The sequence below is a fragment of the Acinetobacter sp. CIP 102637 genome, assembly GCF_000368425.1.
Lineage (GTDB): Bacteria > Pseudomonadota > Gammaproteobacteria > Pseudomonadales > Moraxellaceae > Acinetobacter > Acinetobacter parvus.
Genome location: NZ_KB849433.1, coordinates 4,658 through 62,328, shown reverse-complemented (window position 1 = coordinate 62,328; position 57,671 = coordinate 4,658). Strand labels below are relative to the sequence as shown.

The 57,671-nt window shown below is 42.3% G+C and carries 48 protein-coding genes, 1 rRNA gene and 4 pseudogenes (1 of these 53 cut by a window edge); 36 read left to right on the top strand and 17 right to left on the bottom strand.

Annotated features, from left to right (window positions below; translation table 11 throughout):
* Window positions 1-101 (bottom strand): 16S ribosomal RNA (locus F967_RS00285) (its annotated part extends 273 nt beyond the left edge of the window); the annotation flags it as partial.
* A gap of 559 nt (window positions 102-660) precedes the next feature.
* Here F967_RS00285 and F967_RS00280 point away from each other — a divergent pair.
* The 3 genes and pseudogenes from F967_RS00280 to F967_RS00270 all read left to right on the top strand — a co-directional run bounded on the left by F967_RS00280 (window position 661) and on the right by F967_RS00270 (window position 2,829).
* Window positions 661-1,137: a regulatory sequestration protein YfiR gene (locus tag F967_RS00280; protein WP_004760730.1), complete on the top strand. Its 477-nt coding sequence runs from the start codon at window positions 661-663 to the stop codon at window positions 1,135-1,137.
* A 5-nt stretch (window positions 1,138-1,142) separates the two neighbouring features.
* Window positions 1,143-2,341 (top strand): annotated as a pseudogene (locus F967_RS00275) (diguanylate cyclase domain-containing protein).
* An 8-nt stretch (window positions 2,342-2,349) separates the two neighbouring features.
* Complete coding sequence (locus F967_RS00270) at window positions 2,350-2,829, top strand: outer membrane lipoprotein YfiB (RefSeq protein ID WP_004797377.1); 480 nt, start codon at window positions 2,350-2,352, stop codon at window positions 2,827-2,829.
* Between the two features lie 50 nt (window positions 2,830-2,879).
* On the opposite strand, the gene F967_RS00265 is transcribed toward F967_RS00270, so the two are convergent.
* Window positions 2,880-3,902 (bottom strand): metallophosphoesterase, encoded by a 1,023-nt coding sequence (locus F967_RS00265; RefSeq protein WP_004797376.1) that lies wholly within the window; start codon window positions 3,900-3,902, stop codon window positions 2,880-2,882.
* A gap of 124 nt (window positions 3,903-4,026) precedes the next feature.
* On the opposite strand from F967_RS00265, the gene F967_RS00260 reads away from it, so the two are divergent.
* On the top strand, window positions 4,027-5,622 hold the full coding sequence (locus F967_RS00260) for a phospholipase D family protein (protein ID WP_416201991.1): 1,596 nt from the start codon (window positions 4,027-4,029) through the stop codon (window positions 5,620-5,622).
* On the opposite strand, the gene F967_RS00255 is transcribed toward F967_RS00260, so the two are convergent.
* Window positions 5,615-6,445, bottom strand: a complete 831-nt coding sequence (locus F967_RS00255) for a lysophospholipid acyltransferase family protein (protein WP_004797371.1) — start codon at window positions 6,443-6,445, stop codon at window positions 5,615-5,617. The two genes, F967_RS00260 and F967_RS00255, sit on opposite strands and share 8 nt — an antisense overlap.
* Window positions 6,446-6,627: 182 nt before the next feature.
* On the opposite strand from F967_RS00255, the gene F967_RS14250 reads away from it, so the two are divergent.
* The 6 genes from F967_RS14250 to F967_RS00230 all read left to right on the top strand — a co-directional run bounded on the left by F967_RS14250 (window position 6,628) and on the right by F967_RS00230 (window position 10,487).
* Complete coding sequence (locus F967_RS14250) at window positions 6,628-6,768, top strand: hypothetical protein (protein WP_004797369.1); 141 nt, start codon at window positions 6,628-6,630, stop codon at window positions 6,766-6,768.
* A 73-nt stretch (window positions 6,769-6,841) separates the two neighbouring features.
* Entirely contained in the window at window positions 6,842-8,188 is a 1,347-nt protein-coding gene (gene hflX, locus F967_RS00250) for a ribosome rescue GTPase HflX (protein WP_004760716.1), read from the top strand.
* 43 nt (window positions 8,189-8,231) lie between these two features.
* Window positions 8,232-8,594 (top strand): hypothetical protein, encoded by a 363-nt coding sequence (locus F967_RS00245; protein ID WP_004797367.1) that lies wholly within the window; start codon window positions 8,232-8,234, stop codon window positions 8,592-8,594.
* 12 nt (window positions 8,595-8,606) lie between these two features.
* Window positions 8,607-9,275 (top strand): LrgB family protein, encoded by a 669-nt coding sequence (locus tag F967_RS00240; RefSeq protein WP_004678475.1) that lies wholly within the window; start codon window positions 8,607-8,609, stop codon window positions 9,273-9,275.
* A gap of 88 nt (window positions 9,276-9,363) precedes the next feature.
* Window positions 9,364-9,807, top strand: coding sequence for a DUF2147 domain-containing protein (locus tag F967_RS00235; protein ID WP_034430909.1), 444 nt, complete (start codon window positions 9,364-9,366; stop codon window positions 9,805-9,807).
* Between the two features lie 236 nt (window positions 9,808-10,043).
* Window positions 10,044-10,487, top strand: a complete 444-nt coding sequence (locus F967_RS00230; protein ID WP_004760711.1) for a DUF2147 domain-containing protein — start codon at window positions 10,044-10,046, stop codon at window positions 10,485-10,487.
* Window positions 10,488-10,567: 80 nt separating this feature from the next.
* Here F967_RS00230 and F967_RS00225 read toward each other — a convergent pair whose 3' ends face one another.
* Window positions 10,568-12,751 (bottom strand): carboxy terminal-processing peptidase, encoded by a 2,184-nt coding sequence (locus tag F967_RS00225; RefSeq protein ID WP_004797363.1) that lies wholly within the window; start codon window positions 12,749-12,751, stop codon window positions 10,568-10,570.
* Between the two features lie 216 nt (window positions 12,752-12,967).
* On the opposite strand from F967_RS00225, the gene nagZ reads away from it, so the two are divergent.
* Together nagZ and F967_RS00215 are read left to right on the top strand one after the other, a co-directional pair.
* Window positions 12,968-13,987, top strand: coding sequence for a beta-N-acetylhexosaminidase (gene nagZ, locus F967_RS00220; RefSeq protein WP_004797360.1), 1,020 nt, complete (start codon window positions 12,968-12,970; stop codon window positions 13,985-13,987).
* A gap of 287 nt (window positions 13,988-14,274) precedes the next feature.
* The gene (locus tag F967_RS00215; protein ID WP_004760707.1) at window positions 14,275-15,117 is read left to right on the top strand and encodes a class I SAM-dependent methyltransferase; all 843 of its coding nucleotides are present in this window, start codon (window positions 14,275-14,277) and stop codon (window positions 15,115-15,117) included.
* Between the two features lie 69 nt (window positions 15,118-15,186).
* Here F967_RS00215 and F967_RS00210 read toward each other — a convergent pair whose 3' ends face one another.
* Window positions 15,187-16,500, bottom strand: coding sequence for an alpha/beta fold hydrolase (locus F967_RS00210; protein WP_004683212.1), 1,314 nt, complete (start codon window positions 16,498-16,500; stop codon window positions 15,187-15,189).
* A 354-nt stretch (window positions 16,501-16,854) separates the two neighbouring features.
* On the opposite strand from F967_RS00210, the gene F967_RS00205 reads away from it, so the two are divergent.
* The 6 genes and pseudogenes from F967_RS00205 (at window position 16,855) to F967_RS00185 (ending at window position 24,571) form a co-directional block, all read left to right on the top strand.
* Window positions 16,855-18,120: a glutamate-5-semialdehyde dehydrogenase gene (locus tag F967_RS00205; protein WP_004797357.1), complete on the top strand. Its 1,266-nt coding sequence runs from the start codon at window positions 16,855-16,857 to the stop codon at window positions 18,118-18,120.
* A 304-nt stretch (window positions 18,121-18,424) separates the two neighbouring features.
* The gene (locus tag F967_RS00200; RefSeq protein WP_004678490.1) at window positions 18,425-19,600 is read left to right on the top strand and encodes an acetate/propionate family kinase; all 1,176 of its coding nucleotides are present in this window, start codon (window positions 18,425-18,427) and stop codon (window positions 19,598-19,600) included.
* A 31-nt stretch (window positions 19,601-19,631) separates the two neighbouring features.
* Complete coding sequence (gene pta / locus F967_RS00195) at window positions 19,632-21,767, top strand: phosphate acetyltransferase (RefSeq protein WP_004678491.1); 2,136 nt, start codon at window positions 19,632-19,634, stop codon at window positions 21,765-21,767.
* A gap of 310 nt (window positions 21,768-22,077) precedes the next feature.
* Window positions 22,078-22,278 (top strand): annotated as a pseudogene (locus tag F967_RS13390) (helix-turn-helix domain-containing protein); the annotation flags it as partial.
* A gap of 125 nt (window positions 22,279-22,403) precedes the next feature.
* Complete coding sequence (locus F967_RS00190; protein ID WP_004797356.1) at window positions 22,404-23,927, top strand: fumarate hydratase; 1,524 nt, start codon at window positions 22,404-22,406, stop codon at window positions 23,925-23,927.
* A gap of 101 nt (window positions 23,928-24,028) precedes the next feature.
* Window positions 24,029-24,571 (top strand): DUF2059 domain-containing protein, encoded by a 543-nt coding sequence (locus tag F967_RS00185; protein ID WP_004678494.1) that lies wholly within the window; start codon window positions 24,029-24,031, stop codon window positions 24,569-24,571.
* 18 nt (window positions 24,572-24,589) lie between these two features.
* Here F967_RS00185 and F967_RS00180 read toward each other — a convergent pair whose 3' ends face one another.
* The 4 genes from F967_RS00180 to tig all read right to left on the bottom strand — a co-directional run bounded on the left by F967_RS00180 (window position 24,590) and on the right by tig (window position 28,954).
* Window positions 24,590-25,306 carry a DUF2846 domain-containing protein gene (locus F967_RS00180; RefSeq protein ID WP_004797353.1) on the bottom strand — a complete coding sequence of 239 codons (717 nt, stop codon included), beginning with the start codon at window positions 25,304-25,306 and terminating at the stop codon, window positions 24,590-24,592.
* 161 nt (window positions 25,307-25,467) lie between these two features.
* Window positions 25,468-26,778, bottom strand: a complete 1,311-nt coding sequence (gene clpX / locus F967_RS00175; protein ID WP_004683218.1) for an ATP-dependent Clp protease ATP-binding subunit ClpX — start codon at window positions 26,776-26,778, stop codon at window positions 25,468-25,470.
* A gap of 41 nt (window positions 26,779-26,819) precedes the next feature.
* The gene (gene clpP / locus F967_RS00170) at window positions 26,820-27,425 is read right to left on the bottom strand and encodes an ATP-dependent Clp endopeptidase proteolytic subunit ClpP (protein ID WP_004760698.1); all 606 of its coding nucleotides are present in this window, start codon (window positions 27,423-27,425) and stop codon (window positions 26,820-26,822) included.
* A 197-nt stretch (window positions 27,426-27,622) separates the two neighbouring features.
* A complete protein-coding gene (gene tig, locus F967_RS00165) occupies window positions 27,623-28,954 on the bottom strand; it encodes a trigger factor (protein WP_004797350.1) in 1,332 nt (443 codons plus the stop codon).
* 496 nt (window positions 28,955-29,450) lie between these two features.
* Between tig and F967_RS00160 the strand changes: the two genes are divergently transcribed.
* The 10 genes and pseudogenes from F967_RS00160 (at window position 29,451) to rdgB (ending at window position 40,128) form a co-directional block, all read left to right on the top strand.
* Window positions 29,451-31,721, top strand: a complete 2,271-nt coding sequence (locus tag F967_RS00160) for a TonB-dependent receptor (protein ID WP_004797349.1) — start codon at window positions 29,451-29,453, stop codon at window positions 31,719-31,721.
* Window positions 31,722-31,819: 98 nt separating this feature from the next.
* A complete protein-coding gene (locus tag F967_RS00155) occupies window positions 31,820-32,503 on the top strand; it encodes a Fe2+-dependent dioxygenase (RefSeq protein WP_004797347.1) in 684 nt (227 codons plus the stop codon).
* Window positions 32,504-33,031: 528 nt separating this feature from the next.
* Window positions 33,032-34,729 (top strand): 2-isopropylmalate synthase, encoded by a 1,698-nt coding sequence (gene leuA / locus F967_RS00150; RefSeq protein WP_004797345.1) that lies wholly within the window; start codon window positions 33,032-33,034, stop codon window positions 34,727-34,729.
* Between the two features lie 103 nt (window positions 34,730-34,832).
* On the top strand, window positions 34,833-35,993 hold the full coding sequence (gene metX, locus F967_RS00145; protein ID WP_004797344.1) for a homoserine O-succinyltransferase MetX: 1,161 nt from the start codon (window positions 34,833-34,835) through the stop codon (window positions 35,991-35,993).
* Window positions 35,993-36,586 carry a methionine biosynthesis protein MetW gene (gene metW / locus F967_RS00140; RefSeq protein ID WP_004678509.1) on the top strand — a complete coding sequence of 198 codons (594 nt, stop codon included), beginning with the start codon at window positions 35,993-35,995 and terminating at the stop codon, window positions 36,584-36,586. The genes metX and metW overlap by 1 nt, the downstream gene beginning before the upstream one ends.
* Window positions 36,583-37,170: a tetratricopeptide repeat protein gene (locus F967_RS00135; protein WP_004757129.1), complete on the top strand. Its 588-nt coding sequence runs from the start codon at window positions 36,583-36,585 to the stop codon at window positions 37,168-37,170. The genes metW and F967_RS00135 overlap by 4 nt, the downstream gene beginning before the upstream one ends.
* A gap of 157 nt (window positions 37,171-37,327) precedes the next feature.
* Window positions 37,328-37,909, top strand: a complete 582-nt coding sequence (locus tag F967_RS00130; RefSeq protein WP_004757128.1) for a class I SAM-dependent methyltransferase — start codon at window positions 37,328-37,330, stop codon at window positions 37,907-37,909.
* Between the two features lies 1 nt (window position 37,910).
* Window positions 37,911-38,228, top strand: a pseudogene (locus tag F967_RS00125) (hypothetical protein); the annotation flags it as partial.
* A gap of 92 nt (window positions 38,229-38,320) precedes the next feature.
* The gene (locus F967_RS00120; RefSeq protein WP_004682288.1) at window positions 38,321-39,283 is read left to right on the top strand and encodes an IS30 family transposase; all 963 of its coding nucleotides are present in this window, start codon (window positions 38,321-38,323) and stop codon (window positions 39,281-39,283) included.
* A 221-nt stretch (window positions 39,284-39,504) separates the two neighbouring features.
* The gene (rdgB, locus tag F967_RS00115) at window positions 39,505-40,128 is read left to right on the top strand and encodes an RdgB/HAM1 family non-canonical purine NTP pyrophosphatase (RefSeq protein ID WP_004757126.1); all 624 of its coding nucleotides are present in this window, start codon (window positions 39,505-39,507) and stop codon (window positions 40,126-40,128) included.
* Window positions 40,129-40,145: 17 nt separating this feature from the next.
* Here the strand turns inward: rdgB and F967_RS00110 are convergent, their stop codons facing one another.
* The gene (locus tag F967_RS00110; RefSeq protein WP_004757124.1) at window positions 40,146-41,033 is read right to left on the bottom strand and encodes an AEC family transporter; all 888 of its coding nucleotides are present in this window, start codon (window positions 41,031-41,033) and stop codon (window positions 40,146-40,148) included.
* Window positions 41,034-41,185: 152 nt separating this feature from the next.
* On the opposite strand from F967_RS00110, the gene tatA reads away from it, so the two are divergent.
* The 4 genes from tatA (at window position 41,186) to F967_RS00090 (ending at window position 44,796) form a co-directional block, all read left to right on the top strand.
* Window positions 41,186-41,401, top strand: coding sequence for a Sec-independent protein translocase subunit TatA (gene tatA / locus F967_RS00105; RefSeq protein ID WP_004757122.1), 216 nt, complete (start codon window positions 41,186-41,188; stop codon window positions 41,399-41,401).
* A gap of 12 nt (window positions 41,402-41,413) precedes the next feature.
* On the top strand, window positions 41,414-41,854 hold the full coding sequence (gene tatB / locus F967_RS00100; protein ID WP_004757120.1) for a Sec-independent protein translocase protein TatB: 441 nt from the start codon (window positions 41,414-41,416) through the stop codon (window positions 41,852-41,854).
* Entirely contained in the window at window positions 41,851-42,615 is a 765-nt protein-coding gene (tatC, locus tag F967_RS00095; protein ID WP_004757118.1) for a twin-arginine translocase subunit TatC, read from the top strand. Before tatB ends, tatC begins: the two co-directional genes overlap by 4 nt.
* A 180-nt stretch (window positions 42,616-42,795) precedes the next feature.
* On the top strand, window positions 42,796-44,796 hold the full coding sequence (locus F967_RS00090) for a PhoX family protein (RefSeq protein WP_004757116.1): 2,001 nt from the start codon (window positions 42,796-42,798) through the stop codon (window positions 44,794-44,796).
* 234 nt (window positions 44,797-45,030) lie between these two features.
* Here F967_RS00090 and F967_RS00085 read toward each other — a convergent pair whose 3' ends face one another.
* The 4 genes from F967_RS00085 to F967_RS00070 form a co-directional block, all read right to left on the bottom strand.
* On the bottom strand, window positions 45,031-45,681 hold the full coding sequence (locus tag F967_RS00085) for a hypothetical protein (RefSeq protein WP_004769867.1): 651 nt from the start codon (window positions 45,679-45,681) through the stop codon (window positions 45,031-45,033).
* A 78-nt stretch (window positions 45,682-45,759) separates the two neighbouring features.
* Window positions 45,760-47,295 carry an alkaline phosphatase gene (locus F967_RS00080; protein WP_004797338.1) on the bottom strand — a complete coding sequence of 512 codons (1,536 nt, stop codon included), beginning with the start codon at window positions 47,293-47,295 and terminating at the stop codon, window positions 45,760-45,762.
* Window positions 47,296-47,315: 20 nt separating this feature from the next.
* Window positions 47,316-48,908: an alkaline phosphatase gene (locus tag F967_RS00075; protein ID WP_004757110.1), complete on the bottom strand. Its 1,593-nt coding sequence runs from the start codon at window positions 48,906-48,908 to the stop codon at window positions 47,316-47,318.
* Window positions 48,909-49,050: 142 nt separating this feature from the next.
* The gene (locus F967_RS00070) at window positions 49,051-49,833 is read right to left on the bottom strand and encodes an NRDE family protein (protein ID WP_004757109.1); all 783 of its coding nucleotides are present in this window, start codon (window positions 49,831-49,833) and stop codon (window positions 49,051-49,053) included.
* A gap of 109 nt (window positions 49,834-49,942) precedes the next feature.
* Here F967_RS00070 and lgt point away from each other — a divergent pair, with 109 nt between their 5' ends.
* Together lgt and F967_RS00060 are read left to right on the top strand one after the other, a co-directional pair.
* Entirely contained in the window at window positions 49,943-50,755 is an 813-nt protein-coding gene (lgt, locus tag F967_RS00065; protein ID WP_004757107.1) for a prolipoprotein diacylglyceryl transferase, read from the top strand.
* An 86-nt stretch (window positions 50,756-50,841) separates the two neighbouring features.
* On the top strand, window positions 50,842-54,045 hold the full coding sequence (locus F967_RS00060) for a type ISP restriction/modification enzyme (protein WP_004797335.1): 3,204 nt from the start codon (window positions 50,842-50,844) through the stop codon (window positions 54,043-54,045).
* Between the two features lie 47 nt (window positions 54,046-54,092).
* Here F967_RS00060 and wrbA read toward each other — a convergent pair whose 3' ends face one another.
* Entirely contained in the window at window positions 54,093-54,689 is a 597-nt protein-coding gene (gene wrbA, locus F967_RS00055) for an NAD(P)H:quinone oxidoreductase (RefSeq protein ID WP_004797334.1), read from the bottom strand.
* A 111-nt stretch (window positions 54,690-54,800) separates the two neighbouring features.
* Here wrbA and F967_RS00050 point away from each other — a divergent pair, with 111 nt between their 5' ends.
* Window positions 54,801-56,063, top strand: coding sequence for a YihY family inner membrane protein (locus F967_RS00050; protein ID WP_004797332.1), 1,263 nt, complete (start codon window positions 54,801-54,803; stop codon window positions 56,061-56,063).
* 79 nt (window positions 56,064-56,142) lie between these two features.
* On the opposite strand, the gene F967_RS00045 is transcribed toward F967_RS00050, so the two are convergent.
* Both F967_RS00045 and F967_RS00040 read right to left on the bottom strand, forming a co-directional pair.
* Complete coding sequence (locus F967_RS00045; protein ID WP_004760675.1) at window positions 56,143-56,784, bottom strand: fumarylacetoacetate hydrolase family protein; 642 nt, start codon at window positions 56,782-56,784, stop codon at window positions 56,143-56,145.
* A 29-nt stretch (window positions 56,785-56,813) separates the two neighbouring features.
* Complete coding sequence (locus tag F967_RS00040) at window positions 56,814-57,311, bottom strand: YcxB family protein (protein ID WP_004678548.1); 498 nt, start codon at window positions 57,309-57,311, stop codon at window positions 56,814-56,816.
* A gap of 237 nt (window positions 57,312-57,548) precedes the next feature.
* Between F967_RS00040 and F967_RS00035 the strand changes: the two are divergent.
* Window positions 57,549-57,671 (top strand): annotated as a pseudogene (locus F967_RS00035) (IS3 family transposase); the annotation flags it as partial.

The following is a 57,671-nucleotide window of genomic DNA, read 5'->3' as shown; positions in this document are numbered from 1 at the left end:
CGCCGCTAACACTAGGAGCGAAGAACCAACACCCGCTCGACTTGCATGTGTTAAGCCTGCCGCCAGCGTTCAATCTGAGCCATGATCAAACTCTTCAGTTTAATATCATTTGTGCTTTATTCTAAGCACCAAATCTTGGCTCATCAATTTTCTGACTAAAAATTCGCTCAAATAAACTTCGAGTAATTTCTACCATTCAATCAATGAAATATTTTCGATTGATCAACCAGTAAAAATCCACACAAGTTGTTCTTCTATTCTCTTAATGATCTTCTCGATGATTCGTCATCATCAAGCTAGGTCGGCTATGTTACCCTAAATCTCTTTAAAGTCAACAGGCAATTTCGATATTTTTAAAACTTATCAATCAACCCAAGAATCTAACCACTTTAGCCAAACCCTTGTTTCTCAACAAGTTTTTATCTGCATCACCGCCGATGAGTGGGCATTCTACAGCATTTCAGGGCAGGTGCAAGGGCTTTTTTCAGTTATTTTATTTAAGTGAGTGATTTTTAAACATCTCGATTGGTTTTTGTGGTTTTTTCTTTTGGATTAAGAACTTTTTTTAAACAATCAAGTCCAGTAGTATATGTATTCTTGCTTCACACTTTTTGGCACTTTTGATTGAAAATACGGTTTGTAATGACAAAAGCACGATTTATGTTGTTTGCGGTATCTATTACTGTGAGCCAGATTTGCTACGCCATTTCAAACCATAACTTTTATGAACTTGCCCCAACAATATTAAGTTATAGTAAATGGTCGAATACAACCCGACCCACCATTTGTGTCATTGACAACCCTGATGCAGCCGTACAATTCCAGACCAGTATTAAAGAGCTCAGCTATGATTATCAGGTACAGGCTGTAACAGCCAAAGACTTTGCCAAGGCAGAGTGCCATGTTGCTTATTTTTCTACAACAATACCTCAGCAGCAGCAAAGCTTGATTCAAGCCTATCCATCCCGATCTTTGCTGTCATTGAGTACCAATAACCCTGACTGTGAAGTCGGCAGTATTTTCTGTTTATATCATAAAAAAACTTTTTCTACCTTTAAGGTTAATTTGGATGCTTTAAGTTATTCCAAAGTTCACATCGACCCTCGCGTCTTGATCCTGGCAAAGAATGCGGAGTAGTTAACGTGATTTCGAATTTATATCAGTCCACTTCATTACATGTGCTGTTCCGTAAATCACAGTTTACGATTTTTGCGATTACCTTTGTGATCTGTTCATTTACCTTTGCCACCATCTCCATGTTTACCATGGAAACTTACGCGAAGCAGAATCTACAGTTACTTAGCCAGACTGTGCTTTAACGGATTCAACCTGCTGTGGTTTTCCGCGATAAAGGGCAATTGACCAAATACTGGATGATTACACGACTGAGCATGCAATCCGCAGCATCCACGTCTATGATCCACAAGACCAGCTACTGGCAGAAAGTACCAAGAAAATTGCCCGTACCACTTTGCTGCAAGGCTTATTAGACAAATGGTTTTTGCATGACCCTGTTCGATTGAGGGTTGTGCATCACAAGAAAAAAGTGGGCGAATTGGTACTCTATGGTAGCTCTGAGAATATTCTGCATTTTCTCATCACCATCATTATTGGTCTGGCCATTTCAATGGTCTTCATTGTGATTGCGTTGTTATGGTCAGTGAACCTAACCTATCGCCAGATTATGCAGGCAATCAAGCCATTAACACATATCGCCCAACTGGTAAGTGACCAAAAGGCATATAATTTACGGTTCCCCAATAACCATATTAAAGAGTTTCAAAACTTAAATACCGTATTTAATGAATTACTGGAAGAGATTCAGGTTTGGCATACCCATCTTCAAAAAGAAAATCACCAGCTTTCATTTCAGGTTCATCACGACCAGTTGACAGGTATGCCCAATCGTCATTATTTTTGAAAATCCGCAATACCGCCACAACTCGGCCTTATTGTTCATCGACAATAATAAGTTTAAGGCCATTAATGATGAGTATGGCCATCTCGCAGGTGATGCGGTTTTAAAGGAAATAGCAAAACGTTTAGGACAGTCCTTCGGCATGAGGACTTTATTGCGCGTTTGGGTGGTGATGAGTTTGCAATTATTTTGCATACCATTCACCATGCCGACCACTTGCAGGCAATTGCCGAAGCCTTGCTGGGAAGTTGCAGGGAACCTTTGGATTTTAACGGTCAATTGATTCATTTTGGTTTTAGTCTGGGTATCGCATTCTCCCATTTTGCAGAAAATCCAGAAGACCTGATTATGCAGGCCGATCAGGCGATGTATAAAGCTAAAAATTTAAACCCGCATTGGTTTCTTTATAAACCAGAAATTTAGGACATGCTATGTACACCCGCACCATTAGAATTTCATTTATAGCATTACTTTGCCTAACATTGGCTGGCTGTTTAAGTTTTGGTCCCCTGAAATATCGTCAGGTCAAAATGTTGAAAAAAGAGGGTTTCATCCTTACCGATGAGGGCTGGAGCCTGGGTTTACCTGAGCGTTTGCTGTTTGACTTTAATAAGGCGGACATTAAGCCTGAACATGGTCAGAAAATTAACCGACTGGCAAAACAACTAAATAAATACGATTTGCATAAATTAAAAATTGTGGGTCATACCGATGATATTGGTCATCCAGAATATAACCAGAAACTATCTGAGGAACGTGCCCAAAGTGTTGCCTCAATTTTTGTACAGCAAGGTTTTAAACAAAACGACCTGACTGTGCTTGGACGTGGTTCAAGCCAGCCATTTGTACCCAACACGTCTGATGAAAACCGTGCCAACAATCGCAGGGTTGCGGTTATTATCATTCCATAATCTGCTTTAACCCATAAAAAAGCTGGCTTCATTCAAGTCAGATTTTTTATTTATATCAACTCAATAATATCAATGGTGGGTGGCACACGAAACCGAAATGGAACACCCACCATCCCCGTCCCCACCGTCACAAATACATCTGCATGTTCATGTGAGTAAAAGCCTTTTTTGTGCCCCAAAATCGAAACCCGTTTCATAATGTAGCTGGTGACCCACGGCAGTTCAATTTGTCCGCCATGTGTATGTCCAGATAGCATCAGAGGATGGCTTGGCAATTCTGGCACCATATCCACCGTATCAGGATTATGGGATAAAATCAGCCACGGCTTATCCTGTGGCAACTCAGGTAAAAAACGCATATTGGCTTTTCCTGCCCACAAATCCCCGATGCCAACCAGACGGAACTCATCAAATTCAATAATCTTACCCTCAATATCCATCACATTGTTTTCAGACAGCGCTTTTGCCAATAGTTTCTGGATTGGTGGCCCTGGATACTGTTCATCATGGTTACCTGACACAGAATAAACAGGCATTTGTATTTCCCTTAATACTGCCAGTTCCTGCACCAAACGATTTTCAGGTTCATAGGTCCAGTCTCCAGCCACCACCACAAAATCGGGCTGCTCCTGATTTAATTTTTTGACAATGGTTTTGAGTTGGCGTTCATGTCCTGAAAATAACCCTACATGCATGTCTGCAACCAATGCCACTTTTACAGGCTTGGTAAATTCACGCTGTGGATTTAAACGATATTGATGGTATTTCACATGAATTTGGTGTGGCTCAATAAAACGTGCATAGACCAACACAGTGCTTAGCAGGAACACAAAAAAGGCTTGATGGAGTGTGTAATAACCTGACCAACCTGCATAGAGGCTAAAAAACCAAAGTGGCACCAGCAAATAAGACAGGTAAAAAGCCAGCAAATGCACGAACGCCTTAAATGGATGAATGGTTTCGGTGCGAGCCTGATGGATCCAGGCCTGAATCAATGCCCACAGTGCCAGTACCGCAAACAGGAGATAGAAAACTAAAATAACTATATCTGAATTTAACAGCGCAGAGCTCATTCACCTCACCTCAGGGGCAGTTATCACATCTCATATTTATATTTTTCGATGAAATGTTATACTCAAGCCCAACTTTTAATCAGTAACAATTATGACGCAATTTGCCCGTATAAATCACAAACATATGAAAATAAGTACAACTACTTACAATAAAAGTATGCTTGCGATTTATTGCAGTATTGCGATCACGGTAACAGGTTGCAGCACCTTACCCAAACACAAAATAGAGTCCATTCCTGAAACCACCTTGCAGGTTGACACCGCCCAGACCACACTGGCACAAATTATTCAACCCTTACAAGAACAGCATCCTGACCTTACGGGTTATCTGGTGTTGTTTGAGCCGCTGGAGGCCCTGGCGACCCGCCTAAGCCTGATTGACAAGGCGGAGAAAAGGCTGGATTTACAGTATTACATCTGGGATAACGACAAGGTTGGCTCACTGGCCCTGCATGCGCTGATTCGTGCCGCAGACCGTGGCGTCAAGATTCGCCTGCTGATTGATGATAACAATGCCAAATCAACCGAGGGAATTTTTCTGGCATTGGCACAGCATCCTAATATTGAAGTCAAGCTGTTTAACCCCTATCGCTTTCGGAAATATCGTGCGCTCGACATGATTCTGGACCTGAAACGCATCAACCGACGCATGCACAACAAGAGCTTCATCGCAGACCATCAGGTTGCTCTGATTGGCGGGCGCAACATGACCAATCAATATTACAATGTCAGTGACAACTACCAGTTCTCTGATGTTGATGTGATGCTGGTCGGCACGGCGGTGAAAGATATTTCACATTCCTTTGATGAATACTGGAGCCATGAATATGCCTACAAAGTGCAGGAAGTGGTCAATCAAAGTGCCCATCATCTCAGCTATGAAAGTTTAAAACGGCAGCTTGATGAGCACTACGAGCGAGTTACCGTACAAAACTATCTGGATTTAACCAGCAACTCTCAGGCCATTGACTCACTGATGAGTCGGGATATTCAATTGGATTGGGTCAAGGCGGAAGTGGTCAAGGATTCACCCGACAAGATCAAGTCTAAGGCAAAAAAGAAAGAACACCTCAATTTCCAGCTTATTCAGCATCTCGAACAACCTGAAAAAAACGTTGACCTGATTTCAGCCTATTTTGTTCCTGAAAAAAAAGGGGCAAAAATGCTGACCGATTTGGCAAAGGATGGCGTTAAGGTACGGGTTCTGACCAACTCGTTCAAGGCCAATGATGTCGCGGTGGTCCATGCGTTTTATGGCAAGTATCGGCAGAACTTATTGGAACATGGTGTACAGCTCTATGAATTTTTACCTGCGCCGAATAAAAATGATCTGGACAAAAACACCGAGGATTTGGCGAAAAAGGCCAAGGTCAGCATAAAGGGCTTAAGCCGTTCAAGCCTGCATGCCAAATTGATGGCACTGGATGAAAAACAGGTTTTTATTGGTTCGTTTAATTTTGACCCACGCTCGGCCTATCTCAATACTGAGATTGGTGTACTGCTCAACAGCCCACCACTTGCCCAGGCGGTTCACACCACAATGGATGAGAACCTCAGCAAATATGCCTATAAACTGGTGCTGGATGCCAACAAGAAAATTACCTGGCAGCGTCAGACACCTCAAGGCCCTGTTATTTATACCAAAGAACCACGCATGAAATGGTGGCAAAGGGCTGGCATCAAGATGCTTTCATGGCTACCAATCGAGGGATTTATGTAGCCTCTGTGCCATCTGGCATCACCTTAAGTACCTTACGCTGCAACTCCAGCAAACCTGCACGCATTTGCTGCTCAACTTCCCTGGTCAAGGTCTCCACGGTATGCCCTGTTACAGGAACTGCAGGCAATGTCAGTAGGTGGGCCGTGACTTTGGGCATTTCCAGAACGCGCTGCACATGCTCCGCAAAAGTCATTTCACCAATAAATGGGGCCACCATGTCCAGCTCACCATTCTGGTTGACATAGCAAATCACGCAGATCTGGACGGGTCGCTGGGCCTCAATAGCGGCTCCAAGCAATCTGCCATGTACCTTTTTAACCCTTGTGCCATCTGTGGTGGTGGCCTCAGGGAAAAACAGCACGGGAATATCCTGTTTTAAAAACTCGGTAATTTGCTCACGAATCCGAATGGAGTCACCTGAACCACGTTTAATGAACAGGGTTCCACCGCCCTTTGCCAGATTTCCCAAAATGGGCCATTTTTCCACTTCGGCTTTCGCCAGAAAGAAAATACGGGCACCTGAACCCAGTACCGCCACATCCAGCCATGAAATATGATTGCTGACCCAAAGTGCAGGTTCACGGGGAATGGCACCATGAACCTGTACCTCAATATTGAAGACTTCACATAAACGACGGCAAAAATACTGCACATAACGGGTATTTACAGGATTATTGGGATCTTTATACAGGCCATGACGATAGATGAGATAAAAGCCTTCGCCAATCGTTTCAAGGCCTGCGGCCAATTTCTTGCTATATAGACTGAACTTAGAGAATAAACTAAATGGCGGGTTGTTTAGCGCTGGTGTTTCTTGTGTCATAAATCATCAAAACCGTATGCATGTATGCATTAAATTAGCAAAGTTATATCATGCCCATATCCACTTATAAATGTTGTGACCATAATAAAAAACGAATGTGGGGATAAATTTTTTCAATTTTAAATGATTTATCAGATCAATTACCATAAATAAATCGAATTTACAGATTTATAGGTGATGAGATGAATCCACATACCAACACATCAGAATCACAGACCACTATTCCTTATGGCTATGCGCTCAGAATGTTTTTAGGCTGGTCAATCCTGTATATGGGAACATTGATTGGTTTTATTGAACTTTTACGCCGAAATGTCATATAGCGACACTTAGTCTTTGCCCTTTGCTTTAAGTTTATTCTAGAATAAGGCTTCAACAACGAAGATATGAGATCGCGTGGAAAATTTTGAGCAGCATCAAGGTGGTGAACGGGCAATTTTAGTCAGTGTGGCTGTACAACTGCTTGATGACCTGGATGCTGAAGAGTTCCGATTGCTCGCTCAATCCGCTGGTGCTGAAATCCTTGAACATATTTCGGTGCAACGCAACAAGCCTGACCCCAAGTTCTTTATTGGCTCAGGCAAGGTTGATGAAATTGCCGAACAGGTCAAAGACCTTGAAGCGGAACTGGTGATTTTTGACCACTCACTCTCCCCTGCCCAGGAACGCAACCTGGAGAAAGTACTGAAATGTCGGGTGATTGACCGTACAGGTTTGATTCTGGATATTTTCGCCTTACGTGCCCGCACCCATGAGGGGAAGCTACAGGTCGAACTGGCACAGCTTAAACATTTGTCCACCCGTCTGATTCGTGGCTTTACGGGTAATCTGGAACAGCAAAAAGGGGGCATTGGTCTACGTGGGCCAGGTGAATCACAACTGGAAACAGACCGCCGACTGATTCGGGTACGCATTACCCAACTCAAGGAAAAACTGGTTAAGGTTCAACAAACCCGTCTGCAAGGCCGCGCCGCGCGTCAAAAAGCGGCGATTCCAACCATTTCACTGGTGGGATATACCAATGCGGGAAAATCAACCTTATTTAACATCTTGGCAAAAAGTGACGTTTATGCTGCCGACCAACTGTTCGCAACCCTAGACCCCACCTTACGCCGTTTGGACTGGGATGGCATAGGTACAGTTGTTCTGGCGGATACGGTTGGATTCGTTCGAAACTTGCAGCACGATCTAGTCGAGTCATTCAAGGCCACTTTGGAAGAAACGCTGGAAGCAACCTTGCTGCTGCATGTGATTGACAGCAGCAGTCCCAACATGACTGAGCAGATTGAAGCGGTGGATTCGGTACTTAAGGAAATTGGTGCAGATGCCCCAGTTTTGCATGTCTATAATAAAATCGACCTGAGTGGCGATGCCGCAAAAATCATTTATAAGACACCTGACCAGCCTGACCGTGTCTATGTTTCGGCACATTCTGGGCAGGGTCTGGAACTGCTCAGTCAGGCGGTACAACAATGCCTGATGGGCCAGTTACAACACTTTGATTTAGTGCTGAAACCAGCCTACGGTAAACTGCGTACTCAGCTCTATACCCTAAACGTGATTCAGTCTGAACACCATGATGATCATGGTGACCTGCACCTGTCGGTCTGTATTGCCCCTCATAAGCTGGAGCAACTCATTAAACAGGCACATTTACCATTAGACGAAATTCTTGGAAAAAAAGCTTCCTTATTCGAGCGGGCTTTGGAAGAATTCGAACGGAATGACAATTCATCACTATAATGATGATTACACATCGTTCAGATAGACGAGAGTAAAAAAGCACATGAAAGATATTGATTGGTCAGCCTGGTTTTGCACGATTTTATTGATTGTCGTATTTCGTGAGGGTGCCGTCCTGATCACCAAAGCCTTTCATCACCCTGAACTGGGCAATCTGGTGGGGTTGATTGCACTACTCACTACCCTGCTGATCTGGAGAAGATTTAGAAAAATCTCCAACCGCCTGATTGATACCAACAATAAAATCATGAAAGAAAGTGCATTTGCGTTTCTGCCGATTTGTGCAGGCTCGCTGATCATGCTGGTTCATCTGGGCAAGGAAATTCCTGTGTTTCTGTTTGTGCTCACCCTAAGTACCTTATTGCCCTTATGGATTTACGCCAAAATGGCAAAACGCTGGTTATAGAGGCCTTTATTTATGTTGATGGTTATTTATGGCTTCGTGCTCACCCTGATCAGCTATCTGCTTGCAAAACCTTTGAATAAAAAGGTTCCTCAGATTCCGCTGATTGTGTTTGCCATGTTTATCGTGATTGGATTACTGGCAATCCTCGGCATTCCCTATGAACACTACATGAACAACGTCAATAATGTGTTTAATCACTTGCTTGGTTATGTCACGGTTGCGCTGGCCATTCCCCTCGCAGCGATGCGCTACGATGACTTGCCCATCAAGTCCATGATCGGGATTTTATGTTTTGCCAGCATCAGTGCGGTTGCCCTGCCTATGGGACTTGCTTATTTATTGCACATGTCTGAACCGACCATCATGGCCTTTGCCACACGTGCGGTGACCACACCGATTGCACTTAACATTGCCACACTGCTACATGCCCCGTTGATGATGGTTTCTCTAATTGTAATCTTATCAGGTGTGATTGGAGCGGCCTTTTCACCGTGGATCTTAAAACATATCCATGATGAACGTGCATCTGGTCTGGCGCTGGGTCTGGCGGCCCATGCGATTGGCACGGCACAGGCATGGCAGCGTGGTCCTGTCACGGGTCGTTATGCCGCATTTGGCATGGCGGTGAATGGGGTGTTCACAGCCATCTGGCTACCCACTTTTATTTTATCTTTGTCTTAAAATTTGCAGCAAATATCACATAAAGATTGAACTGGTTGTCAAATATCCTACATAATGGAGTTTCAAACGTTAAAAGGATTTTTTAATGATGAAAGGCAAACAATTTATAGGTGCATTCCTCTTATCAGCAGTCAGCAGTTTTTCTTTTGCGGAAGGCATTATAGGTCTTTGGCAAAGTATTGATGACAAAACGGGTGCACCTAAAGGACTCGTTGAGATTCGTAAAGAAAATGACACCTATGTGGGTAAAATCGTCAAAGTCACCCCTCGTGCGGGCTATACTCCAAAGGAAACCTGTGTAGACTGTCCACCACCTTATACCAACAAACCTATTATTGGCATGGATGTGCTGACAGGCCTAAAGTCCACAGATGGCCTTAACTATACTAGTGGCCGTATTCTTGATCCAAATACAGGCAAGCTCTACAGCATGAAAGCCAAGTTAAGCTCAAATGGTAAACGCCTGCACTTGCGCGGCTATCTGGGTATATCTGCATTAGGCCGTAACCAGATCTGGATTCGCGCTGAATAAGCAATAATGCTGTAATGCACCCACCATCTTATATTTGATCATTTTTGATCACGGTTTCATCAAAAAAAGCCGCTTCGTTGTCATTCAAAGCGAAGTGGTTTTTTCTTAAATCCTCAAAAATTCATTGAAATTTCAATTATTAAAAAAAAGCAAACAATTGTAAAATAATGATTGAATCTATTATTAGAAATCCGAAATAATAGAAAAACAATGATAGGCAGCAAGGAGGCTTAAGCATGTACTCAAAACTCATTACCTTTTTTGTGTTATTTGGTCTTGGCCAACTGACCTTTGCTCAAGATATTACGGGTATTTGGCAAAGTATTGATGACGTCACAGGTGCACCTAAAGGCCAGGTCGAAATTACCCAGGAAGCGGATGGCACCTATACAGGCAAAATAACCAAAATCACCCCACGTACAGGTTACACACCGAAAGAGTTCTGTACGGGCTGCCCTGCCCCTTATACCAACAAACCGATTGTCGGTTTAAATGTAATTACCAAGCTTAAGCACAAGAGAGACCTCACCTATACAGGTGGACGAATTCTCGACCCCAATACTGGCCGTGTATATAGTCTGGCAGCAAAACTCAGCTCAAATGGACAACGCCTACATCTACGGGGCTATGTCGGGGTTTCTGTATTGGGACGCAGCCAGATCTGGATTCGAGTCAATTAAACCTTGAACAATAAAGACTTGGACAATAAAAAATAGCCCTGCATGACAGGGCTATTTTTTTTAACGGCAAAATCTAAAATTTAACGGCCTTGCAATGCTGCATAGTCCAGTAGCACATTTGCCGCTTCGGTAATAAATGCCTCTTCCTCTGGTAAAGGTGGACGCAGATGAGCTTTCATCTTGGCACGTGACTCAACTAGAGCGTCAATAGAAGCCTGGTAGCTTTCCCAGTTTGCATAAGGCGGCTGGCCTGTTGCAGCTCGGCGTTGATTTTCAGCATCCAGCGTTTGCTTTTCCAGATCAATCAGTTCAGCACGACGCTGGTCGATATCCAGTACCACCTTTTTCTCATCAGCGCTTTTCTTGGCAAGTGTTTTGCGTGTCTCCAAATACTTAAACTGCGGGTCTGTCGCAACACGCTGTTCAGAGGTCTGGTTCAGTTTAGCCAGATAAGGCTGTACTGAACCTTCACGTTTGAATGGCGCTGTTGGAATGGTGTCCCACTTCAATGCATTTTTAGCCTTACGCTCACCAAACTCCTCATTGTAGATATCCACCAGTCTAATGTCGGGAATCACCCCTTTATTCTGGGTACTGCCGCCTGTAACACGATAGAACTTACGCTGGGTCAGCGTTGCCTGACCATGTGCCAAAGAATCCAGTTGAACCTGAGCGGTTCCCTTGCCTGTGGTGGTACTACCAATGATGATGCCGCGTTCATAATCCTGAATTGCGGCAGAATAGATTTCACTTGCCGAAGCAGAAGCCAGGTTCACCAATACCGCTATTGGCCCAGCATAAATCTGTTCACCGCCATCGGTGTCTTCAAACACATTGACATTACCATTGCCATCACGGATCTGAACCACTGGGCCTGACTTAATCACCTGACCCAGCATACGGGCAACCTCTTCCAGAGAGCCACCTGGGTTATTACGCAAATCAACCATAATGCCTTCGACTTTCTTGGCTTTCAGTTCTTCAAATGCTTTTGCAGTGTCTTCAGACACTGAACGGTACTCAGTACCAGCACGGCGTGAACGATAATCAAAGTAGAATGATGGAATCTCAATCACACCGAAGACATGCTTCTTGCCATCACGCGTGATTTCAACGGTACGTGAACGAACACCCGCATCCTCTTCCTGAATCACATCGCGTGTCAGTGTGACATTACGCGCCTGACTCATGGCTGCGCCAGCACCCAGCAAGCGTACCGTGACTTTGGTACCACGTTTACCACGAATCAGCCCCACAATCTCAGAACTAGGCCAGCCGATGACATCCACCATTTTATCGCCATCCTGGGCAACTCCAATAATGCGATCTCCCGACTTTACTTGACCAGACTTACTGGCTGGACCACCCTCAACGATGGTTTCGATCTTGGTGTAGTCCTCATTGCCACGTTCAGGACGAATTGAAACGCCAATCCCTTCAAGCTGCAAGGTGGTCTGACGGTTCAGCTCCATCGCATCAATTGGTGGATAATAATTACTGTGTGGATCATAGGTTGCCAACATTGCATTCAATGTTTTATCCAGCACATCATCACTTTTTACCCGACCAATACGCTCTAGCTGACGTGTATAACGCTTGGTCAGTGTCTGAACAGGGGTTAAATCTTCAGGCCCTGTCAGGTCCTGTCCATTAGCAAGCGATGGATTGGCCTTTAACGCCTTTTGCTTGGCCTGCTCCTCTTCCTTACTGATGGTTAGATTAATCAACTGTGACACTAGCATGTTCTGCCAATGACGCTGTTGCTCGGCAGTCGTTTTGAAATAAGGTGCCTTTTCGCGGTCAATATCAAGATACACATCTTTCTGATGCAGATTCTGTGGTTTCTTGAGTTCAGCTAGCATGTATTCGTAAAACTGTTTCAAACGCTCACGATATTGCGCATGAATGGCAAAAGGCCCAGTTAAGTTGCCCGCTTTCAATGAGCTGCCAAAAGTTGAGCCGTACTTATTCTTATATTCTTCAACCTCACTACTAAGAAACAGCGAATGGTCTGGATCAAGGCTGTCCAGATACATATCCAGAATACGATTTGAGGTGGCCGCATCCAGACGCATGTTTAAGTAATGCTGACGGTCAACCAATGTTGCCAACTGACGCGAGACCAATGCTTGTTCTTGTGATGGCTTGATCGTTGTTGAAACTACTGGAGCTTCTGTCGCCGCAAATGCCTCATTTATGGTATGAGAGAAAAATAAACCACCAGTCGCAATTGCAACCGCACACGCTATCATTTGAAGTTTCATAAAATTTTGGTGCTTCCTTGGATATGGCAATTATTATACAGGCACAATGTCAATATGAATGCCATGCATTCAGCATCTTGGCAACCCGTATAACTTATTCATCAATATCATGTCGTTTTATCATATTCTGTACTGACAAAATGTAGCAAATCATTGCACAATTTATCTATCGTTTCTTTTCATCAAATTTTTTATCAAAATTCAAACGGAATCACTATGATCGGCGCATTGATGCTGGATATTGCTGGCACAGAACTTACTCAAGAAGATATTGAACTATTACAGGCTCCGCAAGTCGGCGGCATGATTTTATTTGCCCGCAATATTGAATCCCCTCAACAGGTCCGTGCATTGACAGACCATATGCGGCAGGTGCGCCCTGACATCCTGATTGCTGTTGATCAGGAAGGTGGTCGTGTACAGCGTTTAAGACAGGGTTTTACCTTGCTTCCAGCGATGGGACGACTTGGAGAGCATTATCTGCACAGCCCGCAGCAGGCAATTGAACTGGCTGAACAATGTGGCTGGTTAATGGCAACTGAAGTACTTGCGGTGGGGATTGATTTTAGCTTTGCGCCTGTTTTGGACTTGAATGATATTAGCGATGTGATTGGTGACCGTGGTTTTGCCAAAAATATGCAGGACATCGTGCCACTGGCAGGTGCATTTATGCAGGGCATGAAAAAAGCAGGCATGGCAACCACTGGCAAACACTTTCCAGGTCATGGTTCAGTCAAGGCAGACTCGCATGTGGCAGCGGCAATTGACAACCGTCGCTATCAGGAAATTTATGATAAGGATATGCAAAGCTTTATCCAATTGATGCCTCAGTTAGATGCATTGATGCCAGCCCATGTGATCTATGATCAGGTTGATCCCAACCCAGCAGGCTTCTCTCCTTTCTGGCTGCAAAATGTCTTACGCCAGCAGCTCAGGTTTGATGGGGTTTTGTTTTCGGATGACCTGAGTATGCAGGCTGCATGTGTGGCAGGCGGTGCGGATGCGAGGATTCAGGCTGCATTAAACGCGGGATGTGATATGGGTTTGGTCTGCAACGACCGTGCGGCAGCATGCATCGCGCTGGATGGCATTCAGAACCTTGCCTTGCCAAACCAGCAACGATTGGAGCGTATGCGCGGTAAAATTCCAGAGATTCAGATCGGCACTACCCTCACTTTGGACGAAACTTGGCAAAACGTCAGAAAAGTCATTGAAGACTTTAAGAATTCGTTTTAAGTTGTATCTACGAATAAGTTGGCGCTGCCTTAGAAGCTATATCTAATCAGATACTTTTTATTATAGGTAATGCCTTGCTTTTCAGGGATGAAAAGTAACGAAAATCCTTTTTTGATCAGCTTTGTGTTGTTTTTAAAACAGTTCAGACTGGTCAACGAGGGCATCCATGTCGCTTCATGAGAGTAAATAACAAACTTAAAGTCTTATTTGAATGAAAGGAATCTTCAATTTAAAAAAAGATTTATTTCATTTCCCTAAAAATAAGATAAAAACAGAGTCTAGGACAGATGACACAACAACTTTCAAAACATCGCCATATTTCATTTACTGCACATTACACAGGCTATATCTGGTATCAAATGGGAATTTCTCATCCAGCGTTGGCGACAGCAAAAGGGAAAACGCTTGCCACCCTGGTTCATCCAATTGAAAGCTGGGCAGAAAAATATGTGGGTGGCAGTATGCGCACCACGCTAAAACAGCGCCACACTATGCTTGACACTCACTTACAGACATTAATTCAACAGCATCCTGATTTACAGGTGCTTGAAATTGCCTGTGGACTCTCCCCGCGTGGATGGTGGTTTAGACAGCATTATCCAGACATCACTTACCGTGAACTTGACTTACCTGACATGGCTGCGACCAAACAGGCGGCACTACAACAAATTGAAAGCGAAACTGATGAGGTGCTTTCAGTCGATTTATTCACGGACGCTTTTGCTTCTGCCTTTGAGGTATTTGATCCTCAACGTCCACTGGTGGTGATTAGCGAAGGCTTGATTAACTATTTTGAGAAACCATTATTGCAACAACTGATTAAAGCCATTGCTACCTATGGTAAAGACTTTAAAGAACTGCATTATTTAACTGACCTTTATCCAGAACCGACCCAAAATAAACTCGCCACCATCATCTGGAACAGCAGCCGTTTATTGAAGTGGATGTCCCGTAGTGCCTTTAGTTTCCACTTTCAGACTCCTGTTGAAGTCGAACAGTTTTTTCATGAAGCTGGCTTTAAACAGGTAGAGGTTCTACAGCCCAAACAGTTTTTCGATCAAATTTCCCTGCAAAACAGGCATCAGCACTTGGGTGATCTGGTCTGGACAATCCAGGCAAGCAATAAATAATCCCTACAAAAAAAGAGAGGTGGTCATACACCACTTCTCTTTTTTAACTTTCCTACACGTTTTTACGAATTAATTAGCCAGTTTCTGACGCTCAATAAAACGGGTTAAACGGTCAGCAATCTCAAAACTACCATGTTTAAACAAGATACGTAGACCTTGCTCGGTGGCATCAAAGATTAAACATTCAATTTTAAACTCGCCCTCTTCATCAACCAAATGCAAGGCTAAATCACGTGGATGCTGGCTAACAAAATCAAGCTGCTCAAGTTGGTGAAGTTTCAGGTACACTCCAAAGAACGTGATATCAACAATCGTGACTGACACTTCGCCATCCAGATGACGGTGGCTAAGCTTGCTTTCTGGCTGTAAAACAGGAATACGCTCTTCACCACGGCGTTCGATCTGCTTCATTTGCTCGCGCGTCATGCTAATGATGCCATCAAGGTTATCGATGGATTCACCTTTCAGGAATGTCGTAAACAGATTCATGGTTTCTTTACGGCGCTGCAGCTGTGGCACATGATCGGCATTGGCGATCAAGGCAAACTGCATGTCTTCACACTGCAAGGCAAAGTCGGCGTTTTCATGCGGCAGGGTGAAACTGTCATACTGCCCAGCAGCAACCAATGTCTTACACTGTGCGACAGGCACATCACTTAGGCGCAGTAAACGGTTGCAATTGATTTCATAGCGCTCGCGCTCAGTTGTGGTGAAATCAGCCATCTGTCTAAAAAACAGACGCTTGGCTGTGGGTGACATACGTGTCTTGTCCAGCTTGGCGTGGTTGACCAGATACAAAATAACCGCCTGCCCAAACTCCTCCATGCGGTCTTCACGCATCAGGTGTAGTGACTCCTCAAGCAGCATGCGCCAGCTTTTACGGGTCTTTTGCATCACACCCATCAGCACCATACGGTCCACCAGTTCTGGACGTTGATATGCAAATGAAGAAGCGACCACTGAACCCAATGACATTCCCATCACTGAAACCTTGTCGATTCCAACAATATCAAGCCATTGACCCAGCATTTTTGATAAATCAGGCAATTCCAGCACTGCTGCGGATTCACCAGTATCCACATTGCGAATCTGTTGATTTGCGCCCATTGAAGGTAAATCAATCAAAATGACAGGACCACTCTCAAAGAGTTGCTCAACACAATACTTATAAGAGTTAAAGTTCTGAAATGCGCCTCCGACAATTACAATTGGCGTGTTGTAGATCGTTTTGGGATCAGCAATTGCCATATATTCAATTTTCCAACCATCTATCCATGTAGTACGCGCTGGTTGTTTAAAACTGTTTTTATTGTAAATGTCGAAAAAACCAAACCCAGTGTAGGTGTGGTTTAAATCCGAGTCCATTTGGATAATGGAATTCATATCCTTCCTCCATCCTTGTTTATTTTTTTGATGCAAGAGTCTCATTTTTTACGATTTCAACTTGCAAGTTAACAAATTTACAAAATTTGTATTACATTTGTCCTATACATTTTCATTCTATACAAATGCATGTTTTATACGCAACGATTTCCTTAACCATTTATCTTGTTTAGTTCAACAATCTTTTGCAAAATATGTAGTCATGTCTTTAAATTCAACAGATTCATTGCATTTCAGCAAAAACACCCACGCAACATAACAGTTTACAATTTGTGAATTAGTCAGTTCAGGCTATTCATTGTTCCGCATTTGACTGTTACTATCTTTATAAATACATGCAATCATCAAAATGCTATGCAAGACTCTATTCAAACTTATATGCAACAGGTCGGGATACAGGCGCGTAAAGCGTCTCGTGTTTTAGTCAGTGCATCGACACATTTGAAAAATCATGCCTTGTCTGCAATTTATACTGCCCTGGAAAATAATCAGGCACAAATTTTAGCAGCCAATCAAATTGATATGGAAAATGGCCGTCAACGCCAACTGGACAGTGCCCTGCTTGACCGTCTGGAACTGACCCCTGCCCGTTTCAAGGGCATGCTACAGGGCTTGAAAGATGTCATCGCATTGGTTGACCCGATTGGCGAAATCACTGACATGACCTACCGTCCGTCTGGTATCCAGTTGGGTAAAATGCGCGTGCCGCTTGGCGTGATTGGAATGATTTATGAGTCACGTCCCAATGTGACGCTTGAGGCGGCATCGCTGGCGCTAAAATCAGGTAACGCGATTATCTTGCGTGGGGGTTCTGAGGCGCTGGAATCGAACAAGGCAATTGCAGCCGCCATTCAACATGGCCTACAGGTTTCAGGCCTGCCTGAACATGCCGTGCAGGTGATTGACACATCTGACCGTGCTGCTGTTGGACATCTGATCACCATGACTGAATATGTTGACGTGATTGTGCCACGTGGTGGAAAAAGCCTGATTGAACGCATCAGCAATGAAGCGCGTATTCCTGTGATCAAGCATCTGGATGGCAATTGCCATATCTTTGTTGAGGCACAGGCTGACCTGCAAAAAGCCTTGCCAATCGCATTGAATGCAAAAACACACCGTTATGGAGTGTGTAATGCCATGGAAAGCCTCTTGGTTGATGAAACGATTGCTGAAGAATTCCTGCCCCGCATTGCTGAACTTTATGCGGAAAAACAGGTTGAGCTTCGTGGCTGTCCAGAAACCCAGCGTATTCTGGGTGAATCTGTCAAAACTGCGACCGAGGAAGACTGGTATACAGAGTATCTGGGGCCGATCCTTGCAGTTAAGGTGGTGAGTGGCCTGGATGAAGCAATCGAACATATTAATAAATATGGCTCACATCATACCGATGCAATTATTACCGAAAACTTTAGTCTGGCGCGTGAGTTTCTGGCGCGTGTTGACTCCAGCTCAGTGATGATTAATGCCTCAACCCGTTTTGCCGATGGCTTTGAATATGGTCTCGGTGCAGAAATCGGGATTTCAACCGATAAAATCCATGCCCGCGGTCCAGTCGGTCTGGAAGGCCTGACTTCACATAAATGGATTGTTTTTGGTGACGGGCAGATTCGCCAGTAACTGGTTCTATTGGTTTGCTTTTTGGCACGATAAAGCTCATTTATTTGATCTTTATCGTGTTTTTACATATTTTCATACAAAAAACTGTAGCAAAACGAACAGATCACCCAAAATAATCTTTTATTTACACACTATACTGAAATATAAATTTGTTTCACTTATAAATCAGTCGTATAGGCTAAAGTCTATTTTCGTCAATACGGCTTCCCATGTTAAAACATTGCGCTTGATTCTACTGCTCCATGCATTGCAGCAAAATCAAAAGTATTCGTTTATAAAATTAAAACCTGTTAGGTGTTCAAACGTGGCTATATCTGTACTTGTAATTAACTGTGGTTCATCATCCATCAAATATGCACTGATCTCGGAACGCCGTGAAGATCGTATCTATGGTTTGGCAGAAAATTTAGGTTCTGCTGATGCACGTATTAAAGGGATAACAGTGGGTGGCGAACCATTGGAACTTTCAATCCCTCATGCAGATCATGCTAAAGCGCTCGAAACCCTTTTAGCTCGTTTAGCAAATTACAATCCTCAGGCGATTGGTCATCGAGTAGTACACGGTGGAAACTTAACCAAAGCTGAACTTTTAACACCAGAGATTGTAAAACGTATTGAAGCAGCGACACCGCTTGCGCCATTGCATAATCCTGCTCATTTAATTGGGATTGAAGCAACCATGCGCTTATTTCCTGAATTACCTCAAGTTGCAGTTTTCGATACAGCGTTCCATCAAACGATGCCTGAACGTGCATACCGCTATGCCCTACCGCAAAACTTATATACAGAACATCAAGTTCGTCGTTATGGTTTCCACGGCACAAGTCATGCTTATGTGACTGAACGTGCGAGCGAATTGGCAGGAGCAAAAAATCAAGGTGGTTGGCTCAGTGCTCATTTGGGTAATGGCAGTTCAACCTGTGCTGTTTGGAATGGTGAAAGTTTAGACACGTCGATGGGGATGACCCCACTTGAAGGTGTGGTCATGGGTACGCGTAGCGGTGATGTTGATCCAAGCCTGCATTTATTCCTAGCAAACAATCTGGGTTGGGACATTCAAAAAATCGACAACATGCTCAACAAGGAAAGTGGTCTACTCGGTCTGTCAGGTTTATCCAATGATATGCGCACACTGGTGGAAGCCTCTGAAAAAGGTCATGAGGATGCCACCCTTGCCATCGAAGTATTCTGTTATCGTCTGGCAAAATCATTATCTGCCTTAAGTTGTGGCCTGCCTCATTTAGATGGATTGGTGTTCACTGGCGGCATTGGTGAAAATTCTGCCTATGTGCGTGAAAAAACGCTCGCTTACCTGCCTCATTTTGGCCTGCAATTCAGCAAGGAAAATAATGATACTTTGACTCGTGGCACAGAGGGACGCATTGATGGAGGAACTGGTCCACAAATCTGGGTGATTCCAACTGATGAAGAAGGTCGTATCGCCAAAGAGACCCGTCAGGTGCTTGCACAAATAGCTTAAACAATCATATTTAGATAATAGCAAGGTCATTATGAATACAATTTTACTGATTCCTACAGGTGAGGGTGTTGGTTTAACCTCTGCCTGTTTAGGCATGATTTACGCACTGGACTGTAAAGGAATTAATGCGGGGTTCCTCAAGCCATTTTCACAAATTGCAGATACGACGGTTGACCGCACTACCACCCTATATCGTCATCTATTCCATCGTCGTTCGGTTGAACCGATTACTTATGAAAGATTGACTCAACTGATTGCATTAGGTGAGACAGATGAACTGCTTGAAGAGGCGGTTGCATTGCATCGCCAGATTGCGGTTGATCATGATGTAATTATTGTCGAGGGTCTTGTTCCAAATGGACAAGACCATTTTGCCAGTGAAATCAATGCTGCGCTTGCGCAGGCGCTGGATGCCCAGGTGGTTTTGGTCAGTACCGCCGATCTTGCTGATCCACGCAAGACAGCAGAAAAAGTCGATGCCCATCTACGTCAGTTTGGCGGCGCAGCCTCACCCCGCACTACAGGGGTTCTGTTCATGCGAACCAAGGGGCTTCCAGACGGCACGGCTGAAATTCCTGTCACACTTGACCCAAGCCTACGTCTGGACCAGCAAATTGCCGAATTTTCATTAGAGCTGCAACGCTATAACCGCTTTATGGGAACAGATGAATTGCCAATTATCGGTCTGGTTCCATTCAGCAATATCCTGAGTGTGCCACGTAGTTTGGATATTGCAGCAATTGTTGAGGGGACATGGCTGCATCAGGGCGAAGCAAAACAGCGCCGTATTTTACATACCAGCCTGATTGCCTCAAATATTGAATCTGAACTGCACAAGTTTATTGCGGGTGAGCTGATCATCAGTGCCTCACAGCGTACCGACACCCTGCTTGCAGCCAGTCTCGCCAGTAGCAATGGTACACCATTGGCAGGATTGGTTTTAACTGAACAGGCGCCACCCTCAGACAATGTTTTAGAGTTTTGCCAAAGTGCAATTAAGCAAGGTTTGCCAATTCTGCATACTTCACTTGATACACTTGAAACAGCACAACGCTTAAATCGTTTTGGCAATGAAATTCCAATTGATGATATTGAACGCGCGGAGCAGGTTACCCGTTTTGTTTCAAGTCATATTGACAATAACTGGCTGGATCAACATACCCAGAACAACCTACATCCTCGCCTCTCTCCATCAGCTTTCCGTTATGAGCTGGTACAGAAAGCGATTGCAGCGAAAAAACGTATTGTACTCCCAGAGGGTGATGAACCACGTACTGTACAGGCTGCCGTGATTTGCCAGACACGTGGCATTGCCCAATGTATCCTTTTGGCAAAACCAGAGTCTGTTGCCGAGGTTGCCAAGGCACGTGGGATTCAGCTCCCTGCTGATCTACAGATTATTGACCCAGACACTATCCGTGATCAATATATCGAGCCAATGGTTGAGTTACGCAGAGGCAAGCTGGATGCGTTGCAAGCCAAAGCACAATTGCAAGATACTGTTGTACTTGGCACCATGATGTTGGCCTTGGATCAGGTGGATGGTCTGGTTTCGGGAGCGATTCATACCACAGCCAATACGGTGCGACCTGCATTTCAACTCATTAAGACCGCACCGAATTACTCACTGGTATCATCGATTTTCTTTATGCTATTGCCTGATGAAGTGTGTGTCTATGGTGACTGTGCGATCAACCCTGATCCAAATGCGGAACAGCTTGCCGAAATTGCGATTCAATCCGCAGACTCAGCCAAAGCCTTTGGTCTTGACCCACGCATCGCCATGATCAGTTATTCAACAGGGACATCTGGTACAGGTGCAGATGTTGAGAAAGTCGCTGAAGCAACCAAAATTGCACAACAACGCCGTCCAGATTTATTGATTGATGGCCCGTTGCAATACGATGCAGCTTCGGTTGAAAGTGTTGGCCGCCAGAAAGCACCTGACTCGCAAGTTGCAGGTCGTGCCAATGTGTTTATTTTCCCTGACCTAAATACAGGGAACACCACCTATAAAGCAGTACAGCGTGCTGCCAATGTCGTTAGTGTTGGCCCAATGCTGCAAGGTTTGAACAAGCCAGTGAACGACTTGTCTCGCGGTGCTTTGGTCGATGATATTGTGTTTACCATTGCATTGACGGCAATTCAGGCAAAACAGCAAGATTAAACAACTTGCGATAACTATCTGCTTTACATAAAAATGTTTAAGCAGATAAGTTTTACCCGTTGAATCAAATCTTTTTGTTTTGAATAAAGTACTCATAGTACCATGAGTCATCATAAGTTTTTTGTATAGACATTTGCCTTACTTTTGACTGGGCAAAAGTAACAAAACCCCTCTGTTAGACTGATGGTACATCCCTGTAAACCACAGTCTAACAAGGTAGCATCCATGCCACCTATCACGAGAGCAAATGCTCATGAAGTAAAATAAGAAGAATCGAGACCTCTTGTATATCAAACAAGCGGGACCACCTCTTTTCAAGCAATCCATGCACATGCCACCGCATCAATATGTGATGCAACGCCGACTTGAGCTGTCTCATCAGGCACTAGAGTTGACCACAGCAAATTTGACCGAAATTACTACAAATTACGGTTTCAGTTCAAGCAGCCATTTTAGCCATCGCTTTAAAAAGCATTTTGGCTACTCCCCCTCCCAGATGCGAAAAAACTAGAAACCTCAACGCCTCTATTGCTAGTTTAGACCTTTGGCCAAATGTGCGCTAAAACTCCCACAATGATAACTTTTTGTCATATAATTTAGCCCGCCAGCTAATCGCCCGCTCAAGAGAAATTTGATATGACAACGATCATCAAACAAGATGACTTGATTACATCAATCAAGGATGCCCTGCAGTTTATTTCCTACTATCACCCACAGGACTTCATCCAAGCGATGAGCCGTGCCTATGACCGTGAAGAAAACAAAGCTGCAAAAGATGCAATTGCCCAAATCCTGATCAACTCACGTATGTGTGCTGAAGGTCATCGACCAATCTGTCAAGATACAGGGATCGTCAACGTTTTCCTTGAAGTCGGCTTAGATGTTAAATTTGATTTAACCATGAGCTTAGACGATGCAGTGAACGAAGGTGTACGCCAAGGTTACTTAGAAAACTCAAACGTACTTCGTGCTTCAGTGCTTGCTGATCCAGCTTTTGGTCGTAAAAACACCAAAGACAATACACCTGCTGTCATCCACTACAAACTCGTACCTGGTAATAAAGTTGATATTACCGTTGCGGCTAAAGGTGGCGGTTCAGAAAATAAATCCAAGCTTGCGATGCTAAACCCATCTGATTCAATCGTAGATTGGGTACTTAAAACTGTACCAACGATGGGTGCAGGCTGGTGTCCACCAGGTATGCTCGGTATTGGTATCGGTGGTACTGCTGAAAAAGCCATGATGCTTGCAAAAGAAGCACTCATGGAAGAAATCAACATGGACGAATTACTTCGTCGTGGCCCACAAAGCAAAATGGAAGAACTCCGTATCGAGATCTTCGAGAAAGTGAATGCGCTGGGTATTGGTGCACAAGGTCTTGGTGGTTTAACCACAGTGCTTGATATTAAAATCAAGGATTACCCATGCCACGCAGCAGGTAAGCCAGTCGGTATGATTCCGAACTGTGCTGCGACTCGTCACGCACATTTCCAGTTAGATGGTACAGGTGTTGCGCATATTCAGGCACCTAAACTTGAAGACTACCCTGCTGTAACTTGGGATTCATCTCAATCAAAACGTGTGAATCTTGATACCATTACACAAGAAGAAATGAACTCTTGGAAACCAGGCGATACTTTACTTCTTAACGGTACAATTTATACAGGTCGTGATGCTGCACATAAGCGCATGGTCGACATGTTAAATAATGGTGAAGAACTTCCAGTCGACCTCAAAGGTAAATTCATTTACTACGTTGGTCCTGTTGATCCTGTTCGTGATGAAGTCGTTGGTCCTGCTGGTCCTACAACTGCAACGCGTATGGATAAATTTACGCGTCAAGTTCTAGAAGCGACTGGTTTATTCGGTATGATTGGTAAAGCAGAACGTGGCCCTGCTGCAATCGAAGCGATCAAAGATAATCAAGCAACTTACTTAATGGCCGTTGGTGGTGCAGCTTACCTCGTGTCTAAAGCAGTTCGTGAGGCTGAAGTCGTTGCTTTTGCAGACTTAGGTATGGAAGCCATCTACAAGTTTGTGGTTGAAGATATGCCTGTTTCTGTTGCAGTTGATGTCAATGGTACGTCTATCCACGCGACTGCACCAAAAATCTGGCAAGCGAAGATTGGTAAAATTCCAGTGGTTGATGCTGCTCAATAACGCCTTTATCAGAAAAATAGCCGAATCATTGTATTCGGCTATTTTTTTGCCCAGTGCTTCTGTTAGATTATAAAAAACAAAACAACAATAAGGACAAAAACATGAATAGAAATATATCGAGCGTGCTGGTTGGTTTATGCCTGATCAGCACCATGCAAAGTGTCTTTGCCACACCAGCACGAACCCAGTCTGTAAAAGAGCTGATCAAACTGAGTGAGTTTGAAAATATCCTATATACCTCTTTGGATGAAATGCAGCCGACATTGGATTCAGAAGCTGAAAACATCCTGCTAAGGGTATTAAACAAGGATAAATTAACCACCACACAGGAACAGCTGGCTGTACTCGAACTCAGCCAATTGTTGAAAGACACCAGTTCAAAAGTGTTTGCCCGACCCGAAACCTTACAGGCCATAGAAAAAATTTATGCCGAGACATTAAGTGAGGAAGAAGTGCAGGCTTATTTAAAATTCCTAAAAACGCCTGAGGGTAGATCCATTAATCAAAAAACATTGAAAATCAGCACCAATGTTTTTCAGTATATGAGTCATTTGAGCCAGCAAAGCCTGAATGATCCAGAGCAAAGCTCACAACTAAAGGAACAGTTCCTAACCATCATCAAACCACTGGTTCAACCTGAATAGTCCCTGTTCTGTGTCAGTTTACCAGGTTAAGGGATTCCAGATTTTAAATGGCTTGACCAAAAGTACTTCAGACTTTTCATCATATTTAACGGGCTTGAGCTCCTGAGGCTTGGCACGAACCTCTCCCGATTCATCCTGTGCAACAAAGTTGTAGCTCGAAGATTTTAAACGGGTAAACGCGATTTCCTGACGGGCGACCTTGTCAGGCATCACCATCCACGGACCCGTATGCTCACTGCGGGAAATCTTGTTTTCCTCATCATATTTGATGAAATAGGTTTGCGCGGCATCCACTGTCAGGTCCAGATATTTCGGTTTCTGGAAATGTAATCCTGCCAAAGGACGGCTTGCACTGAAACGATAAGTTCCCGCAGGGAGTTCAACCCAGTAATAATGATTATGTAACAGGCTTGGAATACGATGACCATTGATAAACAGGTTGACCGCCGCAATTTCCTGACGGTTCCAGCGCGAATCTGGTCGATACAGATACACAACAGCCGCCTGTTCATTTTGTGGTTTAACTGGTGTGAAGTATTGACCCAACTTTTGATTGACCCAACCGCCTACAGTGAAGCCACCCATATGGTATTGATCAAACAAGCCTGGTTCTTTTTCAGTATCCACTGGTGGTAGCGTTGCAGTCAGTGCTGCTGGTTTTTCCTCAACGGCCTTGTGGCTTTGACAGCCAGCCAATACCCCAGCACAACATAATGACAATATTAAATAACGCATGACATCCCTCAAGGCGTTTTCTTGAATTTATTGTTAACAGCGCAAAACTATGCGGATTTTCCAATTTTTAAGATTAACACCTCACTGACCAATTGCAAATAAAAAAAGCATGAAAAGCTAAACCTTTCATGCTTTTTTAGATGAGTGATAAACCGTTGCAGTTAGGCCGATTTGGAATCAATCACTTTCAGGTCTTTTTTTTCCACCAGTTCAGGCGTGGTCACCTGCGGCAAACGCTCAGCCTTATAGGTTGGTTTTGCGGTGCCATTGATCACGGCTTCATCCACAATCACTGTACCAACATCTGTACGGCTTGGTAAATCGTACATGGTTTCAAGCAAAACATTTTCCAGAATTGAACGTAGACCACGTGCACCCGTATTGCGTTCCAGCGCTTTCTTCGCCACCGCACGCAATGCAGACTCATCAAACACCAGATCCACATCTTCCATTGTGAACAGGTATTGATATTGGCGTGTCAATGCATTCTTCGGTTCTGTCAGAATCTGCATCAGCGCTTCTTCATCCAGCTCCTCCAAAGTGGCAATCACAGGCAAACGGCCAATGAATTCAGGAATCAAGCCAAACTTGACTAGATCAGTTGCCTCAACCTGACGGAACAATTCAGAGATTTTCTTACGATCATCCTTATTCTTCACATCAGCGGTAAAGCCAATCCCGCCCTTTTCCTGACGTTGCTGGACAATTTTTTCCAGACCAGAGAATGCGCCACCACAAATAAACAGAATATTTGAGGTATCAATCTGGATAAATTCCTGTTGAGGATGCTTACGTCCACCTTGAGGTGGAATTGAGGCAACAGTACCCTCAATCATTTTCAACAGTGCCTGCTGTACACCCTCACCCGAAACATCACGGGTAATGGATGGATTTTCAGACTTACGGGTGATCTTGTCGATCTCATCAATATAGATAATGCCTTTCTGCGCTTTTTCTACATCGTAGTCCGCTTTCTGCAATAGCTTCTGCACGATGTTTTCAACATCTTCACCCACATAACCTGCTTCAGTGAGTGTGGTTGCATCTGCCATGGCAAATGGAACATCCAGCAAGCGGGCAAGTGTTTGCGCCAGCAAAGTTTTACCTGAACCTGTTGGTCCAATCAGTAAAATATTACTTTTTGCGATTTCAACATCCTGATGTTTATGGTGGGATTGCCCAACTTTCAACCGTTTGTAGTGGTTATACACAGCAACAGACAGGGTTTTTTTCGCAATATCCTGTCCAATGACATATTGGTCAAGGGCAGCACGTATTTCATGTGGCTTAGGCAATGCCTTGCTTGCCCAATCCCCCGCTTCAACCTGTTGGCTGGTTTGTACCAGATCCAAGCAGACATCCACACACTCATTACAAATATATGCGTCCTCACCTGCAATCAATTTTCCAACTTCCGATTGCGTCTTACCACAAAATGAACAATGTTTTTGTCCTTGAGGATGTTCGGACATATTTACTCCACAACTTAAATCTTAAACCTAGTTTTCAAAAATCAAGGACGCTTGCTCAGGACCTGATCAACCAAACCATATTCTTTTGCCGCCTGTGCAGTCATAAAGTTGTCACGGTCTGTATCACGTGCGACAGTTTCATAGTTCTGACCACTATGCTCAGCCATCAAACGGTTTAAACGCTCTTTGATAAAGAGAATCTCACGTGCGTGAATTTCAATGTCAGAAGCCTGACCACGGAAACCACCCAACGGCTGGTGAATCATGACACGGGCATTCTCAAGACAATAACGCTTGCCTTTGGCACCCGCATTCAACAGAAATGCACCCATTGACGCTGCTTGTCCCATACAGTAAGTCACGACATCTGGTTTGATAAACTGCATGGTGTCATAAATCGCCATACCCGCAGTTACGGAACCGCCTGGTGAGTTAATATAAAGATGAATATCTTTCTCTGGATTCTCAGCTTCCAGAAACAACATCTGCGCCACGATTAAGTTGGCCATGTTGTCTTCAACTTCACCTGTTAAAAAAATCACACGCTCACGTAACAGGCGTGAAAAAATATCAAAAGAACGCTCGCCACGGGATGACTGTTCAACGACGACAGGAACTAAAGCACTTTCAATTGTTGGAACATACATAGGTTTATTTATTCCTAAATTATTCTGACTCGATCTATGCCAACAATATGAGGGATAATCAATGAAATTGCAAAAGGTTCAACCTGAAATATTCGATTATTTATGGCAAAACCGAGTCATTTTTCGACAAATTAACACTTTCATAACATGCATAAAAAAAGGCGCATCAAGCGCCTTTCTTCTAAACTTTTAAAAGATTAGCCACGGCGTGCCTGTTGCTCTTTTAACAAGTCTTCATAACTTACATTTACATCACTTACTTTAGCAGAAGCCAGGATGTGGTCAACAACCTGATCTTCCAGCACAACAGCTTCAATTTGAGCGCGTTGCTGCTTGTCATTTTTGAAGTATTCAACCACTTCTGCTGGGTCTTCATAAGAAGAAGCCATATCGTCGATATAAGCATCAACACGTGCCTGGTCAACTTCAAGTTTAGCATCAGCCAATACTTTGCTCACCAACACACCAAGTTTCACTGATTTTTCAGCTTGCTCCTTGAACAATTCATCTGGAAGCATGCTGCTGTCAAATGCGCCAGCGCCCTGACCACCAAACTGTTGCGTGAACTGCTGAATCATTTGTTGACGTTGACGGTCAATTTCTTGAGCAACCATTGACGCTGGGACTTCGATTTCGTTTGCAGCGACAAGGGCATCAAATGCAGCTTGTTTAACTTGGTTACGAAGACCGTTACGAACTTCACGTTCCATATTTTTACGAACGTCAGCCTTTAATTTGTCCAAGCCTTCTTCTTCAGTTAAACCAAAGATTTTTAAGAATTCAGCATCAATTTCTGGAAGTTTTTGTTTTTCAACAAGTTTCACAGTGATTTTAAACTGAGCTGCTTTACCCGCCAAGTTTTCAGCTTGATAGTCTTCTGGGAAAGTCACATCAATCACTTTCTCTTCGCCTTTCTTCATGCCGATGATGCCGTCTTCAAAGCCAGGAATCATGCGACCTGAACCAAGAACCAGTTTAAAGTCTTCAGCCGCACCGCCCTCGAACTTTTCACCATCAATAGTGCCTTCGAAGTCGAAAGTCACTTGCATGTCTTTTTTCGCCATGCCCTTGGTTTCAGCCCATGAAGCACGTTGCTTTTGCAAGTTCTCAATCATGGTATCAACGTCTTTGTCGTTGATTTCTGAAGCCTTGCGCTCAACTTCCAGGTCTGCAAAAGCTTTCACTTCCACTTCTGGATAAACTTCAACAGTTGCTTCATACACTAAAGCGCCATCTTTGTTTTCAACTTTCTCAATGTTCGGCATACCTACCGCATTGATTTTTTCTTGTTGAATTGCTTCGAACACAGTGTCGCGAATGATTTCATTCACCACTTCCTGATAAATGCCCGCACCATATTCACGGCGAACAACATTTAAAGGCACTTTACCTGGACGGAAGCCGTTGATCTTCACAGTTTTGGCAGTGCGTTTTAAGCGAGCTTCAAATTGCTCGTTAACACGGCTCGTCGGTACAGAAACATTTAAACGACGGGCAACGCCCGAAACCGCTTCAGTCGTTACTTGCATGGCTTCCTCGATATATAGTTAGTAGTAACAATTTTTAAAGTGCCACATTATATGACATCTTTATAGATATACAAAACAGATATTCAAAAAGCCAGCGAGATTCTCTATCCGTGCAGGTGAATCCCCTCATCAAATCAAGGTTTCCCTATCAATGTTTTGGTGATGCTTTTACACAATTTTTTAATAAGTGAATTTAGGCTTATAACTAACTATCGACTCATGAGGAACATAGATCTTGCAAACTCTTTCGCCCTAATCCTTACAGAAATAATACTTTATATACATAATCTAAATTACAAATAAAAAAATAAGATTAATCGTTTTTACAATTAACAAGAATAATCAAACATTTAAATTGTAAAAATATATTTAATCATTTATTTTTCCATTTTTTATGAATTTAGAATAGGAAAAACCAATCAAAAGTAAATGCATATATAAACAAGAATGATTATCCTTTGCATGTACTTTATTTAGCTTTTGGATTTTCCAACTTATGTCTTTCATTAAATCTCGTAAAAAAATTGTGAGTACGGCAATTCTCTCAACTATGTCAGCAATGGCATATGCAGATAATACAGCTGCACAACTTGAAACCATTCATGTAAAAGCGGAACAAGAACAAGGTTTCAAAGTAGACCAATCGGCAAATAGCAAATACGTTGCACCCTTGCTGGATACGCCAAAATCAGTTTCTATTATTTCAAAACAATTAATTGAAGATACTCAAGTTACGACATTAAGTGATGCCCTACGTACAGTCCCAGGGATTACGCTTGGTGCAGGTGAAGGCGGCAATCCAAATGGCGATCGCCCATTTATTCGTGGTTATAACTCTGAAAGCTCAATGTATGTCGATGGCGTCCGTAGTGCAACTTCACAAAACCGTGAAATGTTTGCCGTTGAACAAGTCGAAGTGACGAAAGGTTCTGCTTCTACATTAGGCGGTGCAGGCGGTACTGGTGGAAGCATTAACCTCATTTCTAAAGTAGCTAAAGCAGGCGACTCTATTGAAGGTTCGGTGGCTGGTGGTACAGATAACTATGCACGTATTACCTTAGATGGCAATAAAGATTTCGGACATGGTATTGCTGGCCGTGTTGTGGTGATGGGACACCAAAATGAAAAAGCAGGTCAGCATGATGGTGCAGAATATAAACGTGCAGGGATTGCGCCAAGTATTAGCTTCGGTTTAGATAGCGCAACACGTGGAACGCTGAGCTATTATTATTTAAAAACCGATGATACTCCTGATTCAGGCGTACCTTACCAGTATGATGCCACTAAAAAATCAACCTTTGGTAAACCAGTTGATGTGAAACAAGGCATTTACTATGGCTGGAAAGAGCGTGATTTCCAAAAACAGGAAAATCAGATTGCAACACTTAAACTCGAACATGATCTGAATGATAATCTAACGCTCAGCAATACAGCCGTGTATAGTAAATCAAAAAATGATTACTTATGGACTCAACCCGATGACAGCCAAGGCAACATTGTCAATGGTAAAGTTTGGCGTCGTGTGAATACCAACCTGACAAATACCGACAGCTTTACCGATCAATTGGCATTAACAGGTAAATTCAATACAGGTTTCCTGAAGCATAAATTCAATATTGGTGCTGAATATAGTAAGCAAGACTCAGATCGTGGCACTAACATTGTGACTGATCCTAATACCTCAAAAATTGCAGGTAGTGGTGCCAACAATGCTTGTACGCTTACCTATTCAAATGGCTGGTGTACTGACCTCAACAATCCGAATCCAAATGACGCATGGTTGGGTCAAGTACAAGCAAATCCAAACGTCACTAATATTACCTCTAAAACCCAGTCAATTTATGCCTTAAATAACATTGAAATCACACCACAATGGTTATTGGATTTAGGTGTTCGCTGGGACAAATTTGACACTGATATCAATTACAATAAAGATTCAGGATCAATCAAGGCTGGAACTCAATACAGCTCAAGCAATGACTTCTTTAACTATCAGGCAGGTGTCACTTTTAAACCTGTAGAAAATGGTTCAATTTACTTAAGCTATGCAACCGCAGCGAACCCTGTCGGTGTTGACGCAGGCGATGGTTCAGAAGGGATTAGCGTTCCAGGTCGTAGTACAACTGATCAACAGGCACGTGCGATTAATAACTTAAAGCCAGAAGAAGTCAAAACTTATGAGTTAGGAACGAAATGGGATCTGTTACAAGATCGCCTGAACCTAACTGCTGCTGTGTTCCGTACTGAAAAAACCAATACACGTGCATTAGATACGGATGGTTTCACAAGAAATATTGGTAAAACTCGTGTTGATGGTATCGAACTGGGTGCAAATGGTAAAATGACTGATAAATGGGCAGTATCGGTTGGCTATACCTATTTAGACAGTGAAATCGTAGATGCTGGCTTCGTTAAAGATAGTAATGGTAACTATGTGGCAAACCCAACGAATGGTAATCAAGTTCAAAACGTTGCGAAGAACTCAGCAACTTTATGGACTACCTACCAAGTTTTACCACAAATCACTGTAGGTGGCGGTGCAACGTATATGGATAAAGTGTATGGCAATGCTGCAAATACACTCTATGTCCCAAGCTATGTTCGTTACGATGCAATGGCACGTTATAACGTGAATAAAAACGTTGATTTACAGTTAAATGTCAATAACTTGTCAGACAAGCGTTATTTCACTAAAGCCTATGCTGCTCACTATGCAGCAGAAGCCGAAGGTCGCAGTGCAGTGCTTTCTGTTAATTTTAAATACTAAGCCTGAAATCCCATAAAAAAATTATGGGTTTTTCTTGAAATAGCCTCTACAATGGGGCTATTTTCATCTTGATTATCTTTTCATAGCAGAGTTGCCCGATGATTCACCATATTCCAAACGTCCTCACCAAAGAACAGGTTCAATACTTTAGAGCTGAAATGGATCAAGTGACATGGACCAATGGCAAAGTCACCGCAGGAACACTCTCCGCAACCGTCAAACATAATCAGCAACTCCCAGAAGACCTACCGCTGACGCAACATCTCAGCAATATCATTCTGGAATCTTTAGGACAACATCCGTTATTTTTATCTGCGGCTGTTCCACTCGATATTATTCCACCCTTATTCAACCGTTATGAACAACAGGAGTCTTTTGGCTTTCATGTTGATAACTCAATCCGACGTATTCGTGGCAGCAACGAACGTTTACGCACCGATTTATCCTGTACCGTATTTTTAAGTGAACCTGAAGAATATATCGGTGGTGAATTAGTCATTGAAGATACCTACGGCTACCACGAAGTGAAATTACCCGCAGGTGATATGGTGCTCTACCCTTCGACCAGTTTGCATGAAGTTACGGCGGTGACCGAAGGCTGTCGTGTTGCATCATTTTTTTGGGTACAAAGCATGATTCGGGATGATGCTGAACGTGATATGTTATTTAAGCTCGACCAAAGCGTGCAAAACTTAAGAATGCAGTTGGGCGATACCCATCAGGAAGTCATCAAGCTGACCAATTTGTATCACAACTTAATGCGGAAATGGGCTGAATTATAGACTTCTTTCATAAATTCCTTTTATTTATCCCGATGAGGAAAAATAAAGACAGCTTAAACAATGATGAAAGAGTCTTATCATTTAAATAGATCGTATTTATTTCTGCAACACACACTATTCATTTTTTAATTCCCAAAAATCTTGTCATTAATGAAAAATATTTTCCTATTTTATCCAAATACTGCAAAAAATAGGAAAATATTTCGCATGAATTGTCATTAAAATAAATTATCGTTCTTTGCAGAGCAGACTATTTTCGCCTAGACTGTTCGGCATTATGCAAAGAAACCGAATCACAAATATGAATGGCAGATGATGAATACAAACGACCGTGTTACCTACTCGTCTAACCTGAAACCTCACGTTGCATCGCTGATGCTGCGCCTCGCGCGCATATAAATTTTCCTGTCTAGTTTTAGGCACTTAAAACATATTCTCTTTAAATTAATTGTTATAGACACCATATATATTCGTAGCACGTTGCATTTATTTTGAAGCAGCAACCATGCTACAACAAGGAGTTATCTCATGATGTTGGCTGACCCAAGCAAGAAATACCGCCGTATGTATCAGCGTGTGGATTTACCAGATCGCCAATGGCCGAACAATGAAATCAATCAGGCGCCAATCTGGATGAGTACCGATCTTCGTGATGGTAACCAGGCCATTTTTGAACCGATGAACATGGATCAAAAATTAAAAATGTTCCATATGTTGGTCAAAATTGGTTTTAAACATATTGAAATTGGTTTTCCATCGGCTTCACAAATTGACTTTGACTTTACTCGTAAGTTAATTGAAGAAAATTTGATTCCTGATGATGTGTATATTGAAGTGTTGGTACAGGCCCGTGACCATTTGATCGAACGTACCTTTGAGTCTTTGGTCGGTGCAAAACGTGCGATTGTGCATATCTACAACTCAAACTCTCCGACTTTCCGTAAGAAAGTATTGAATGTAGATGCAAACGGCGCAAAGCAACTTGCAATTAATGCAGCAAATAAAGTCAAAGAATACGCAGCACAATACCCTGCAACTGAATGGATTTTCCAATATAGTCCAGAGTGTTTTTCTGCAACAGAATTGGAAGTTGCCAAAGATGTCTGTGATGCGGTCACGGAAATTTGGGAAGCGTCTCCAACCAATAAAGTGATCTTAAACTTGCCTGCAACGGTTGAAGTTTCAACACCAAATGTCTATGCCGATCAAATCGAATGGATGCACCGTAACTTGGCGCGTCGTGATGGCGTGATTATCTCAGTTCACTGTCACAATGACCGTGGTTGTGGTATCGCTGCCTCAGAATTGGCGATTATGGCGGGTGCTGATCGTGTTGAAGGTTGCGTGTTTGGTAATGGTGAACGTACAGGTAACGTCGATGTTGCTGCGATAGCGTTGAACATGTATACCCAAGGTGTCGCACCAAACTTGGATTTCTCCAATATCAATGAAATCATTGCAACAGTTGAAGAATGTACAGGTTTACCTGTGCACCCACGTCATCCATATGCAGGTGATTTAGTCTTTACCGCATTCTCTGGTTCGCATCAGGATGCGATTAAAAAAGGCTTCGAATTCCAGAAAAATGAAGAGATCTGGGATATGCCATACTTGCCAATCGATCCTAAAGATTTAGGTCGTGATTATGATGCGGTGATTCGTGTCAATAGCCAATCTGGTAAAGGTGGTATTGCCTATTTGTTAGAGTCAAACTACAACGTTGCTTTACCACGCCGAGTACAAATCGAGTTCAGCCAAATCGTACAGCAACATACTGATGAAAACGGTACAGAAATCAGTGCACATGAAATTTGGACCTTATTCCAGAACACTTATGTGGATGTGAAAAATCGTCATTACCAAACCAAGCATTATCAATTGTCTGACATCAATGGTACACAAATCATTGAATTAGATATTGAAATTGATGGTGAAGTACAACGTTTACGCGGTGAAGGTAATGGCCCAATTTCGGCAATGCTCGATGCGTTACAATTGCCAATTGATGTTGTAAATTATGAAGAACGCAGCATCGGTTCAGGTGCAAATGCTAAAGCACTTGCCTTAATTGAACTTCAGGTCAAAGGCACAGGTAAGAGCGCATTTGGTGCAGGTGTACATGACAACATTGTCACCTCATCCATTGAAGCGATTATTGCATGTACCAATCGTTTAATTGAACAAGGCGTACTTACAACTGAGCAAGTTGCTGCTGCGGCAGTTTAAGCAAAGCTGAGTTGTAATATCAGAAAAAATGACTTTTGAAAGGATACCTGAATTGGTATCCTTTTATTATTGATCAAAGATTTATACAAGGCGAATCATTCCAGTGTCTTTTCCATCGGATTCAGTGGGTTTAGTCACACCACAAAAATTTCAATTTGAGCAACCATTAGAGCTTGAATGTGGGCGTATCCTGCCACGTTTTGATTTGATGGTTGAAACCTATGGAACACTTAATGCAGATAAATCCAATGCAATCTTAATTTGCCATGCATTATCTGGGCATCATCATGCTGCGGGTTATCATCATGCAGATGATAAAAAAGCAGGTTGGTGGGATAGCTGTATTGGTCCCGGCAAAGCGATTGATACCAATCATTTTTTTATTGTTTCTTTAAATAATATTGGTGGTTGTAATGGTTCAACAGGCCCAACATCGCCAAACCCTGAAAATGAAAATCGTCCTTATGGTCCAGATTTTCCATTAGTCACTGTGCGTGACTGGGTCAAAACCCAAGCCATGCTATCTGATCGCCTCGGAATTGATGTTTGGTTTGCCGTGATTGGTGGTTCGTTAGGTGGCATGCAAGCACTACAATGGTCATTGGACTATGCTGATCGTTTAAAAAAATGTGTCATTATTGCCAGTGCACCAAAATTATCGGCACAAAATATTGCCTTTAATGAAGTTGCTCGCCAATCAATTCTGTCTGATCCAGATTTCCATCATGGGCGTTACTTGGAACATGACAGTTATCCAAAACGTGGGTTAATTTTGGCACGTATGGTCGGTCATATTACGTATTTGTCTGAAGAAGCCATGAAACAGAAATTTGGTCGTGATTTGAAATCTGGCAAATTTATGTACGGCTTTGATGTCGAATTCCAAGTTGAAAGTTATTTACGTTATCAAGGCGAACAATTTAGTCGCAATTTTGATGCAAATACTTACTTGATTATGACCAAGGCCTTGGATTATTTTGATCCATCTCGTGAGTATGAACATTCCTTGACTAAAGCAATGAGCAAGCCTAAATGCAAATTCTTGGTGATTTCATTTACGACTGACTGGCGTTTCAGCCCAAGTCGTTCACAAGAATTAGTTGATGCTCTAATTGATAATCATAAGCCCGTCAGTTACTTAGATATTGATGCAGAACAAGGTCATGATTCGTTCTTGTTCCCTATCCCACTCTATGTGAAAACATTAAGAGCCTTTTTAGGTGGAGCGCAACAGTTGCAATCGACCCGTTTGGAGAATATCTAATGCGTATAGATCAACGACTGGCTGAAAGATGGATTAAACCTGATTCCAACGTACTGGATTTAGGCTGTGGTGATGGTGAATTACTGGCGCATATGAGCAAACAGCACAATATTCGTGCTTACGGCTTAGAAATCGATCAAGAAAAGATTGCAATTGCCATCAGTCGAGGGTTAAATATTATCCAACAGGATTTAAACTTGGGTTTAAGCCGTTTTGCCGACCAGTCGTTTGACTCTGTGGTTATGGCACAAGCTTTGCAAGCTGTAGATGCGCCCGATGTATTACTTCGTGATATGGTGCGTGTCGGAAAACAGGCAATTATTACTTTTCCAAACTTTGCGTATTGGAAGACTCGTTCTTTTCTTGCATTGAAAGGGAAAATGCCTGTCTCGGAAGCTTTACCCTATATGTGGTATAACACTCCGAATATTCATTTATGTACTTTCCGTGACTTTGAAGCCCTATGTGCTGAGAATCGGATTAAAATTATTAATCGACTTGCCGTCAATGGTGACCAACAAGGTAGTATGCTCAGTAAGCATATGCCGAACCTATTTGGTGAAGTCGCAATTTATCGAGTGAGCGCTCTATGAAAAAGACATTTATCAGCACATTTTTATTTGGTCTGATCAGTATACAAGCGCACGCTGACTATGTTGCTCAACCACAATCAGTTGCAACACAGGCAGCGCGATATTCAGTGATGGGTATCAGTGAATTACAAAGCGCAGCAAAATCTGGTCAAGCTGGGGCACAATTTTATCTAGCAACACGTTACCAGTTTGGTAAAGAAGTGGCTAAAGATGAAAAACAAGCTTTCACTTTATTCAAGGCAGCAGCAGATCAAGGTTTATCTGCTGCACAGTTAAATGTCGGTCGTATGTATGCAGATGGCATCGGTACGAAGAAAGATGAAGCTTTGGCGCGTAAATATTTCGAGAAAGCTGCGAGTAATGGCGATAACCGTGCCAGCTTCAATCTTGCAATGATGGAAGAGCAAAAGAAAAATTTTGTTGGTGCTTATCAATGGTATGAATTATCTACCCGTGATGGCATGCTGGATACTAAAGTCATCAGCCTATCTGAAGGGAAGAAAACCGCGTTGGCTGCTAACTTGACTCAAGATCAGATTCGTACTGCACGTGACCGTGCTGATAAATGGATTCAAGCGCAATAATCTTGCTTAGATCTATTGAGTAATATAAAAAACCGACTTGTAAGAGTCGGTTTTTTATTGGTTTTATTCCAAATTGATTTAAATGTAGTTCAATTTCTACTTTTACAAAAAGATCTTAAGCTGCTATTTATCTTAAATTGTTCATTTTTTAGTACTCATGTCTCAGATATGTGCGGAACTCACCCAAGATCAATCACATCGTCCGATCTTGGAATATGCACTCCAGTATATTGATGCGACCCTCCCTCGTGTTGCCATTGATTGTGGATGTGGCGCAGGCAATGAAGCAGCCTTCTTACTCAAACATGACTATCGGGTTTATGCCTTTGATCCCTCTGAAGCAGCACAACGGGCATGTCAGTATCGATTTAAAAATCATCCTAAATTCTTTTTCTCAAATCATGTTTTTGAGAATTATCCGTTTCCATCAGCCAGTATTATCATTGCCCTATTCAGTCTGTTCTTTTGCGCCCCTAGCCAAATTGATCATGTACTCGCAAAGATGAAACATGCCTTGCCGCAAGGCGGGATTTTATTAATACAACTTTTAGGTCAAAATGATGCTTGGTTATTACAACAGCCTCAGACCATGCAAGGATTTAATCGCCAGCAAATTAAACAACTGTTCATTGAAGATTATGAAATTTTATTGAATCAAGAAACCAGAACAGAACATCCAAATGCTCACGGAAAAATTAAATTCTGGAATTTCCACACACTGATTTTGAAAAAACTTTAGCATGAAATTTTCTTTTACCGTTACACCCTATTCAGATGGAATTTATGCTGGTCTTAACATGCAGATCATTCCCTATGATTTGCAACAAAATCCAAATTGTGATCATTCAATTGTCATTGATGAAATCGCATTTTCTTTAGTAGAGCACTTATTTTTAAGGGATAAAAAGCCTTGGTCACACTGGGGAAATACATATCTTGATGCAGGAGAAATAGCGCAAGTTATTGCAAAACTTGATACATATAAAGTTTACTTAGAAGCTAAAAAATATTTACGCTATAACGATAATGTTCGTCTTTTATTTAAACGCAGATTCAAATCCCAAGTGCAACACATTTGTAATTAGTTGAAAAAGTTAGGTGTATTCATAGAATCATTAGACTTTTTCAACTCGCAATTGGAAAGCACACAATGAAGAAATACACCCAACTTTCTCAAGATGAAAGATACGAAATTTATGCTACTTTGAAAAGTAAAAGTTCAATCGCTACCCTTGCTCGGGAGTTAGGACGTTCACGATCAACCATCTACCGTGAATTAAAAAGAAATACTGGGCAACGTGGATATAGAGCTCAACAGGCAGCTAAATTTGCAAGTCAAAGACGGTACCGTCCTTCATCATCAATGACAGCATTTGCCTTCGCTTATATTGATTATTTGATTGGTTTGGACTGGTCACCCGAACAAATTTCAGGTGCTTTAACACAACGCGGTTGGCTGGATGTACCTTCACATGAGTGGATTTACCAGTACATTTATCAAGATAAATCAAAAGGTGGTAAACTTCATCTACACTTAAGGCATCAGAAGAAATATCGAAAACGCGGTTACAAAAACACGGATCGTAGGGGTCAAATCATTGATAAAACAAGTATTCACTGCCGAGACCAGGTCATTGATCAACGACAACGTTTAGGAGATTTCGAAGGTGACACGGTGATTGGTAAACATCATAAAGGTGCTTTATTGACTCTCGTTGATCGAAAGAGCCTGTATGTACATATTGTTCATTTAGGGCCAACGAGAGCATCCTCTCAAACGATTACTTGTGCACTAGATCGTTTACAAATGAGCCATGCTTATAGTGTGACATTTGATAATGGCAAAGAATTTTCCGAACACAAAAGAATTACTGATGCTGGCATAGAGACGTATTTTGCTGATCCTTACAAGTCTATTCAGCGAGCTAGAAATGAAAATACGAATGGTTTAATCCGTCAATATCTGCCAAAATCATCATCGTTTGATGACGTGTCAAAGGAACAAATAGAGCAGATAGAATTTGCACTCAACCATCGTCCTAGAAAAACCCTAGGTTGGTATACACCGAGTGAAGTTATGGCTGGTTTTTATACTGTTGCACTTGCCGCTTGAATCCGCCAAACAAGAAACAAAATTTTTTAAGAAAAAATATCCAAAATATAAAGTGGAAGTGATCAAAATGATGGATGATCTTATACGTTTCTTAAGCAAACTATTAGAACAAGATGTTGATGGACTTACTATTATCGGTGTTTAATCATAAAGATATACAACCGACTTAGACCACCAAATCGAGTACAATTCATCTGATTTAAAATATTGAGATTTTCAGCATGTCTACCCAAGCATGGCTCAACCAAGGCAGCCTTGTCCTTGCAAGCAATAACAAAGGTAAAGTTGTTGAATTTGAACATCTGTTTCAACAACTGAATCTTCCTGTCGAGATTATTCCGCAAGGCAAACTCGATATTGAAGATGCGATTGAAGATGGTCTTAGCTTTGTTGAAAATGCCATTATCAAAGCACGTCATGCATCTAAACTTTCAGGTAAACCTGCACTGGCAGATGATTCTGGACTATGTGTCCCGATCTTAGGTGGCGCACCTGGGATTTACTCAGCACGTTATGCAGGCGAACATGGCAATGATGCTGCCAATAACCAAAAACTGTTGGCTGATCTTGCACCTTTGCGTAAAGAAGGCGAAACCATTGAAGGCATGTTTGTTTGTGTCTTGGCATTGGTCACCCATGCAGAAGATCCACTCCCACAAATTTTCCAAGGCATTTGGAAAGGTGAGATTTTAGCCGCCGCACGTGGTGAAAACGGTTTTGGTTATGATCCTTTATTTTGGCTACCAGAACTCAATGTTTCGAGTGCTGAACTCAGCAAAGCTGAGAAAAATAAGATCAGTCATCGCGGCCAAGCGATGCAGCTGTTTAAAGCCAGTTTGGTTTAAAACCCTAAAGTGCTCTCCTATATGAGGGCACTTTTTATATGCAGCAATAGACCATAGATCACAATCACCATACAGCTTACGATGGTTCCTGCAGCAATATAGCGAGCTGAAATGCCCGTACCTTGGTAATGCGTTTCCAAAGCAACAATATTAGCGGCAGGCGGCAGACAAAATAAAAAGAACAGCACAGGTATCAAGAATTTAATCTGTGGAATCTCAATGCAATAATAAGTCACGCTACAAATGACCAGACCACACAATAATTTCAGCATCAGTGTGCGCGTATTTAGCCATAAGTCAGCCCGATGCACCCGTGTATATCTGAGCCACATCCCTAAAATACACATCCCTGCAAAACTCATCCCAAATTTGGCAACATCATACAGCCCTTCTAGAACAAGATTCCCCTGTAAACGTTGAATACCACATAGCCATAAAATCAATGCTGCAAACAAGGCCAAGACTGGCGGTGATTGTAAAACTTTCTGGAAAATCACTGAGGCGTTTGATGATTCTTTTGAAACTGCAGTCACTGCCCAAATATTGCCAAATAAAGATCCGCCAATATACAGTGCAATCATCGCTGCACTGACTTGCTCGCCAAATAAGGCTATGGCGAATGGAAAACCAAGCCAACCAATATTGCTATAACTAAAACAAAGTGCCTGCAAACGGTCTTTAGAGAAATAGGCAAATAAGTAAAACAGCAAGATCGATGAAATGAAACTAAATAGAATAAGTGCAAAGCTACCTGCCTGATAGAACACCATATTGTAAATAATCACTACAGGAATAAATAACCGCGCCAATAAAGCAGATAAGATTTTTTTGGTCTGTTCTGAGACTTTGAATTGAGCGATCAAAAGCCCGAAAACAAAGGCGCCTATTGGGAGGATAAAGGTCATGTCAATCTAGTTTTTATCACTTATTTATACGCTGCTTATGCTAGCACTATTTGCAGGAAAACAGCTGCTTTGTCTTAAAACTGCAATATAAGTGTCACATCTTTGTCATGGCCAACTGTTGAGATATAGCAAAGTTTTATAGGAATAGAAGAATGGCTGGCTTATCAATTTGGCATGTACTAATTTTTGCAATTGTCGTAATTTTACTTTTCGGCACATCTAAGCTTAAAAACTTAGGTAAAGATGTCGGTGGTGCAGTAAAAGACTTCAAAAAATCAATGAAAGAAGAAGAAACAGCTGCTCCTTTAAATGAACCTCGCACCATTGATGCTCAAGTTAAAAATACTGAAAACTCAGTAAAAGGCTAAGCGAGCACGACTATGCTGAATTTGGGAATGACCGAGATCTTTTGCTTTGCAGTGATTGCATTGCTGGTGCTTGGCCCGGATAAATTACCAGAAGCTGCCCGGTTCGTAGCGAAATGGTATGGAAAAATTAAAAAATTTATCAACAACATTCAGAACGAAATTGACCGCGAACTCCGCCTTTCTGAGTTCCGTGAAGAAATGCAAAAAGAAATTGATAAAATTACTGAGCTCGAACGCAGGATGCAACAACAACTCGATGCGCTTAAAGGCACACAAACACCGTCAGAGACAGAAGTTGCAGAAACCAAGACTCAGTCACCCGTGATTTATAGCCATTGTTCAGAGCAACGTATTGTCCCTTTCAGTATTGCCTATCAAAAGCATTTACCTCATCAGCTTGAGTCGCCCTTATCGGCACCAAAGTTTGATACAGAATTAAAGATTGCCGTATGAGCCAATTACCATCAACCTCAGCCAGTACTGAAGAATCTCTGCAACAAATGCCGGTGATGCAGCATTTAATTGTGCTGCGACAATATCTGTTTAAGATTGTTGGGGTGACGATTCTTCTTTTCTTCTGCTTATTGCCATTTAGAAATACCACTTATCAGTGGCTCTCTGAACCGTTAAGACAGCAGTTACCCGCAACATCAACCATGATTGCAACCGATGTTACTGCAACATTTATGGCGCCCTTTAAGCTAAATTTATTTGTAGCCTTTATGCTGGCGATGCCCTACATCATTTATCAGATCTGGTCATTTATCAGACCTGCACTATATGAAAAGGAACGCCATCTGGCCATTCCCCTGCTGTTAGGCAGTATCGTGCTGTTTTATCTGGGTGTGGCATTTGCTTATTTTATTACGCTGCCTGCAATTCTGCATTTCTTTATTAGTGTCTCCCCTGAAACTGTTGCACCAATGACCGACATCAATAGTTATTTAAGCTTCTGCTTAAAGCTGTTTTTAGTCTTTGGTTTCACCTTTGAAATCCCGATTATTACCCTTGTCCTGATTTTAATTGGTGTGGTGAGTACCCAGAGTCTGGTGGAAAAACGCCGCTTCATTATTGTGGGCTGCTTCTTTGTGGCCATGTTTGTCACACCACCCGATGCCTTGTCCATGATTATGCTGGCGGTACCCATGTGGATGCTGTTTGAACTTGGTTTACTGTTCGGAAAAATACTGGAAAAAAGAAAAGTAGCCGACTAAAAACAGCCTACAACTCCCTGAAAAACTTCAGGGAGTTTTTTATTTTAATTTCATATTTTTTAGTCACTTATAAAAAACAAATTGTCTTAAAACTGCATTAAAACTGTCAAAAAAATGTCATCTCTGCTTCATAGAATCTATCAGGATTTATTTACCCTATATTAAAGAAATGGATTTACTATGACAGCCAATACCCATCAGCCAAGTCGTCGTGATATTTTAAAATGGTTCGCAGGCGTTCCATTTTTACCCCTCGGAGCAATGAGTACCGCCGCCGTTTTAACAGGCTGCAATGATGACAATAATGACTCTGCTATCACCCCTACACCTCCTGCTGCCAAATTTAAAAATGCAACATTTACCCCTATGGCAGCTCCGAATCTAAGCAACCCTGCTGCAATGGCAACCACCACCGTTGCCTCAACGCTCAGTATCAATTGGGATGATGGTTCAAAAACCGATTACACCCTTGCTTATAAGCCTTTCTTCACCACAGGTGACATGGTAACTGATGGCAAAGGCGGTAAAATCCTTGCTGGAGGTTATGTTGATATCAATAACCAACCGATTATCGATAAATCAAAAGCAGGGCAAGAACGCCAATTCTTTTCAGACTGTCCAGATGGAAGCTCGTTGATTAGCTTTAAACAAGCGACAGGTAAAGATTTTACCGATGCAGATAAAAAAGCCTTAGGTGTTGCAGGAAATCCTGTTTTCCATGTGGTGCAATTTGAATATACCACTCGTGATCAAAGCCTAAGTTCTATGTATGGTCTTTTACCTTCACCAATTGCCATTTTAACTCTGGATCAAGACCCTAAAACAGGTCATTTATCTTTAGTGAAATATCACAATGTGGATACCTCCAAGGTCAATGGCTTATGGATTACTTGTGGTGCCAGCTTATCGCCATGGGGAACACATCTTTCGAGTGAAGAATACGAGCCTGATGCAAATAACGTTGCAGGAAGCTATCTACCTGTATTCAGTAAAAACCTATTTGGCGACAGCAATAAAGGCAATCCTTACCACTACGGTCATTTACCAGAAGTGACGGTTAATACCGATGGTACGGGTTCAATTAAAAAACATTACTGTTTAGGTCGTATTTCACATGAGCTAGTACAAGTCATGCCAGATAACCGCACGGCGTTAATGGGTGATGATGCAACCAATGGCGGCTTGTTTATGTTCGTTGCAGATAAAGAAAAAGATTTATCTGCAGGCACACTCTATGTTGCTAAATGGAAACAAACATCTGGCGTAGGCCCAGGTGCGGGTGATATCAGCTGGATCAATCTTGGTCATGCAACAAGCGATGAAGTAAAAGGCTGGGCTGATCAATATAAAATTTCTGATCTTATGGATGTCAAAACTGCTGATCCTAAAGATGCAAGCTATACCAAGATTCGCTTCAGTGGCAAAGATAACTGGGTGAAATTAGTTGCAGGTAAAGAGCGTGAGGCTGCATTCCTTGAAACCCATCGCTACGCAGCTTTGGTCGGTGCAAGTATGGGATTCACCAAAATGGAAGGTACAACGGTCAACATTAAGGATAAAATTGCTTATTCTGCAATGTCTTATGTTCAGTCTTCTATGATTGACAAAACCACTGATATCCAAGTCCAAGGCCCGAAAGCAGGTGCCGTGTATGCTCACACCTTAAAAGGTAGCCAAGTTGATCAAAAAAACCAGTTGATTAATAGTGAATGGGTATCGATACACATGGAAGCTCCTGCGGCTTTGGTTGGTGAAGACCTTGCTACTGCTGATGCCCTAGGTAACCTTGCCAATGCAGATAAAATTGCAAACCCAGATAACATCAAGTTCTCTGAAAATTTACGTACCCTCTTCATTGGTGAAGATAGTGGCATGCACATCAATAACTTCTTATGGGCTTATAATGTCGATACCAAACAATTAAGCCGTATTTTATCCACCCCTGCTGGTGCTGAATCAACAGGTTTGCATGCTGTAGATGCGGTGAATGGTTGGACTTATATCATGAGCAACTTCCAGCACCCGGGTGACTGGGAATCTCCATTACACGATAAAGTAAAAACGACACTTGATCCTTTAGTCCGTGCAAACTACAAAGACCGTTTTGCTGCTGCGGTGGGTTATATTACTGCAGATCCAATTGCACCTTCAGTAGAAAAGAAAGCTACCACAACGAAATAAGCAAGCATTGAAAATACAAAAGCCGACATCATGTCGGCTTTTGTTTACTTGAAGGAATCCATCAAGATGATGATCATTCAACAGACTTAAGTGCCAGAAGGGTCAACCTGTTGAACTGAGGCTATTAAAAGGTTCTGGATCGCAGTGATCACCCCGCTGACCCTTTTAATGAGTCTTATTATGATAAAGCCCCTTTAAGAAGGGGCTAAATCCAAGCACGCAATTTTAGTTCAGTTAATCCCCAAAATCGGAATAGTCCTTCGTTGTAAACTTACTATATGTTTTCCAAGGTTCGGCAATATTCACCTGTTGAATATTGGCTTTTAGGATGTCGTAACGCAAACCATCCAGACTACGAACTTCAACACGTTTGGCAATGCTATTGCGGTTATCCCACTCAATACTCATTTTATTTTTCTTATTCTGAGTCTCATACCATGTAGTGTTTGCATCCTTTTTCTTCACTGTCATTGCTTTTAGACTTTTAGGGTCGATTAATGAATAAACACATGACCAGCAATTACTTAAGCCTAACATATCAACATCGGCATCCTGTAAATGCACAACTGTTTTATCTTCCATCAACACTAAATTGAGTTTTGGCTGTTTTTTATGATCAATAAAATAATGCTGCGCTGCTTCAGCCAAATCTAAATGTTTATGCCCACCTTTCTCCTGACCATGTTGATGATGTTTAGGCAATACACGCTCAATCCAGATATTCTGTGTATTACGATACATACGCTCCTGAAACACACTGGTACGTGTCACACCATCATTCCCAATGGTTTGAGTCTCGCGCATAATACTGGCACTTAATAAGGGTGCAGCATGCAAAGAAGTCATCCCCAAGCAGAGTAAGACCGAACTAATCACAAGACGCATGTTATTTCCTACATAAAAAAACCTCAGTCATAGTGACTGAGGTTTCTTGCAATATGATGAAAAACTTCAATAAAAGGTTTATTTAAAGCCAAATGCTTCTTTTAATTTGCTAAACACCCATGCATTTTCTCTCGTCCCTTTAAAGACTTGTGAACCTGCGCCTTCAGCAAACAATAAGACATCTCCACCACCATGTGTTTCAGAGCCAGGACTACCAAGTTTTACCCCAACCTCTTGTAAATAATCATCGGCTGCTGCCTCATTGTCAGTAATATCGATGCGTGACGTTGGACGTGGCCCACCACCATTACCAAACACTAAAGTGGTTGAGGTCTTGCCTTTCGCATCAAAGTTAGGGGCATGTTTCTTGCCATCCTCTAATACACGGGTACGCGTATCTGATGCTTTCGCCTCTTGATAACTATAGCTTAAGCCTAAAATACCTGGATTCGTCGCCGTGGTTTTGCCAGTACGTGCGGTATAACCATTAAACGTCATGGTATGGTCATGGTCAGCCGTGACGACGATTAAGGTATTTTTTAACTCAGGATCAGTTTTCTTGATTTTATCCAGTGCGGTCTTGATCGCATTATCAAAGGCAATGGTATCTTGTAAAGCACGTTTGGCATTGGTTTGATGTAAAGCGTGGTCAATACGTCCGCCTTCAACCATCAAGAAGAAGCCTTTACCAGCAGTATCTTGTGCCTGTAATAAATCAATCGATTTTGCGGTCATTTCAGCCAAACTTGGTTGATTCGGTGCCGTTCTAGGACGATCCAAGTCATATTCCAGATGAGAGGTTGCCGAATAAAGACCGATATATTTTTTATTCAGTGGCGCAGCATCCATTTCTGCTTTTGTCGCACCGACGGTATAATTCTTCGCTTTTAGCTCATCCAGCAAATTACGTCCATCAATACGTCCTCGTTTATTGTCAGTCGCATTATATGGAGTGAAGTGGTTACGACCACCACCCATGAGCACATCTACGCCATCGAGCAGTTTAGGGTTATAACCTGCACCACCAGGAATCACTTGACGCGCAATCTCATATTGCGCATTACGATTACACACATGAGCAAAAGTTGCAGCTGGGGTTGCGTGGGTTAATTCTGTCGTGGTAATCGCCCCCACCTTTTTGCCATTGGCTTTGGCCAATTCAAGAATCGTATCAGCAGGACTGCCTGCTGCTACACTCGAGCCAGGCGTTGGGCAGTTATTCACAGCATTCGACACTTTCGTTCCATCAGGTGCCGTACCTGAACTTGGCTCAACAGCGATCGTTCCCGGTGTCATGCCAATCACATCATTACGGGTTTTTTTCCCTGTCATATAGGCTGCCATTGACGGCGCACTATCAGTGGTTTGACCATCTTCTGAATAAGTCTTGATGCGTACGGTACGGCGCAAGGTGTCCATGGTTAATTTGCCAGATTCACCATAGCCATAAATACGGCTTGCCGTGACCGTAGTTGGCCCCATACCATCACCTAAAAAGAAAATGATATTTTTAGCTTCGCCCGCCGCCTGTACACCTGTACTTGCAGCCAAGAGTGCAACAGTTAAAGCAGATGCTTTCATACCCAACTGACCTAATTTAAATTGTTTTAACATCATCATTCTCCAGTCTGTTGTTATTTATCTAGGCCAATGGCTTTGCGAACTAAATTAAATACTTCGATATTTTCCAGACTGCCGTGGAAGTTGTCTGACCCCACACCAATCGCGCCGAGGAACACATCAGTACCGCCATGCGTTTCACTATCAGCGAAACCAGTCTGCACCACTGCTTCTTGCTGGAAATCATCTGAAGCTGTACCCGTACACCAACCATCTTTATCAATATCCGTCCCACGGCTATCGGTATATTTACCTGCTGGGCCTGCTGCTGGATTACAACTATCGTTATCAGCTAAAACACCACGGGCTTCAATACGGTCATTATCTAAACGTTTTTTACCTGTACCAAAGCCAATAATTGGATATGGATTGCCGTTGACATCGGTTGAGAATCCCGCTTTGTTATAGTTCTTCACTAGGCCCAAGACACTGGTCTCAGCACCTTTCACATATTTACCTGTACGCTTCGCATAACCATTCAAGACCATGGTATGGTCATGGTCAGCAGTCACCACGATCAAGGTATTTTTTAGCTCTGGATCAGTCAGTTTAATTTTATCAATCGCTGCCTTAATCGCATTGTCAAAAGCAACCGTATCCTGCAACGCACGTTTTGCATTGGTGTCATGCAAAGCATGGTCAATACGGCCACCCTCAACCATCAAGAAGAAACTTTTGTTTTTTGCCTGTAGGACATCAATCGCTTTGGTGGTCATATCCGCTAAGCTAGGTTCATCAATCTTCTTATTGGTACGATCCAAGTCATAATTCATATGGCTGGCATTAAAGAGACCCAATAATTTTTTAGTTTTGCTTGGATCAATTTTTGCAAGGTCAGTACCACTTGAAACAAAGTTATAACCTTGATCTTGCATTTCTTTTACTAGGTCTCGGCCGTCAGCACGTTTACCGCCTGCAACAGTCGTCGGTTTAAACTGACGTAAACCACCACCTAACACTACATCTACACCATCTTTAAGCTTGCTGTTATAAGCGCCCCATCCTGTCCCTTTACCTGCAGGAACAAGCTGTGCAGCAATATCATTCTCTGCATCACGATGGCAAACATGAGCATAGGTTGTGGCTGGCGTTGCATGGGTAATACGCGTGGTAGTTACTACCCCTGTGCCCATCCCCTGAGCTTTGGCAAGTTCAAGTAAGGTTTCAACAGGTTTTTTACCTTTATTATCGCTAACATCATCACAGGTACTGGTTCCATCTGCTTTTGGTGCAGATGCAATCGTTCCTGACTGCATGGAAATGACTTCATTTTTCATTTTCACGCCAGTCATATAAGCCGCCATAGACGGCGCGCTATCGGTCACCTGACCATCTTCCGAAAAAGTGCGTACAAAAGCAGTTTCTGGCAGTGTATCAATGGTCAGATCACCATCTTCCCCAACAGAATAAATTCGTGATGCCGTTAAAGTGGTAATCCCCATACCATCACCCAAAAAGAAAATCACATTTTTAGCTTTTGGTGTTGTAGGTACTTCCGTTTTGTCGTTTTTATCACTGTCGTTACACGCAGTCATGCCAGCTGACAGAACTGCCATTAAACTGACCGCCAAGAGCTTTTTGGAAAAGCTCATCTTTGATAAGAACATAAAATATCCCCAGATCTATTTGTTTGGACGTAACTCGATTGGCTACACCTTAACAATGCTGGGTGAACCTTTTATGTCACCTTGATGACAGTATTATTTCATCTTGTTGTTTTATATTGAAATTATGTTATAACATATCATTTTAAGGCACTAATTTTAACTGAAGATCAACAATTGCACCTCGTGACGGCCCTTGCTGGGATTTTTCCAGCCAATGCCACTGTGTCGGGCTAAGTCTTAAAAAATTTGAACAGCGTGTTCCATACACTGGACTCTGAATGAAAGTAGAGGACAATAATTCTTCCATTTCTGTATTGATTCCCGTATCGGGTAACAAATCTGAAATCACCTTTCGCTCATCCTCCAAAATATCCCAAGCGGCGGCGTCGATTGCGGATTCAGTCATTTGTGTTTGCTGCAACATCGGTAAAAATTCTTGGGTAAAACGCTGACGCAAATGTCGGGTTTTCTCCCAATCTTCAGACATGAGGCCATTGGATACCACATACACGCCATTGGCGAGCACTTGCGGCGCTTCACCACGGTTACTCATATATACCGCTTGTGTTCGATCACCCACAAATAAGTTAAAGCCCGCATAGTCCTGCTGCTGTTGCTCCAGCTGCTGGGCAAACCGAATCGGCGCCAAGTCACTTTCTAAAAAGGATTGAATCAAGTACCCACGAGAAGTGGTATAAGCCTTCTGCTCCCGACCATTGCGAAAATTGGTCACAATCGCCCAGCGACCAGAAGCCGTCACCCCCATCCATGTCCCGCCTGACTGTAAATCCTGTCCTGCGACAATGCTGCTATTTTCCCATACATGCAAGGCAGAACTTGGTCGATGGTAAAACTCATCACGATTTGAAATTAAACATAGGGGCATCTCATCCAGTACCTGCCATGCAAAAGCGACAATACACATAAATCCTTTTCTCCCGCCTTTTGGAACCTTGATCTTTCACATTGAATGTACAACATTTTTCACATCATTCCGCTACAATCTGCTCAAAATATAAAATTGAGGAGCAGCGATGCTGACCTATCCAAATATTGATCCAGTTGCACTGAGCTTAGGACCAGTCAAAGTGCACTGGTACGGACTCATGTATCTGTTGGCTTTTCTCTGTGCATGGGGCTTAGCATCGTATCGCGCTAAACAACGTGATGGCTGGACAGCCGACATGGTGTCAGATCTGGTCTTCTACGGTGCATTGGGCGTTGTGCTTGGCGGACGTGTTGGTTATGTGTTGTTCTACGAATTTGGTAAATTCTTAGAAAATCCACTGTGGTTATTTCAAGTCTGGACTGGTGGCATGAGCTTCCACGGCGGCTTCCTCGGTGTCATGATTGCGATGTTATTTTGGTGTAAAAAATACCAAAAAACCTGGTTCCAAACCTTGGACTTTATCGCACCCTGTGTACCAACAGGCTTGATGTTTGGGCGCTTTGGTAACTTTATTGGGGGAGAACTGTATGGTCGCCCAGTACAAGATCCAAGCTATCCATTCGGGATGATTTTCCCAACAGACCCACTGGGCTTGGTTCGTCACCCGTCACAGATTTATCAGGCACTGTGTGAGGGTCTCATCCTGTTTATCGTGCTGTGGTGGTTTAGCTCAAAGCCCCGTCCACGTATGGCAGTTTCAGCTTTATTCCTGATGGGCTATGGTGTGGCACGCTTCTTTATGGAATTCTTCCGCCAACCCGATGCAGATCAGGGCTTTATCCTGTTTGGCTGGATGACCAAAGGGCAAATCCTAAGCTTCCCAATGATTATTATTGGGCTATGGATGATGTGGTATGCCTACCGTAGAAAAATCTATGACTGGCAAGTAACCAAATAAAAATGATGGGAGCTGATGCCCCCATTTTTATGGATTTTTTATTATATAAATTATATTGTTAGCTTAAACAAATATGAGACAACAATATGAGTCACTTTATTTCAACCTATATAGACCGTATTAATCATCGTTATCGACTTGGCAATGCGACAGAACATACCTTTCGTGGCGATCTTGCCCAACTGATTGAATCGATAGTCCCAGATATTACTGCGACCAATGAACCTAAAAGGCAATCTTGTGGCGCACCTGACTATATTTTGACAAAGAAAAATATTCCCATTGGCTTTATTGAAGCAAAAGATATCGGTGATAAAGACTTAGACGGATTGAAAAAGACAGGAAATAAAGAACAATTTGATCGTTACAAAGCATCATTAAACAATCTTATTTTTACGGACTATCTCAATTTTCATATTTATCAGGATGGCGTATTTATCACTAAAATCGCCATTGCTGAGGTGACTGGCAATCATATCCGAGCGCTTCCTGAGAACTTTACTGTCTTTGAAAATCTCATCAAGAATTTTTGTACCCATATTGGACAAACCATTAAAAGTCCTAAAAAACTTGCAGAAATGATGGCAGCAAAAGCGCGTCTACTTTCTGATGTGATTGAAAAAGCCTTAACCAGTGATGAAGATAGCTTTGAGGACAGTACATTAAAAGACCAAAAACAAGCCTTTAAACAAATCCTGATACATGACATTACCCCGAAAGGTTTTGCTGATGTATATGCTCAAACTATTGCTTACGGTATGTTTGCCGCACGTTTACATGACCCGACCTTACCGACTTTTAGCCGACAGGAAGCGGCGGAACTGATTCCTAAAACCAATCCATTTTTACGCAAACTATTTGGCTATATTGCGGGCCCTGATATTGATGACCGTATTAAATGGATTGTCGATAGCTTGGTTGATGTTTTTCTACATTGTAATGTACATGAAATCCTTAAAAATTATGGGCGTTCCACCAAAATGGAAGACCCGATTATTCACTTTTACGAAACTTTCTTGAGTGAATATGACCCCAAATTGCGTAAAGCTCGTGGCGTTTGGTACACCCCTGCCCCAGTGGTCAATTTTATAGTGCGTGCCGTAGATGATATTTTAAAAACCGAATTTGGTTTAGCGCAAGGTTTAGCCGATACCAGTAAAACCACGATTGAAGTAGAAGCAACAGGTACAGCCATTACCAAAGGTAAAGCCAAAGGCAAGCGTATTACCGAAACCAAAGAAGTGCATAAAGTGCAAATTCTTGACCCTGCCACAGGTACAGGGACGTTTCTTGCCGAAGTGGTGAAACATATTCATCAAAAATTTGCAGGGCAGCAAGGCATTTGGAGTAACTATGTCGAAAGCCATTTATTACCACGTTTAAATGGTTTTGAGCTGCTCATGGCAAGTTATGCGATGGCGCATTTGCAACTTGATTTGTTGCTAACCGATACAGGTTATAAACCCAAGCAAGCGCAACGCTTACGGGTGTATTTAACCAACAGTTTAGAAGAAAGTCACCCCGATACAGGCACACTATTTGCCAACTGGTTAAGTAGCGAAGCCAACGAAGCCAATCATATAAAACGAGATACCCCAGTCATGTGTATTTTGGGGAATCCGCCGTATTCTGTAAGTTCAACCAATAAAGGTGAATGGATTCAAAACCTTATTGCAGATTATAAAAAGGATTTAAACGAACGAAAAATTAATCTTGATGATGATTACATTAAATTTATTCGCTATGGTCAATATTTTATTGAAAAAAATGGTGAAGGTGTTTTAGCCTACATTTCTAATAATAGCTTTATTGATGGGATTACCCATCGTCAAATGCGTAAAAATTTACTTGAAACCTTTGATAAAATTTACATTATTGATTTACATGGAAATACTAAGAAAAAAGAAACCACACCTGATGGTCATAAAGATGAAAATGTTTTTGATATTATGCAGGGTGTAAGTATTAATATTTTTGTAAAAACAGCTAAAACCACAAAACTTGGCAAAGTTTTTCATTATGATGTATATGGTAAACGTGAAGATAAATATGATTTCCTTAAAGAGAATGATCTAAGTACTATAAAACTACAAAAAATCCCATACGACTTTCAAAATTACTTTTTTGTACCTAAAGACTTTGCAAATGATGAAAAATATAATACAGGATTTAAAATAGATGAATTATTTAAATACTCTAACTCTGGACTTCAAACGAAAAATGATTCCCTAACCATTCATTTTAGCCAGATAGGAGTAGAGAACGTTTTATATGACTTAAAAACCTTAAATTCCCTAGAACTAAGACAGAAATATAATATACAAAAAGATGGTAGAGATTGGACTATTGACTTAGCAAAAAAAGATATTACAGAATCGAAAGGTGTATTTTTTGAAATCCAATATAAACCTTTTGACTTTAGAAAATCTTATTATACTGGCAATTCAAAAGGATTTATTGCCTACCCAAGAAAAGAGCTTACAGATCATATATTGAAAGAAGATAATCTTGCTTTAGCTACGATGCGCCAAATTGCTGGTACAAAACAAACCTGTATTGTGATGCTCACGAAAGCAGTCATGACCGATAGAGCAATGTATAGTACAAACGGAACACCTTATCTTTTCCCTCTCTATCTCTACCAAAATCAACAGTTACAAGTCGACAAGTCGACAAGTCGACAAGTCGACAAGTCGAGCCTAAACACATTTGCGTATCGAATACCAAACTTAAATGCTGAAATTATTGAAAAAATATCTAAAAACATTGCTTTAACTTTCATCGATGAAAAAGAAGACATTCACGGTACATTTGCGCCAATAGACCTACTGGACTATATCTATGCGGTTTTACACTCGCCAAAGTATCGAGAAAGCTATAAGGAATTTCTAAAAATTGATTTTCCTCGTGTCCCCTATCCCAAAGATGCCAAAACTTTTCTTGAACTAGGCAAACTAGGGGCGGAATTGCGTAAACTGCATTTATTAGAAAGCCCAAAAGTTGAACAGTATATTACCCAATATCCAATAGATGGCGATAATATCGTGACTAAACCAATATATAAAGATGGTCAAGTCTGGATTAATGACACACAATATTTTAATCATGTCCCCGAAATTGCTTGGCATTTTTATATCGGCGGCTATCAACCTGCCCAAAAATGGCTCAAAGACCGCAAAGACCGTGCTTTAAACTTTGAAGATATTTTGCATTATCAGAAAATTATTGTTGCGTTGACCGAAACAAATCGGATCATGCAAGAAATAGACACCGTATTAGTAGAGATATAAAAACCAAAGCCATAGCGGAAAACTATTCTGCTATGGCTTTTATTTTATCACTTTGCAGCCAACGCCTTGACCACTTCGCCTAAACGCTTACCTTGCGCCTCACATAATGTTTTTTCATCTTGGCTTAAACCTTGATCGTGGCGAGGTCCACTGACATGGCTTGCACCATAGGGGGTGCCGCCTGTTTTGGTATTGGATAATGCAGGGATTGAATTGGGTAAGCCCAGTATCATCATGCCATGATGAAATAATGGCGGTAACATGCTCAGCAAGGTACTTTCCTGCCCACCATGCATTGAACCTGAAGAGGTAAACACACAGGCAGGTTTATTGTGCAATGCGCCATTCAGCCACAAACTGGTGGTTTGATCCCAGAAATATTTCATTTCACTGGCCATGTTACCAAAACGTGTTGGTGAACCAAGCGCCAAACCTGAACAATGGGTGAGATCATCCAGGGTACAATAAATGTCTCCCTCAGCAGGAATACTCGGCTCAGCCTCAGTCACCACAGTGGCCAGATTTGGAACGGTACGAATACGGGCAGTGACACCCGCAGCCTCAATTCCATCTGCAATCAGGTGTGCCATCTGTCTGGTTGAACCATATTTACTGTAATAGAGAACAAGAACGTAAGGTTGCATCACTTTCAATAATTTTGTTAAAAAGAACACTATACGATATTTTTTATATTTTTAGCGGTAATAAGTCCTGTGAAACGCATAGGATTTTGATTAAAACAATAGGATGAACCCATGATCTTCGAACGATATCGAAACAAACTGCCTTTTTTAGAAAAAACATGGTTTCAATTTATTGTATTTGTGTTACGGCGTTTCAAGGCCGATCGCTGTCAGGACCAGGCGGGTTCCCTCACCTATACCACCCTGTTTGCCGTTGTCCCCATGCTGACCGTTTTTCTGGTTATCATTTCCTCCATCAAGGCACTGGAACCTGCCCGACAACAACTGCAACAACTGATCTACAGCAACTTTTTGCCTAAAAGCACCATTGCCTTTGACAAGGCACTGAACGCATTTACCGAAAAATCCAGTAACCTCACCGTGATTGGGGTGTTATTTCTTTTTGTCACCACCGTACTGATGCTGTCTTCGATTGAAACCGTTTTTAATCGTATCTGGCGGGTCAAGGAAACCCGTACAGGCCTGATTGGCTTTATGCGTTACTGGACCATTATTTCACTGGGCCCGATCATTTTAGGCAGTGCGTTTGTACTTTCCTCAACTGTCGCCTCAATGAACATTCTCAGCAACAACTTTGCAGGCTATCAACTTAATGGTTCATTAATCTTATGGTTGATTTCATTTCTACTTACGATTACTGGCTTCTTCATTTTATATTGGACCATTCCAAACCGCACTGTCCCGATCTTTTCAGCAGTGATTGCCGCCTGTTTCAGTGCAACGGTTTTCGAAACCCTGAAACGTTTATTTGGCTGGATCATGAGCAACTTCACTAGCTATGAAATTGTCTATGGTGCATTCGCTGCCGTTCCCATTTTCCTGCTCTGGATCTATTTGTCCTGGAACATCATTTTACTGGGTGTGGAAGTCAGCTATGCCCTCACTGCATTTAATTTAGGCAAGGAGCAAAAGCGCCATCCAATTTTGATGTTACTCGACATGCTGGAGCTGTTTTATAAAAAACAGCAAATCGGTGAAAGTGTCAGTGAAACGGAACTACTGGATATTATTGGTCGTGGTGAATTGGGGCGTTTACCTGCCTATATCCTGCAACTTGAAAATCAAAATCTCATCAAGCGCACAGATAAGGATGAATATGTATTGGTACGGAATTTGGCGCAGATTGATTTCTGGAGTTTCTTTACCGCTCTTCCTTATCCTTTACCTCTACGCCCTGATGTATTCAATGTGCATCAGAATGATGAATGGATGGAGCGACTTGGCCCAGCCCTGATTGAAAGCAACGACTATTTGGCGGCTAAACTGTCTATTCCTCTTTCAACCATCTTTGAGATGTCGACAGAACCGAAATAAATCTGCATAGCCAATGACTTTAACAGGTGAGTCATTGGCTACTTTCAGACTTAACCCACAGCATGTTGTAAATGCATGATTATGGTCGGACAAAAGTATTCCAGTCGTATTTCCCAGACTGGGTAATCAGTTTTAGGGTGAGTTGATCATTTGGCTGTAAAGCACCTACACCCGCTGGTGTTCCCGTCATGATCACATCACCTGTCTGTAGGCTAAATGCCTGATTAATATCAATCAGTAAATCGGCAATATCAAATATCATATCTTTGGTGAAACCATGCTGGCGTTCGGCACCATTGATGGTCAAGATCAGTTCAAGTTCCTGTAGGTCACCAATCTCATCGGTTTCAATCCACTCACCCAGAATACATGCGCCATCGAATGCTTTGGCACGTTCCCACGGATGCCCCTTGGCTTTCAGCTCACCCTGTAAATCACGCAGGGTTAAATCCAGTCCCAGTGTCAGTGCTCCCACCGCCTCCAGTACTTTTTCCCGATCTGTTTCGCCAGACAGGGGATGTGCAATTTGCAGGCAGATTTCACATTCATAGTGACATTCACCCAAGGCCTTGTTCCATGTAATGCCTTGCGCTAGAGTCGTCAAACTACTTGCAGGTTTCATAAATAAAATCGGGCGATCTGGAATCACATTGCCAAGCTCTTTTGCATGCTCAGCATAGTTCCGACCGACACACACAATTTTTGATGGAGAGGTGCTCATGGCATTTCCTTATTTATTAGCAAGATTATTTATTTTTTAAAGCTATTTTCAAATTTACTTTGCGCTGCTGAATCCGTAAACGCCCGTTTTGGCACAATCACCACGGTATGGTTTTTCAGTTCCAGCATATAAGTCAGTTTACCAATGGCGAAAGACTGCACCTCGGCATACTGCGCACTTTGCTTTTTACCTGTGGCATAAAGCTCAAAATGATCCTGATACAGGTCAATGCCCTGTTCACTCTTGCCAAACTGATAACGGACAAACTGTCGTTTAAACAACATCGGCAGCAACCAATAGCGCATCAGCCCCTGCATGATCAGGAAAAAGGCCCCCAATGCAACGTAGTAACGCCCCACACCCGAAAAACCAAGATAAATACCCCATACAATAATGGCGATACTAATCAGTGGGGTTAAAAAACGGGTAAAGGTCTTTTTACCAAAGGTCACTAAAGCAAAACCATCCTGGGACTCTTCTAAATTCAGGTAATAACGCAGGGATAGCGCTGGACGTTGTTCAGACATGCTCGACTTCAATTTGTTTCATCATGGATGGGCGTAAATATTACACCAGTTTAGGGGCTAAGACGTTGTTTTACACAATATGGCTATTCTTTACACACAAAAAAATTTATAACTATTTTCCAATTTACTGGCATTGATCAAGATTGAAATGATGTGGTTCTAGGATTTTAGACCACGCCTATAAGTGATAATCTACTCCCCAATAAGCATGGGAAATGCTTGTTTTTGGAGTCAACCATGACACGAAGAAAACGTCGTAATCATTCAGCAGAGTTTAAAGTTAAAGTTGCTCTCGCAGCAATTAAAGGCGACCACACACTCGCTGAACTTTCTACTCAATTCGATTTACATCAAAACCAA

Excerpts from the sequence above, each read along its gene's own strand:
- F967_RS00280 (WP_004760730.1), top strand. The coding sequence starts at position 661 with ATGTTGTTTGCGGTATCTATTACTGTGAGCCAGATTTGCTACGCCATT.
- F967_RS00270 (WP_004797377.1), top strand. The coding sequence starts at position 2,350 with ATGTACACCCGCACCATTAGAATTTCATTTATAGCATTACTTTGCCTA.
- F967_RS00265 (WP_004797376.1), bottom strand. The coding sequence starts at position 3,902 with ATGAGCTCTGCGCTGTTAAATTCAGATATAGTTATTTTAGTTTTCTAT.
- F967_RS00260 (WP_416201991.1), top strand. The coding sequence starts at position 4,027 with ATGAAAATAAGTACAACTACTTACAATAAAAGTATGCTTGCGATTTAT.
- F967_RS00255 (WP_004797371.1), bottom strand. The coding sequence starts at position 6,445 with ATGACACAAGAAACACCAGCGCTAAACAACCCGCCATTTAGTTTATTC.
- F967_RS14250 (WP_004797369.1), top strand. The coding sequence starts at position 6,628 with ATGAATCCACATACCAACACATCAGAATCACAGACCACTATTCCTTAT.
- F967_RS00245 (WP_004797367.1), top strand. The coding sequence starts at position 8,232 with ATGAAAGATATTGATTGGTCAGCCTGGTTTTGCACGATTTTATTGATT.
- F967_RS00240 (WP_004678475.1), top strand. The coding sequence starts at position 8,607 with ATGTTGATGGTTATTTATGGCTTCGTGCTCACCCTGATCAGCTATCTG.
- F967_RS00235 (WP_034430909.1), top strand. The coding sequence starts at position 9,364 with ATGAAAGGCAAACAATTTATAGGTGCATTCCTCTTATCAGCAGTCAGC.
- F967_RS00230 (WP_004760711.1), top strand. The coding sequence starts at position 10,044 with ATGTACTCAAAACTCATTACCTTTTTTGTGTTATTTGGTCTTGGCCAA.
- F967_RS00225 (WP_004797363.1), bottom strand. The coding sequence starts at position 12,751 with ATGAAACTTCAAATGATAGCGTGTGCGGTTGCAATTGCGACTGGTGGT.
- nagZ (WP_004797360.1), top strand. The coding sequence starts at position 12,968 with ATGATCGGCGCATTGATGCTGGATATTGCTGGCACAGAACTTACTCAA.
- F967_RS00215 (WP_004760707.1), top strand. The coding sequence starts at position 14,275 with ATGACACAACAACTTTCAAAACATCGCCATATTTCATTTACTGCACAT.
- F967_RS00210 (WP_004683212.1), bottom strand. The coding sequence starts at position 16,500 with ATGAATTCCATTATCCAAATGGACTCGGATTTAAACCACACCTACACT.
- F967_RS00205 (WP_004797357.1), top strand. The coding sequence starts at position 16,855 with ATGCAAGACTCTATTCAAACTTATATGCAACAGGTCGGGATACAGGCG.
- pta (WP_004678491.1), top strand. The coding sequence starts at position 19,632 with ATGAATACAATTTTACTGATTCCTACAGGTGAGGGTGTTGGTTTAACC.
- F967_RS00190 (WP_004797356.1), top strand. The coding sequence starts at position 22,404 with ATGACAACGATCATCAAACAAGATGACTTGATTACATCAATCAAGGAT.
- F967_RS00185 (WP_004678494.1), top strand. The coding sequence starts at position 24,029 with ATGAATAGAAATATATCGAGCGTGCTGGTTGGTTTATGCCTGATCAGC.
- F967_RS00180 (WP_004797353.1), bottom strand. The coding sequence starts at position 25,306 with ATGCGTTATTTAATATTGTCATTATGTTGTGCTGGGGTATTGGCTGGC.
- clpX (WP_004683218.1), bottom strand. The coding sequence starts at position 26,778 with ATGTCCGAACATCCTCAAGGACAAAAACATTGTTCATTTTGTGGTAAG.
- clpP (WP_004760698.1), bottom strand. The coding sequence starts at position 27,425 with ATGTATGTTCCAACAATTGAAAGTGCTTTAGTTCCTGTCGTCGTTGAA.
- tig (WP_004797350.1), bottom strand. The coding sequence starts at position 28,954 with ATGCAAGTAACGACTGAAGCGGTTTCGGGCGTTGCCCGTCGTTTAAAT.
- F967_RS00160 (WP_004797349.1), top strand. The coding sequence starts at position 29,451 with ATGTCTTTCATTAAATCTCGTAAAAAAATTGTGAGTACGGCAATTCTC.
- F967_RS00155 (WP_004797347.1), top strand. The coding sequence starts at position 31,820 with ATGATTCACCATATTCCAAACGTCCTCACCAAAGAACAGGTTCAATAC.
- leuA (WP_004797345.1), top strand. The coding sequence starts at position 33,032 with ATGATGTTGGCTGACCCAAGCAAGAAATACCGCCGTATGTATCAGCGT.
- metW (WP_004678509.1), top strand. The coding sequence starts at position 35,993 with ATGCGTATAGATCAACGACTGGCTGAAAGATGGATTAAACCTGATTCC.
- F967_RS00135 (WP_004757129.1), top strand. The coding sequence starts at position 36,583 with ATGAAAAAGACATTTATCAGCACATTTTTATTTGGTCTGATCAGTATA.
- F967_RS00130 (WP_004757128.1), top strand. The coding sequence starts at position 37,328 with ATGTCTCAGATATGTGCGGAACTCACCCAAGATCAATCACATCGTCCG.
- F967_RS00120 (WP_004682288.1), top strand. The coding sequence starts at position 38,321 with ATGAAGAAATACACCCAACTTTCTCAAGATGAAAGATACGAAATTTAT.
- rdgB (WP_004757126.1), top strand. The coding sequence starts at position 39,505 with ATGTCTACCCAAGCATGGCTCAACCAAGGCAGCCTTGTCCTTGCAAGC.
- F967_RS00110 (WP_004757124.1), bottom strand. The coding sequence starts at position 41,033 with ATGACCTTTATCCTCCCAATAGGCGCCTTTGTTTTCGGGCTTTTGATC.
- tatA (WP_004757122.1), top strand. The coding sequence starts at position 41,186 with ATGGCTGGCTTATCAATTTGGCATGTACTAATTTTTGCAATTGTCGTA.
- tatB (WP_004757120.1), top strand. The coding sequence starts at position 41,414 with ATGCTGAATTTGGGAATGACCGAGATCTTTTGCTTTGCAGTGATTGCA.
- tatC (WP_004757118.1), top strand. The coding sequence starts at position 41,851 with ATGAGCCAATTACCATCAACCTCAGCCAGTACTGAAGAATCTCTGCAA.
- F967_RS00090 (WP_004757116.1), top strand. The coding sequence starts at position 42,796 with ATGACAGCCAATACCCATCAGCCAAGTCGTCGTGATATTTTAAAATGG.
- F967_RS00085 (WP_004769867.1), bottom strand. The coding sequence starts at position 45,681 with ATGCGTCTTGTGATTAGTTCGGTCTTACTCTGCTTGGGGATGACTTCT.
- F967_RS00080 (WP_004797338.1), bottom strand. The coding sequence starts at position 47,295 with ATGTTAAAACAATTTAAATTAGGTCAGTTGGGTATGAAAGCATCTGCT.
- F967_RS00075 (WP_004757110.1), bottom strand. The coding sequence starts at position 48,908 with ATGTTCTTATCAAAGATGAGCTTTTCCAAAAAGCTCTTGGCGGTCAGT.
- F967_RS00070 (WP_004757109.1), bottom strand. The coding sequence starts at position 49,833 with ATGTGTATTGTCGCTTTTGCATGGCAGGTACTGGATGAGATGCCCCTA.
- lgt (WP_004757107.1), top strand. The coding sequence starts at position 49,943 with ATGCTGACCTATCCAAATATTGATCCAGTTGCACTGAGCTTAGGACCA.
- F967_RS00060 (WP_004797335.1), top strand. The coding sequence starts at position 50,842 with ATGAGTCACTTTATTTCAACCTATATAGACCGTATTAATCATCGTTAT.
- wrbA (WP_004797334.1), bottom strand. The coding sequence starts at position 54,689 with ATGCAACCTTACGTTCTTGTTCTCTATTACAGTAAATATGGTTCAACC.
- F967_RS00050 (WP_004797332.1), top strand. The coding sequence starts at position 54,801 with ATGATCTTCGAACGATATCGAAACAAACTGCCTTTTTTAGAAAAAACA.
- F967_RS00045 (WP_004760675.1), bottom strand. The coding sequence starts at position 56,784 with ATGAGCACCTCTCCATCAAAAATTGTGTGTGTCGGTCGGAACTATGCT.
- F967_RS00040 (WP_004678548.1), bottom strand. The coding sequence starts at position 57,311 with ATGTCTGAACAACGTCCAGCGCTATCCCTGCGTTATTACCTGAATTTA.